Genomic DNA, 57,671 nt, shown 5'->3' with positions numbered 1-57,671 from the left:
ACAAGCCTTATTACTCCTAAATCTGAAAACTCTCTTACAAGCCTACTTATAGTAGAAATAGAAAGTTGTAAATCTGTAGCAGTTCTTCTTACTGTCATATAAAATTGACCTCTTGGTAAAGTACCTTGCAATCTCTGTATATTTTCTTTTCTCATTATATAATGATTAAATCTTATTTTATTAATATCATTTGTTATATCAAAGCCTAATACTACTGAATTCAATTTATAAAATCCATTATTCATATCTACTAACCCCTTTTCTACTAATAAGTAATCATTTCTCAATAATTATTACTTTATATAGATAACATAAAGTTTAAATTTAAATATATATTTATTTTAATATATTTTAAATATACTTATTAATCCCTTAAAATCCCTATTTATATTCTTAAATATGCAAATATATTATGTCATATTTATTTATATTTTTTTATTTATATAGCTTATTTATTGTTTTTTCCCCTTTATACAAGCAATTGTATCATTTTGTTTATTTTTTATCCAACAAATATTTTCGACTATTTTTTTTGAATTCTCAATATATCTCCATTATTTAACAGAATATTTTATAGAATATACAATCTATTTAAATTAATAGGCAATAAATTTAGTAATTTTGTCTAAAAAAAACTTTATAAAATGTCTTTTACCTACTTCACACTTAATCTTTACAAAATATTTTGTATAACAACTTATATACTGTTTTCATTTATTATTCGCTTAATATTGCTTACACACATGTTATGTTTAATGGCGAGCTCCCCATAATTAACCCCATTAAATTGTCTCACTATCTCCCTATTTCTTGCATATCTAAAAATCCCCTTACATGTAGGTATATAAGTGTTTGTACCTCCATACAATTTAGCAATCTCTACAAACTTATCAATACCCACTATTTCCACCATTGCATGAAACTGAACTGGTATATCTTCTAATTTTACTTTCATAAACTACACTCTCCTTTAAAATATTTTTAATAACTTTAGTAGCTTTAATAAAGATTTTAATGGTTTAAGAGTAAAATGTTAATATTGGACTTTTAACTTTTTTATTTACAGATTAAATTTAATAATTTTTTTAACATAAACCTTAGACTAAAACGAACACTTTTAAAGCATTTTTAATATAATAATATTTTTCCAGAAGGAGCATATAGCTATATATCACTTTTAAATTCAACAATAAAAAAAGCAGTAAACCTTAATCGATTTACTGCTTTGGTAATTTAAAATTAAAAAATACAAGTTAAAGCACTTTAAATTTACAACTTGATAGCACACTCCATTGCAAGCTCAAAAGTATGTACTTTTTGTGAAATAGGATGTATAGTTAATCCTCGTTGTTCCCATACATCTGAGTTTAGATTATCACAAGCATAAACAAACTGTGAAAATATAACATTTCTAAATTGTGCTGCGACAGCTACAGCAGCACATTCCATATCAACTGCAATACACCCCTGTGTCTTCCGTGTAAGTATTTTATTAGGTGTTTCACGATATGGAGCATCAGTAGTCCATATTTTACCTTTTATGTATGATAATCCTTTTCTTTTAAATACAGATTCAATAACTTTAACTCCATGTGGGTTAAGTATAATTTCATCAGAGGCTGGTTGATAATGATAACTTGTGCCCTCATCATGGATAGCTGATGTTGGAATGATTAGATACGCATCATCAATAGAATTGTCTAACACACCACATTCTCCACAGATAAATATCTTCTTTGCTCCTAACTCAACTAATTCTTCAAAGTTGGTTACACATGCTGTTGCACCTACCATAACCTGACAAATTCCAATTCTTACATTCTTGAAAAATACTTCATAAATTGGTATATCTCCAGCAACATTAATTAAACGACCTATTTTTTTACCATTATACTTTTCAACAATTGTTTGTATCATAGATTTTGAAAATTCACATACGATAGTCTCAGGAAAATGACAATCAGGTTTTTCTATTACATATTCTGGCATCAAAATCCCTCCCAAATCAGAGTCAAACTGTTCCAACAGAATTTCACTCACAATATAACCTCCTCTCAAAATTTAGTATAGCATATTGTTGTTCAATATCGTGTTCCTGTTCAATATATGGAGTATATTATATCACGATGAACTAGCTAAAATAATTAAAGGTATATACTTACAATCTAGCTACTGGACACAGATACTGGATACATCTAGATAGTTCATTCTAAACAAACATATTAAACATTTTATCCCCTCTAGAAAATATTCTAAGCAAAATCAATAAAAAACTATTGCACATAGAGCATACAAACATTCAATCAATCATTAAAATATATATACTTATAAAGTTTTCTATAAGATTTTAACAAAAAATCTTAAGAAATTACGGTTTAACTCCTATATTATCTTATATGATACTATAGATTTAACAAAGAAAGTCGACAAATCTTTGAAATTAAATTTTTAGGAGGTAGTTTTATGGCAGTTGTTTCAACAAAAAATTTATCTAGTATAAAACTGAAATTGGATGCTGGTTTTGATGATAAGGGTAAGGCAGTTATTAAAAGTAAATCTTTCGCAAATGTAAAGGCAGAGGCATCAAACGATGATGTTTATGCAGTTGCAGAAGCAATCGCAAATCTTCAAGAAAATCCTATTGTAGATATTTTAAAACTAGATAGCACATCACTATCTAAATAGTAACTTTCAAATATAGTCTATACTAATGATTATAGTCTACATTAAAATTCATCAACTATTTATATATCATGTTCAATATATAATACACTTGATATTATATAAATTTAACAAATTATACACTTAATATATTGATACTTTAAGCAGTTTAATATCTTAAGTAATTTAAATATGTTCGTAAATTAAACATGTTAGTTATTTTAAATACTGCTTTGCTTTAAGTATAACAATACCAGAGTATTTTCTACCCTAACAATAATTAAAATACTTAAAGCAATTAAAAAAATAAATTATTATCGTGGAGGTAACTGTATGGAGATTAAGAAAAAATTAGTCATGAGTTTCAAGAATACAAAGGATAAACAAGTTTCTTTTTCTATAGAAAATCCAAAGGAGGACTTAACTGAAGAAAATATAAAATCTGCTATGGATTTGATAGTATCTAAAAATGTTTTTTCAGTTGGAGGATTTGACCTTGCTTCTGCTGTTGAAGCTAAGATTGTAGAAACTAATACTACTCCTTATGACCTAGTTTAGGATGGGAGGTAATTTTATGGATGATAGTTTACAATTGTTAATAACTAATGTTGGTTTTCCTATAGCTCTATCCATGTATTTATTGGTTAGAATTGAGGGCAAATTGAACACACTATCTAACAGCATTGATGTACTATCTAAAAATATTTTGACATTTGAGAAGTAATTTGACAACATATGTAAGTCATAAGATAGGTCTATTTGTATAATAATTAGAGATATTCTATGAAAAGTACTACGATATTTGGATAACATTTCCAAATAGTCGTAGTATTTTTTCGAATTTTACCACTTTAAATTTGAATTTTACTATTTTAAATTTGAATTTAACTGTACTTAATTTGAAATTTAGCACTCATCTAGTTGGACTCAATAAAATATAATGCTATTCTAATGACAGTAATAAAATGAGGTGATAATTAATGAAAATACATGTCGAACAATCCACTAATTTTGATGATATTGAAATAATTATAAAATGCTCTGCCATTGACAATAATATTGAAAAAATAATTTCACTACTAAATACACCATTACTAGATATAAATGGTAAAAAAGCAGGAGAAATTTATAAGCTTAATATTTGCGATATTTTATACTTTGAGACAGTTGGCAATAAGACATTTGCTTACTATAAAGATGATGTATTTGAAGTTGACCTAAAAATATATGAATTATCAAACCGATTACACAATACATCTTTTTTACGAATATCTAAATCTATGATTTTAAATATGGATTACCTAGAAAGTATAAAAGTAATATCACATAATCGCATGCAAGCTACTTTATCAAATAATGAAAAAGTTATTATAAATCGCCGTTACATAAAAAATATTAGAGATAAGCTAAATATTTAATAAAAATTATAAAAATCGAAAATATTTTATTAATATCACTAATTATCTACTTATTAATCAACTTTATAGTCAAAATAAAATAAATATAAATTAAACCACTATTAACAAAATGAAAGGATAGTGAACATAAGATGCAATTATATAATCCCCATTTTAATTCAGATAAAAATTTAATTTTTTTCTTTACAAGCACTCTATTATGGACTTGGTTATTTAGCTTTACACCTGTATTATTAGGAGTTACAAATACCATGCTTGGAAAACTTCTTTTTTACTTCGCATATACAGCCCCTTCTGTCATAGGGCTACTTTTTATTTTCACAATATATCCAAATAGCGCAAGAAAAGATTTTCTTTACAGGAGCTTTAGCTTCAAAGAAATAGGAGTAAAATGGCCATTATTAACAGTACTCTTTTTTGCTTTAATTGTAATTTGTTCTTTACTAATAGGAAAATATTTTCATCTAGAAATTAATGATGTGGATTGGATGCACATAGCTATTTATACACCTTATAAAATACCACTTATGCTATTTATAAGCTTTATACTAAGTATACTTAGCCAAGGATTTGGATGGATAGGGTATTCTCTTGATAAATTATTAGTCAGATTTGGATTTACAGGTGCTTCAATTATTTTAGGTACTATTTGTGGAGTTTGGTATTTGGGATGGTATCTTACACCTGGTCAAATCCCATATAATCTACTGCAATATTCTTTATTTGATGCACTTTTATTTATACCATCTACTATACTTCTAAACTTTGTTATTACATTTGTATATATTAATACACATAGAAGTATTTTAGCAGGTGGATTTGTACATATGATGTGTGACTTCTTTACCATTCAACTATATTCTTACTACCCTATTGAAGCCTACGTAATGGCTCAATATGTAAAAATAATATTTTGCCTCATATTAATTATTTACATAATTTCTTCTACTAAATTTAAACAGAAAATTAATTCTGAAATTGAGAAGATAAAATCAGACGAATTTGAATTTGAGTTAGACTGCTGATTATAGATTAAACTGATAATTAAATGCATTTTCCTAAACACTTGAAGTATACAAAAACAAAATATATACTGATTATAAGTGAGAAGGGGGTCATATTTTCATGTTTAAAATTGGAGAATTTTCAAAACTAACACAAGTCTCTATTCGAATGTTACGTTATTATGATGAACTTGGTATTCTAAAACCAGCAAAGATAGATAAATACACAGGTTATCGCCTATACTCTGCTGACCAAATTTCAACTTTACAAAGAATTATTTTACTAAGAGATTCAAAATTTACTGTTTCAGAGATATCAAATATTATTCATAATTGGAACGACGAACTTGTGATTAAAGAATTGAATCGAAAAAAAATTGAAATACAAGATGAAGTTAAAAAAGAACAACAAAGAATAAATAATATTAATAAATTGATTAAGGCTATAGATGACAATAAAGATGAGATTCATTACAATGTTATCTTTAAGGAAATTCCCAGTTATAAGATTATCTCGCTTAGAGAAATAATTCCAGACTATCACCATGAAGGTATACTGTGGGAAAAATTATATGAATTTATTAAAGAAGAACATATAGAAATATCCCACCAAGCAAGCAACAATATAGCACTTTATCATGATGAAGAACTGAAAGATTGTGGTGTAGATATAGAGGTTGGAACGGTTGTAAAGAAATTAGGAAAAAACAAATCTGGATTTATATATCGTGAGACAGAGGCAGTTGATATGATGGCATGTAGTATGGTATATGGCCCATATGAAAATATAGCTGGTGGGTATGAGTCATTTGCTTACTGGCTGGATAAAAATAGTGATTATAAAATGTCTGGTATCAATAGGCAAATTGGTCATAAAGGGGTTCATAATGAGGAAAATCCTGAAAACTATCTTACAGAAATTCAGATACCAGTAATAAAAGTTAAATAGATTTGTAATAAAAATACACAAATAAAAATAGCTAACAGATTGATTCTGTTAGCTATTTTTATCCAATAATTCTTATCTATATCATATAAAACTTCTTATCACTATTATGTTATTTAAGAAGTTCTCTCTAAACTCACAAGCTACCTTACTAAATGTAAAGAAGCTATACATACCAATACCGATTAGATATATCGCTTTTTTCTCTTAGTCACTCTGTTTTTTATTTATAACAACTATTTATGTAGCTTTTAGACACTTATCAGAATACATTAATTATTGATTTACATTTGTCTAAAGAATCTATCATAATTAAGACCTCCTTAAGTTAATAAAATGTTTTCTTTCAATATTTTTTAATAAATATTTATTGCTAATATCAAGCCACTATCTATCAATTACTCCTTTACTATTTTTATGTTACTCAATATAAGTTTTATTAATCTTATATTTTGAATTTTTTTCATTTCTTACTCCCTCTTTGTTGCTGAATCATTCCAAATATTAATATTGTAATAATATATATAAATATAAATCATATTATTTTTGTTATATTATTTTATTTAAAATTAAAAAGGATGTTATCTTATTAACGCAAGATTCGATTATTTTTATTAACTCCAAATTTTCTATGCTTAGCAGATAACATCCTCTATATTATTTTTCAATACTATTACTCCAACTAGGCACTTTAAATTTCCAACTGGAATTATTTTCTAGATAATGGTATATAAATAGTAGTTGTAAACTTATTTTTATCTGAATATATTTCTACATTTCCATTATATTTTTCTACTGAGCTTTTTATACTGTTTATTCCTATTCCATGTAAAAATGAGTCTTTTTTATCTGTAATAATTTTATTATTCTTTAATATAATCTCATTTATTTTTGTATTTTCACATTTAATTACAAATAATCTATTTATAATAGTTCCTCTTAATTTAATCTTTTTTTGTATATTTGTATCGTAAATCTTATTACAAGCTTCTATTGCATTATCTATCATATTTGAAAATATGCTACACACATCCGCCATTTCTATAAAATTGCATTCTAAAAAATTAATATCTACTAAAAAATCTATGCCATTTATATCACAAATAGATTTTTTCTCACTTAAAATAACATCTAAAATCATACTTTGTGTATTAAATATAGTATTACATTCATTTATTTGCTTATTTATATCTTTAATATACTTCTCTGCAATCTCATTTTTACCATAAATATTCTTAATACAAATAATATGATTGTTCATGTCATGGTATAGTTTTCTTATTTTCGACTGATATTCCTGTAAATTTAAATAGTATTTATATTGCATATTTATCTTTTCTTTTGTAATTTCATGTTCCATCTTTAGGTTATTGTCTTTTATTATTCTACCTATAATACTTACTAACGAAATATTTGAAAGTAAAAATACAATTGATATAACAAGTATTGTCAAACTTTCAGTTGGATTAATACTCTTATCTTTAAAAATAAATCCAAATACAACTATTATGCTAACAATATTTGCTATTAAGGGGAAAAATAAATAGATACAATCCTTCTTGTTTATTTTTATTTTTAATCTAATAGCTTTAAGTAATGGTATTAATCCTATTAGTAGTGATTTAGATATAATTATTAATTCTAGTTTTAATAAATTATTATTTAATAAATCACTCATCTCTTGTATAGAGTTAAGTGTGCCTACTATACTTAATCCAGTACTATCAAATCCGATTAATAACATCCAATATAATAAACTTATAAACACACTTTTCCATTGGTCCACCACATAATTACTTCTATACAATAGATATGTAATAAATATACATATAAATAACTTAACCTTTATATCAAATTCAATTATAGTCAAGGTAGTAATTATTATAATTGCAATTAGTAGACTACTATTTAAAACTGACTTGCTCTTTCTTAGCTCACTAAGTTCATCTAATATAAATTTTAATACAATCCATTCTATCATTGTAGAAAATAAAGTTAGAATAATCCCCCATACATCTATCCCTAACATAATACATCTCCCAATACATGTGTTAATTTTGTCTTTAAATCAGATATTCTATATTTACTGACTGGAATATTTTCATTATTAATAACTACAGTATTTTTGCATATAAGTTGAATATATTCCATGTTTATTAAATAGCTTTTATGACATCTAAAAAAATTATATTTTTCTAATTCTAACTCTATTTTATCCATACTATTATTAGTATTATAAATACCATCTGTAGTATGTATAGTCAAAACCTTTTTCCTGACCTCTATATACATAATACTATTAATTAAAATTTTGTTGATTATACCTTTATTTTCTATCAGCATAAAGTTTTCTCTTTTTTTAATAATATCTGATATACAATTTAAAATATTTTCATTTAAATCCTCAAAATCTATAGGCTTTAATAAATATCTATAAGCCCTTACCTTATAACCTTCTTGTATATAGTCGACTATTGAAGTTATAAATATTATTTCAGAAGTATCATTTGTTTCTCTAATTATTTTAGCTACATCCATCCCTGTTAGTTGAAGCATTTGAATATCTAAAAAATATATATCAACTCCTTCTAAAGCAGACTCCAATAACTCTTCTCCTGAATTAAACTCTAATAGTTCAATTTGACTAGAAACTCCCTCTAAGGATTTTAGTATACACTCTCTTAAGAAAACCATTTGTGTAATATCATCCTCACAAATAACTATTCTATACATAAAAATCCCCCCTTATCCCTTAGATAGAAAAACAGTTAAGGCTACACATTTATAAACTACAGTACCTCCTTACTATTCCTAAACTTAAAGAGTTGGCTATCCTATTTTTGCTTAATCCTTATTCCTTTAACTTTTTATATTCTCTATCTCCTTTTTTATTCTATTACCCTCTTCATTAATTCCATTTTCATTTTTTCTTTTCACGCTTCTTTTTTCATTACTTATAGAATGTTTTTAATCAGTATCTATGATAGTTTTCATACATTTTTATTTTCTTGATATTATACTGAGTCTAACATCATATAAATGGTAACAAAACTTTGTCATTTACAACAAAAAATTCTCCTCTATTTTTAGCATGTTTGCACTAAAGATAAGGAGATTTTACAGATTTATTAATAACAATCAATACTTAATATGGTTTAAGCTTATTGCCTCATTAATAATTTTGTATACTTTTTAAATATCGAAATTATTAATGTTTTATGATTGTTATGATAATATTAAAAGATGATAACAATATAAAAAGCTCCCTAACTAGAGTACTCTCTTACCAAGAATGACTGTATAAAAAGCTAAGAGTAAGTCGCCAAACTTAAGAACTCATGACTTTTTTTATTTATTTTTTATTTCATTATAATATAAATTTTAACATAATTCTATTTATTAGTATACAATCTTTAATAATTATATATATTAATACATGATTGATAGAACACCTCTTAAACTTAGTATCATATAACCTTATTTATCATGTATTTAACAAGACAATTATAAAAAAACTTCCCCCTACTATACTCCTTAAAAACTATCCCTCCATTGACATATAAAAGCTTTCGTGATAGTATCTAAACGTGTATTAAACACGTTTAATTTTTTTATGAGGAATTCTTAAGGGGAAAAATATGAAAATAGATTCAAAAAAAGAGCAACTAATTAACACAACAGTTCAGCTATTAACTTCAAACAGAGATATTTCAAGTATCACAGCTAGAGAAATCATAGCTAAAGCAAATGTCAATTTGGCTATGATTAATTATTATTTTAAATCTAAAGAAGCACTAATTAATACTGCTATTAAGAGAATTTTAAAATGCCATATGGATGAATATAAAACTACACATGATAAGCAAAATCTAACACCTAAGCAAGAGTTAAAAGAAATGTTAATGACATTTTGTGATGTTATAATTTTATATAGTCAATTTATAGAGATTTCTGTACCTTACATATTAGTTCAAGAAGACATTATTTATCCATTTGAAATATTGCCTTTGATTAGAGCTCATTATAAAAATCACGACAACAATAAAACTGAAGAAGATTACAAGGTTATTGCATATCAAATAACTTCATTTATACAGTTAGTTCTTCTTCGTTCTAATGCCTTTTTAAGATACAGTGGTATTGATATTATGGATGCAGAGAAAAGAAGTGCTTTAATTGACTCTCAATTAGAGTTATTTTTAATAGACACCATAAAGTAGTACTATTTCAGTTTAGTATTTATATCTATTTAGTATTATGTCTATTTAATACTATTTCAGTTTAACTATATATCTATTTAGTACTATTTCAGTTTAATTATATGTCTTTTAGTTTTGATACATAACTCAGCCATACTCTGACAGAACTTAAAGATATTCTCATGGACTCAAATACTTACATTAAATAAAGGGGGAATTTTAATGTTTTTTACATTTATAGGGATAATATCAGCAGTTTTATTGATATGTACAATTATATGTGGACTTTGGATAAAACTTAATAATCGCAATAATGACTCAAATTCTCACTTTACTTTTTCAATACTTTCAATTGTATTTTCGTTATTGATTGTGGTAGCTTTTTTAGTAAAAAAATAGTGTTTTTATATTATAAAATAAAAATATATAATTATTTTACAAAAAAGACTACCATTTATACATCAACATATCTTTTATCTAAATAATCGTAACAATACCTTTTCAAAAATTTTTCTAACTCAAACATTACAAAAAAACACCCAATTCTTACAACGAGACTTATATTCCCATACACCTTTCAAATGCTATCATTGACTTACAAGATAAATGAAAGCGAGGATGATATATATGCTTAAAGTAAACAATTTATGTAAATCATACAAGACAGGTAATAAAACGTACCCTGTATTAAAAAATATTTCTTTTGAAATCAATAAAGGAGAATTCGTTGCAATCATGGGTGCATCTGGAAGTGGAAAGACAACTCTCTTAAACTGCATTTCATGCTTTATACCAATTGATGAAGGTGAAATAACTCTTGGAAACAATAATATAAGAAACCTACAAGAAAAAGAACTTTCCGAAGTTAGAAATCAGCAGTTGGGCTTTGTATTCCAAGATTTTATGCTGTTTGATGGTCTTAGTGTCTTTGAAAATATCTGTGTTCCACAAATTATCAAAGGTAGTAAAGTTATACAAATGGAAAACCGTGCTACTAGCCTATGCAAATTATTTGGTATTGAGCATATACGCAAAAAATACCCTGCTGAAATATCTGGTGGTGAAAAACAGCGTACAGCAGTAGCAAGAGCTCTTATGAATAATCCAGATTTGATATTAGCAGATGAGCCAACTGGTAATCTTGATAGCAAATCTTGTCGTACAGTAATTGACTCATTCCTAAAAGCCAAACAAGAGCTAGATGCCACTATATTCATGGTTACACATGATAGCTTTGCTGCAAGTTTTTGTGACCGTGTCATTGTCCTTAAAGATGGAATGGTCTACAAAGAAGTCGTAAAATCAAATTCAAGACGTGAATTCCTAGATGAATTATTGGAACTTTTAAAAGAAATGGGAGGCGGTCAAGATGACAATTAATAAATTATATGGAAAACTTCGAGCCTACAATTGGAAAAACTATACAACATTATTCTTTTGTATAATACTTTCTGTAGTCTTAGTAACTTCATATGCTTTAATTTATTTTAGTCCTACAGTGCAAACAATCCTTCCAACTGGAGGAGATAGTAGAAAACAAGCCATAATGATATTTGCAGTTGCTATATTAGGATGTGCTGTTTTTACTACTTATGCCTCTTCCCTATTTTTAAAATTTAAAAGTAGAGAAATTGGTATTTTTATGGCTCTAGGGACAGATAAGAAAAAATTGAAAAAAATTCTATTTTCAGAAATACTCCTTATTTCAATAGTCTGTTGTCTTTTAGGTCTTCTATTGAGTATGCCTGTATCTTTTGGTATATGGAAGATATTCCAATTGGTAATTATTGATACAAGAGAAATGACATACCACTTTGGAACTCAAGGATTTATATATGGTTTCATATTTTGTATATTTGTAACTCTATGTATTTTCTTACTTTCAGTAAAATTCATCAATCGTACAAATATAATTGATATACTAAATGACCAAAGAATCTCTGAACCAGTTCATGAGGTAAAAAGTTGGTATGGTATATTGGGAACATTTTTTATGGTATTAGGACTTCTTCTAGGTTATGTAGTACCTTCAATAGTCATAAGTGAACTTAATTACATGATGCCATCTATATGGAACATTACGTATGTATTCTCTGCTATTGGAATTTACATGATTATGACATATGTAGTAGTACATGCAAAAAGAGGAAAACATCCAGAAAAATACTACAAAAATATTATATCTACTAGTATGATGAGATTTATGGGCAAGCAAACTGTAAAAAATATGTGTGTTGTTGCATTTTTAATTGCAGGAGCCTTATTTGCTGTATTCTATATACCTAATGTGATTGCAGGAATTAATGAAAATACTAAAAAGAATCCTATAGATTACACATTCACTTATAACCAAAGAGTGAATCAAATATCTAAAAAAGAAATTGAACAGTTGGCAGATAAGCATAAAGTAAAAATCCAAAACTATATGGAACTTCCTTCTATTGAATTAATTGTAGATGGTACAGAATCAATATTTAATAAAGATAGAACTATTGATGATGTATATATGAAAAAACATTCTTTAGCCATGTTCTTTAATTCTAAGGATTTCTCTAAATTAATTGATAAACCTATCACTATAAAAAATGGTGAATATCTTGCTGTTGTAAGTAAAGAAAATAATAATAGAGATTATGATTTTCCAAAATTTATATCAAGCCCAGCCACAGAAAAAGAAACTCCTTTTAAATATTCTGGAAACCTAATATTTAATGGTTCTTTCTTTCAAAATGCTCGTATGACTGCTTATGTCCTTAGTGAAGACGATTATAATGCATTTACTAAAGGTTTATCTATAAATAACTACAATAATTCTGTCCTATTTAATGTAGATAAAGCTACAGATACCTATGCTTTTGCTAATGATTTAAAGTCAGAGATTATAAAAAGAACACCTAAGGAAATGGGAACATACACTATGTATGATGAATATGTGAAAAAACGCAATGAATCAACTGGTCAAAAGTATTTTTTGGATGAAGAATATCCAAGTGGAGAAGGTTCTTTAAAATTAACTCCAGATAATAATCAATTATATCTCCAATGGAAGTACTATCCTAATTTTAAAACTTTGCAGAGTCAAGATATGATAAAAAATACAGCAGTATTCTTGATGTTATTTATCTATGTAGGTATAATCTGCTTTACGGCTGTGGGAATCATTGCATATACAAGAGGTGTTACAATAGCAGTAAATCACAAACAGATTTTTATAGATTTGAGTCGATTAGGTGCTAACAACGACTATATAAAATTCTGTATTCGCAACCAATTAAAGAAAATCTTTTCATACCCTCTTATTACTGGAAGTTTTGTAATATATCTTTTTAACTTTATGATTATGGTAAACAATGATGGTAGAATTGTTCATAGTGAAGTCAATGCTCTTCTGATAAATCTAGGTTTACTAGTGGTTTGTGGGGTTTATATGTACCTTATATATCTGTTGACTTACAAAAAATTTAAAGAAATTGTTGGAATTTCAAAATAAGTTTGCTTGAATTATTTTAGATAAAACTTCTCTGAGTAAGTCTATATAATTCTTATCTGTACGATTTTAGTCAAAACTTATTTAATTAAGACTCTACTTTGCTACCTAGACATATTTTCTCTTTTATGTATCTAGGTAGCTCAATTTATTATATACTTAATTATATAAATATAAAACTTGAAAGGAGAATAATCATTGATTTCAATTTGTATTTGTGATGACGAAAAACAACAAAGAAGTATGCTAAATAAAATCATCACAAGAGAAATGGATTTATGGGGCTATCCCTGCCAGATAAAAGAATACTCAAATGGAGAAAGTCTAATATATAATCTAGAACATGAAAATTATTATATGGACATCATTTTTTTAGATATTGAACTTGGAGAAATTAATGGAGTTGATATAGCAAAAGTCATTCGAAAATACTCAAAAGATACTATAATTATCTTTGTCACAGGTTTTTCTGACTATGTATTTCATGGATATGATGTAGGAGCTTTAAACTATATCTTAAAACCTTATAAAAGTGAAAAAATATGTGAAGTCTTAAAAGAAGCACTAAAAAAATTAGAACAATGGAAAGAACACTTTATTACGATTCAGATTGGAACTAACCTTTGTAAAATCAATACAAAAGACATTTTCTACTTTAAAAGTGAATTAAGAAAGCTGACTGTAGTAACCCCTGACAAATCTTTAGAGTATTATGGAAAACTAAATGATATGGAAGATATTCTTCCATCTAATTTTATACGTACACATCAAAGATATATTGTCAATCTAAACTATGTAGACAGTATAAATCAAACATATGCTAAAGTACAAAATGAAAAAATTCCTATAAGTCGTCAAAAATATCAAGAAGTTGTAGGAAAATTTACAAGACATATGCTAGAATCTTAATTTTTAGAAAGGTTTTCAAATGGATACTTATTCAATAATATCAAAAGCTACAATTTATATTACAGTTTTACTTAGCATTTTTATGGCCTTTTTTCTTTATAAGCTAACATCTTATTTTATAGATTTTAGGAAACATTGGATTTTTAAAATAATATTGATTTTGGGTTATTCTATTATTGGTCAAATGATAATATGGCTTTCTGACCCTGTAAATATACTTTTTACACTACTTGGATATTTTATACTCCTTATAGTCTGTAGTAAAAGTAGGTTGATTCCTATAATATCAGTTATAATGATACTCTATCCTATTATAGTTGGTGTTAATTTTCTTTTTATAAACAATCCTCTATATAGAGAACTTGTAAGCTCAAGTGAGTATACTGTAGTACTTTCAATCTTTAAGATAGTTTCTGCCATAATTAAAGTATTTTTATGGTTTTTGATACATTTTTTCTTAAAAAATAGATTAGTTAATATAAAACAGTACCTTACAAATCGCATATGGATTTTTATTGATATAGTATGTATATCCTCATTTTTATCAATATTAATTGCCATTATTTTGCCACCCACTAATTTAATTCCTATGGGTAGCGATTATAATATTATTTTAGGTAACTTACCTTATGGTACTTATCTAATTATTTTATCTGCAATCATAGCTAATATTGGTGTGATACTTCTTTTAAATCCATTAATTGAAAATGTAAGGATGAAGTTAGAAAATCAATCGAATCATATAAAAGAAGAATATTACGACTTACTAGAGAATCAACAGGTTCAGATACGCAAAATACGACATGATATAAATAACCACTTCCAAATGATTGAGTCTTATTTAGAAGTTGAAGATATTGATGGAGCTAAAGATTATTTTACACAATTAAAACTTAGTTTTGGGACTTTAAGTGGTAAGCAATTTTGTAAAAACCCTGCCCTTAATTCAATTTTAAATCTTCGTCATACAGAATTGGAAGAAAATAGTGTTGATGTTCATTTTAATATAGATATAGACAATCACTTTGGTATAGAACCAATGGATTTATGTACTATTTTTTCAAACTCTTTGGATAATGCTATAGAAGCATCCTTAAAGATTTCTGACTTATCAAATAGAAAAGTGGTGCTAAAAGCACGTTGTGAAAATGAGTATTTTAGCTATTTATTAACAAATAACAAGGTAAATCCTATCATTAAAAAACATGGTTTATTTATTTCAGATAAAGATAATAGTAAATCTCATGGATATGGTGTTGAAAATATCAAGGAAATTGTTGATAAGTATAGTGGAGAGTTGAATATTTCTTATACTGATACAGATTTTTCTTTATTTCTTTATATTAGGTTGTGTTAGTATTAAGCTGAGAATCTTAATATATTTAAAAAACTCAAAAAAGGAAAGCCAGAAATGACTTTCCTTAATTTATATTTTAATAATAATATAAACACATATAAATTGTGAGCTTTTTCAACTGTCTCAAAGTGATTTTAATATTTCATTTTTAGTAAGCATTGATATATTAAACTTAAATTTAAATGTATTAAACTTAAATATAGTAAATAACATCCTAACTGTATCTATTAGAATACAATTTCCTAGATTTTTCAGTTACCTTTTTAATAAAATCTGATTTATTATCTGTATAAGCATCACGATTATGCTCATATTCCTTCCATAATTTCAACTTAAGATTCTCATATTCCTTCGCAACGCTTGGATTATCAATCAAATAATCTCTAAAAAATAATTCATCATTGTCTCCTGCATATCTTATATGTAAATGAAAAACTCGTTCTGCAAACCCATCTACTGTATATCCTTTATTAAATGAAATCCTATCACCACTTTCAGACATGCAAATATAGTCATCTGACTCAATTATCTCTTTAATCTCTTGCATATTACACTCAGGCTTTATCTCCATCAGTATATCAACAATCGGTTTTGCATAAATTGTATTCACAGCAGTACTTCCAATATGACTTATTCTCACAATTTTTTGCATAGGAAGTAGTTCAGTTAGTCTAGATTCTTCTTCTTTAAACCAATCTTTCCAACATTCCCTATGATTAGTTAAAAATATAGGAAATAGCTTCCATAACTCTTCTAATGTCATATCTGACAGCTGTTTTCTCATAAACCAGTTTCCCCCTTTTAGATTAGCAAATTTGATTGTTCTTTATACAATTTTATTGCTTTTGATTTTATTTCCTTCTACAACTTTATCTCTTTTTTAATCTTACTTAGAGAACACTCAGCTTCATTTTTTATTAAATCATTTTTATCACTATATAAAACTTGCTCAAGAATATCTATACTTTCTTGAGTCTTAAAAGAAGAAAGGCACATTACGCATTTCCAAATAATTAAATCATCTTCCGAATACTTTTCCATTACACTTACAATCTTTTTAAAGTAATATTCACTAGCTACACCTTGATTATAAAATATCATAAATCCTATAGCATCAATTACCTCAGAAATCTTAATCCTATCATCACTCTCTAAAACGTCAAACAATACAGGTAAAATCTCTACATTCATCCTTGCTAAACTTCTTGCAATTATATCCCTTGCTAATGGATAACTCTTCTTTTTAGAAACCCTGTCTGGCAAATATTTATGTTGATTATTTCCTATTGTTCCAAGATATTTAATCATCTGTTTTGCAGTATAAGTATTCCCATTTTCAAGGGCATTACAAAGCTCAATCTTCGTATATAGAGATTTTTCAACGCAAAGCTTTCCTAACAAAAACTCTACAAATTCTTTATTTTCGACTCCATATCTTTTTGACATCAAATTTATATAAACTGACCTTTCAACTGCTTTTGATGAACTTGCTAGTTCCAATAACTCTTCATCTGAATAAGATTGAAATTTATTGATATATTCTTCTGTAATAAAACCTCGCTTTATCAACTCTTCATTAGTACTTTTCATAAATTAACCTCATACTATTATTTTTTATCAGACATAAAATAGTTAAACAAGACTAGTGATATAATAATTTATCATATCCATAGCATAAGGAACTTCTTCTCTCCAAATCCCTTTTGCCACATTATTAAGACCCATCAAAAATTATTACAATCGCATATAAACTCATTTACAATGTGATTTCTACTGGACAAACAGGTAAATATTTTTTCATATTATTCTCCTTAACTAACTTAAAGTTATATATTTACTTTTAATTGGTACAGTTATATAATACTATATTTATTACATCAAGGTAACAGATTTTATTTGTAGAAAGTTTCTTTATTTATTGTAGAAACTTTCTATATTCATTTAAGAACTTATAAGATATTTTTTCAATACTCAAATACAATAAGAGGTATCAACATATTGCTGATACCTCTTTTATATGCTTAACATAATCACTTATTAATATATTTACAATATCTACACAATAAAAAATTAAATATGAATGATTAGAGATTAAATATTTTATGCTGAAATATAACACATGCACCACCACATTCCGCATTTTCTATTCTGATTGAACCACCAAGCATCTCAACTAATTGCTTGACAATGTACAACCCCAAACCAGAATGCCCATCCTTAGTTTGTCTAGCCTCATCACCTCTATAAAATTTTTCAAAAACTTTATGCATATCTTTAGCACTAAATCCAGTACCAGAATCACAAACCTCATATGAGATATATTCTTTTTCTGCCTTTGCTGATATTTTGATTTTTCCGCCTTCTGGAGTATATTGAAGACTATTGGATACGATATTATCAAAGATTCTTTCCAATTTCTCTATATCAATCAAAATAGATTCTTCTATATCACTTTGAATGTTTAAAGTGATAGATATTTCTTTTTTCCTAGCCTCTAATTCATAGTAGTATACTTTTTGCTCCAAAAACTCAGTCAGATTTATAGGAACTAACTGTAACTGAATACAAGATTTTTCAAGTTCAGAAGTATATTGCATTTGCTGAACTAGTGAGACACTTTTATCTACATTTGCTTCTATAACTGCAAGATATTGACGTTGTTCTTCACTAATCTCAGTATCATCAATCAGAGCTTCTGAATATACCTTTACAATAGATAATGGTGATTTCAGGTCATGTGCCAATGCCTCTACCATTTCTACTCGTTCCTGTTCTATTTTCCACTGTGCAGATAAGGATTTTTTTAATTCTTCTTTCATTTCTGAAAAAGCACTACATAGATTTCCTAGTTCATTATCCGCGTAATAATCTATTTCAAAATCAAGGTTCTTTTCTTTAATCTTCTGTGAACTATCCATCAGTAGTTTTAGTGGTCGATTGATATTTTTAGCAAGAATTCGAGAAAATAGTATTGTAAATCCTATAATATATATAAAAGGAGATAACAAAACAAGAATAATAACCCTATCGTCTCTCCACAGCTCATTTTCATTTCCATTTGCATAAGTAAGTTTCAACTGATAAGCAAGAAGGACAGCCCCTTTGATTTTTCCACTATCATCAATAACAGGAACAATCTTTACAAAATTTCCCGAATCTATAATTTTAGTATTTAGTTTATTAAATAATTGTTCCTTTGTTTCAAAAATTTGTTTCTTATATGTACCATATAAAAAGTTACTGTCATTATCTACAACCTGATAGAATAATCCGTCACCATGAATCATATTGTTCAAATCTTCTGCATTTGAAGGAGATAGAATAGTTGTATTTTTTTTATGAATGTATTTTTCTATTTCTGGTATCTGCTGTTCATAATAATTTTCGCCATATATGTCATTATTATTTAAAGCTCGAATAAACAACATAATTACTCCAGCATAAGTAATCAGTGACGCCAATATGCTGGTGATTATAATTAAAAAAAGTGTTCTGCGAAACTGTGCTGAAAGTGACCGATTCTTTATGCTTTTCATTATATGAAAATCTCCTTCTCTAAAATTTGTTCCATTTATACCCAATCCCCCAAACAGTAGAAATATATTCAATTTTAGGTGTTACCACAGAAAATTTAGCACGAATCTTCTTAACACGCTCAACAACTGTTGAATCTTCACCTTCTGAATCATATCCCCAGACTTTTTCATAGATTTGTTCTCTAGAAAAAACCTGTCCTGCATGCAATGCAAGTAATTCTACAATATCATATTCTCTCTTTGTCAAGTGAACATCCTTGCCATCAATTTTGACTGCACGCTCTTGTATATCTAAACATAGTTTTCCAAAATACATTTTTGGACGTTTATTTTCCATATTGATATATTGTGACCTCTTTTCACGGCGTAGATTAGCTTCAATACGTGCCATCAATTCTCGTAACCCAAAAGGTTTCACTATATAGTCATCTCCGCCAAGAGTTAATCCCTTTATTTTATCTGCTTCTGATTGCTTTGCACTTAGAAAAATGATAGGGCACACTACATCATCTCGTATGGTACTACAAACTTCAAAGCCATCAGCCCCAGGCATCATAATATCAAGTATAATAAGGTCTGGCTGTTTCTTTGCTAATTCAATTCCATCATTTCCATTATATGCGATAAGTACTTCATGCCCTTTTGACTTCAGTTTTTTTTCTAATAAGGCCACCAATTCTCTTTCATCATCAACAATCAATATTTTGCTCAATTTTAATTATCCTCCAATACTTATGCATTATTAACAAGCCTGTATTGTGACCTGCTCATATATTATCTGATAATTTTTCTCATTGGTCAAGTTTATAAAAATGTCCATAGTCATTACTCATTGCATGCTCTACCTTCCCATCTGTTAAACCATATAATTCCACCAACTAGAAAAATGATAAGTCCAATTCCTGTTAAATTAAGTGCATTTATTAGCTGTGACTCTGCTCCTGAAGAAATTGCAGTTGATAAGGTAGTCTGAAAATAAATAGATGGAAACATTGACATCTTTACTGGCCAAGCCCAAGGAACAAACACCCAGATTTTACCCCCAAGACTTGTTCCTCCAATCAAAGCAGCCATTAAAATACCACCCATGCTTATTCCTATGGATACTCCCATCCCCCATAAAAAACTAACCCACAAGTGAATAGATAGAATTGGAAGTGTCCCTATTACTGCAAGTAAGGATGCCATCATAAATAGAGAAATGCTACCTCCATCAGGTATTATAATATTCATTCCGACACATATTATAAGTGATGAAATAAAAGTGCTGACTGCCATACAAAAAATCAATATAAAAAATTTTCCTAAGTATAACTTAATTCGGGAGACTCCTGTATTTAAAAAACCATTGAACTCTCCAGCAAGTTCCTCCTCATGTATAATAAAGCTTGACAGAAGACTTATTCCTACTGGAATGATAATTGCTGTCCATACTATAAAATAACCTTCAAAAACAAATTTATATGTAACTTCAGACCTAATTGCCAGATAAGCAACAACACAAAGTGCAATGACTACAGGCATAAAGAATGTAAGCCAACGAATTGCTGTACGTTTTGTTTTTAGCCACTCTGATGATAATACTCCTATCATTTTACTTCCCTCCTATTAAACCAAATACCTGTAATTACTGTGATTACAACAAATATAACCAAGGATACGATAATCCCAACAGGAATCACAGATGAATCTAAAAGTGGATTTCCAGTCTCCAAAATAGCTCCATTTGGATGCACACCAGCAATAGGACACATCAGTCTCATAGCCCAACTCCACGGTACTGCAAACCATAAAGATTTTATTGCTGTAAGAACACCTATCATCATACCTACAAGTGCAATTCCCATACTTAAGAATGTTCCTTTCCATGTAGCTGCCCACAGCTGAATAGGGATAAGTGAAAGAGAAACAAGCCAACAAACAAAACCTCCAGCAATAATCTTACCAAATGGGATTGCTCCTTCTGATAAAAACAAACCAGTCATAATTGTTGAAACTATCAAAACTAGTGTTGATAGCAGAGTGTAAACTGCCATAGCCATAACCTTATCAGTCCAAAGAATCATAGGTGAAACATTATATGCACGCAAAGTGCGATAATTCCCAGCTTTTCTTTCCTGACTAGCTACCAAAGTAGCAAACAATCCCATACCAAGAGGTAAAAATACAAATGGCCACGAATTAAAAACCAAGGCTAGAAGGCTGTCCCATGACCAAGAGCTACTTTGAGATAATGGGTTTTTCATGATTGTTGATTGTGTTATCCCTGCATATAATGCAAAGAATATTGGAATAAAAACAATCAATTTCCCCATAAATGTTCTTTTGTATTTTAAAAGTTCAGATTTAAGTCCATTCATTTTACTTTCCTCCTTTTAAGATTACATCAGAGAAGAATTCCTCTAGATTTTCATTTGGATCTGGTATACCTTGAAATAATAGCCTTCCTCCACTAATAATTCCTATTTTATCAACTACCTGAGCAACCTCTGATAATATATGACTTGAGAGAATTACTGTAATTCCCTTTTCAGGAAAAGATGCAATCAACTCACGTAGTTCTTGAATTCCAAATGGGTCAAGCCCGTTGGTTGGTTCATCTAAAATCAATAGTTCTGGATTATTCAAAAGTGCAATAGCGATTCCAAGTCGTTGTTTCATTCCCATAGAAAATTGTGAGGCTTTCTTTTTTCCAGTATTTTTTAAATCAACTGTGTCTAATACTTCATGAATTTTTTCATGTGGAATGCCTAGAAGTCTTGTGTGAACTAGTAGATTTTCCTCTGCTGTAAGATTTCCATATAAAGCAGGTGATTCGATTAAAGAACCGATTTTTGTAAGAGATTCTCGTTGCCAAGGCTTTCCATTAAAAAAAATATGTCCTCCTGTTGGATGAAGAAGTCCAACAATCATTTTAAGTGTTGTTGACTTACCTGCACCATTTGGTCCAAGAAGTCCATATATACTATTACGTTCAATTTGAAGTGAAATATGGTTGGCTGCCATCTGCTCTCCATATCTTTTTGATAAATTTTTTGTTTCAAGAATTAAGTCTTTCATGTCTATTCATCCTTTCTTGTAATAATCTAAATTCATTTTCTATAAGAAGATTAACATGAAAAAATAACAATTTTATAACACTTATAATTTTTTTATTAAAATATACTATTTATTCATAAATGAAAAAAGTTAATCAGTACTAACAAAGAAAAAGAGCAGGATATCCTCCTACTCTTTTTTCTTTGTTAATATTATGTAATTTATATCTTACACTACTCTATTCTCAATACTTGTATTTATTCAAAAGCTTTAAACTCAAGTATATTTTCTTTAATATACTGCTTCATATTTCTTTAATATACTGCCTCATATTTCTTTAAAACACTTCTTCATAGTTCTTTAAAACACTGCTCCAAAAAGGTTAATAGTATTTCTATAGTGTTTAGACTAAAAACATATCTTTTTAATTATCTTGTTTAGTATCAGAATCAAAAGGAATCCATGCACGTCCAAACTCTTTATCTTTAAATAAATAGGATAATCCAGTTATTTGCTTTAATCTAAGAATCTCCTCAATATCCATCCCTAAGTGCTTTGATATCCATTTATCAGATTTTCCAATATCACAAAGTTCCTTTATAATATTGCTCATTAAATCCACATTATGTGAACCTCTTGCACGATTGTGACGAATAGTACTTGCCATTCTCTCATCAAGTGATTTATCAATTACTGAAACAGGAAGTACTCCACCTTCTCTATCATATATATCCTTATTTTCAAGCATTATTCGATATCTATGAAAACCATCTACAATAACATATTTGTCATTTTCTGGATTATAATAACAGACAATCGGCATTGTATATCCATCTTCTTTTATACTTTTATACAGCAACTGCATTTCTGGTGGAGCTACTGCATTTGGATTATAGTCGTTAGATTCTATCTTTTCAATTGGGACAGCGATGATTTCATATACAGGACTTTTATACTTCATAGCATCTTAACTCCTATCTTAGAAAATTTTTCATACTTTTTCTTAATGTATTCTGTTTTCATTCTTTGCTCTTTTGTAGGACCAAATCCCATAAACTTACACATATGGTCATTTTTTAAAATACAATAACACATTCTTTTCCAACTTGGTATATCTTTAGTAAATTTAATATCATCTGTGTCATCAGGTATATCTCCTAAGAATACGACTCTACTTTTTTTATCTTTTGTATGATTAGAAATTCCATTTATTTCTATATTATACCCTTTTCTTATCAACTCACATATAGCGATTTCTGGCAAACCACCACCCTTTTTATGCCAAAAGTCGATAGATGTTGAAAATTTTTTAATATAATTATTTCTTATATCTTCAGGTAGTGTATCAAGCAGAAAATAAGTGAAACTTTTCCATGTATGTCCTTCTGGCAACTTTACACTACGATACCCCATAGCTTTTGTTTTTCCATAAATAGAAGTAAAATTAGCCCCTTGTACTCTAGCAACCAATTTCACCCATACTTCTGGGTCCAATATCTTATATAAGTTTAAACTCTCTTTTGCTGAATCATTAAAAGGAGATGCTACTCTCATTTTTCTTGGAGGCAATCCAGCTTTATAGAACAAATCATAGATTTTATTGTACTCATAGTCGAATTTATAATTGGCTACCCAAACATCTTCTAGTCCCCAGTCATATAAAGGAGATGCTGTCCATACATTTTTAAACTCCTTTGTTATCCAACACTTGCCTTTATATCCATGCTGTTTATTCACAATAGCACAATAACGTTGTAAGGATTCTGAAGCTCTTGTTCCAAGTAAACAAGCAACTTTTGCACCCTTATGCTTGTTTCTCATCCACCTACCAAATTGCTTTGCCAAACTTTCCTGCTTCATCTTATACTTATAGTAGGTAAAAAGATTATTTTCTTGATTTATTACGTATTCTTTGTCTGGCATTTTTCTTACCCATAATTCTTCTTTCTCATCATCCCATGGATACCAAAACATTTCATGATTACCTACAGCTGTTCTCGTAGCCATTGGCAGACATACCCAATATGGTTCAATATCTTCAAGATTGTCTTCAAACATTTTTTCAACATATTCTGTTGTCATACTATATTGAGCCTCAAAATCTTGATGAAATACTCCTATTTTGGATTTTATATTATATTTTCTTTTATAATCCAAAACTAAATTCAATAATAGACCACTATCTTTTCCTCCACTGAAAGATACATAGATATAATCAAATTCACTGAAAACATAAGAAAGTCTGTCTTGAAAAGCTTCAAATACACTGGATTCCAAATATCTTTTATCCATTTGTAATCTCCCCTTTCAAATAGAAGTTCATGAAAGCTTATAACATAATATTATATATGCACTTTTAGTAGTAATCAGCATAAATTATGAATCCTCTAAGTGCATAAATCCAAAAAAATAAATATAATTATAATATAAATCAATTTTTCTATTATAAACTATATTTTACCATTATTTTACATAATTTTCCAACAGCATAATTATCATTATTTCTTCAGTATTTAGCTCAATATTTTGTATTTTACATATGTTTTAAAATCAAATTTTTATTTTCCAAGTTTATAATTTTTTAGATTATATATTTCTTTTATATATTTCTTAGGTAAATTTTAAAAATGTCTTTGCTTTTTTTATTGTTTTATAAGAAAAATAATATAAACATATATAATATTTAAAATAATATAGACATGTATAATGTTTAAATATACTATTAACTTATAAGATAGTAATTTTATACATCAATAATTTTTATAAAAATCAACTATTTTTAGTTAAATTGGGTAATAAAAAATAAAAGGATGGTGATTTGATTGAAACTTAATAAAGGTATCAAATTTACAATAGGATTGCTTATTGATATAGGAATCAGCTTAGTTTTAGGTCTTAACCCCCTATTAACAACTTTATTTGCTCTACTATATATAACACTTTATATTCCAGATATTTGTAATATCATAAAAAAATAAATATTCATCTGAAATAGACTATATAGAAAAAGCGCCCTACTTAAAAGACTATTCTAGCTTAAATTCAATTGATTTTTATGTAGTACCACATTTCCAAAATTGGGAATTTGGAAAAGCTGTAGAAAAAATAGTAAATGCGTATTCTAAAACTTTAGAATTAAAAGCTATTAATGATAATCAAGCAATATTAATTGAAAACGACAGTGTCAGAATTTTAAAATAATTTAATATAAATAGCACCAGAAAATGATAAACACTACATTGTCATATCTCTGGTGTTTTTCTATGCAATAAGTTTTAAAATAGCCCTCGATGAAATCAACATTGACTTTGAAAATACAGACTACCCACCTGGGGAAAAAGAAACCTTCCGTGTTGGTGAAGAAATCAATGAAAAAATAAAACAGTTACTAAATACTGGTATCTTATCAGGTGAGCTTAGAGAAGATATTGAAATTATGCCTACTATATTTTCACTGTTGGGAATGTTATCTGGCATTATACAGACAGCACCAAATAAAGAAGCTTATATCAAACAAGAAGTAAAACTTTCTAAACAGGAATTTCTTAAACACGGATTTGATATGCTTTATCGCTCTATTTCCAAATAGATAAGATAAATCTACAAATATACAACTATACAATTTTTTATAATAGACATTATTACTTTATATATTTGAATATATCTGAAATTAAATTAAAACAAAAGATATTCAAAACAATTACCAAATACAATTACAAACAAACAGTGGAAAATATGACCTTTAAAAAAGTAAATATCTCTGACATTGCTGATGGAACCTATGTTGGAGAATGTAATATAAATATCATATCTGCTAAAGTAGAAGTCACTGTAAAAAGTGGTAAAATTTTAAACATTAATCTTTTGGAACATAAAAATGAACGAGGAAAAAAACAGAAAAAGTTATTGATAAAGTACTTAACAAGCAAAAAGTAGATGTAGATGCTGTATCAGGTGCAACAAATTCAAGTAAAGTTATAAAAAAAGCAATCGAAAATGCACTCATAAAAGGATAACTATACTTAACAAATTTCTATAAGAGTAAAAATATTGTTTTTGAATATCTGTACCAATTTGTGGTATAATAAAAGCAAGAAGAACTACAATCTATTTCGTCGTAGAGTGAAGTTCATAATTAAATGAAGCTATTTGAACTTATGGAACTTGATTTTAAAATCAAATTCCCAGCCACTTTTACTCTTGCCACGAGTTGAGTGGCTTTTTACTTTCGTAAATACTTTACAAATTAAGTAAAATATTAAACTAGCAACAACGCCAGCTATTACATTAAGTAAAAAGTTATTCATACTTCCCACCTCCTTTCATTAGGAAGTAGGTTTTATCCTAGTATGAACTCCACTCTTAAATTATAGGTTACATCTTCTTGCTATAAATATTATAACATATACTTTCCCATATTTTACCTGTGTTTTTATTCTAATAACTCCCTTTTCTTTTCAGCATCATATCTACCTACTATCATCAAATATTGTTTAAAAATTAGATTTAATATAATAAAATCAACTATAAACAAGAATAAGTTTGTTTCTCTAAGCAATGTAATACTTATAGGAATGTGTTACAAATAAAACTTTCAATAATTGAGCCTTGAGTAGTGATAAAATAATATTTTTCATAAAATAAGCCAATTAATTGATATAAATTATCATTTTCTGTTGAAAGTTACATTCATGCGTGCTATACTTAATTGCATAAATGGTAATAAATGTCATATGATTTTACAATTCTATTAATAACAATTATTATTAACTTTTTAATTTTCGAAATAAATATCAAGAATTTTCTAAAATACATGATAATTCTTTAAAATATAAGAGAATTATTAAAATGTAAAAGAATTATATAGACTATATAAAAAACACATAAAACTATACAAAAATATATAGGATTATACAAAAGCGTATAGGACTCTCGAAACATAATAGAACTATATAATACTACTTTTGTAAAATTGCGCTCTATTTTTAACATTTATTACTTTATACATAAGATATATAAATAAAATTTAACTTAATGAAAGGATATGATAAAATGAATATTTTAAAAATGAAAAAAACAGGGATATTTTTAGGAGGAGTACTTTTAGGTACTGTAGGTGTCAAAATACTTTCAAGTGATTGTGTAAAAAAGTCTTGTACTAAAGCAACTGCTGGAGCGTTGAAAGTTAAGGATTCTGTTCTTGAAACAACTACTAAAATCCAAGAAAATATGGAAGATATTTTAGCTGAGGCAAAAGAAATCAATGAACTAGAAGAATTATCTTCATCTAAAACAAAAAATGTACAGGAAGATACTAAAGTTGTACAAGAAACTATTAAAGATGAAAATGTACAAACTGTAGAAAAAAATACTGATTCTGATAGCATTAAATGTGAAGACATCAAGGAAAATACTACTGTAGAAAAAAATAGTACTTGCACAGCAGAATAAATTTAACGATTATTATGGTTAATAATATCAGGTGTTATGATTAATAATATCAAGTATTATGATTAATAGTATCAGGAGGAAGTAAATTGAATCTTTATATAAAGCATGAAATCAGAGGTCGTATACGTTTTGATTTACAACTTGGTAAATTGAATAACAAACAGGCAGATACTCTACTATATTATTTGACTTCTATAAATGGTGTTACCAAAGCAAAGGTTTATGATAGAACTGGTGACGCTGTTATTTATTACACAGGTGAAAGAGACTATATAATAAAAGAAATCACTAAGTTCAGTTTCAACAATAGCGAAATAGAAAAACTAGTCCCTGAACACACTGGTAGAGAGTTAAATAATTACTACAGAGATAAATTAGTAAATAAGCTATTTATAAAGAGTGTATCTAAGATATTTTTCCCAAAATATTTAAGATTTTTTTTTATAGGACTTCACTCTATAAAATATTTCAAAAAAGGTATATCTTCTTTACTAAATAAAAAGATAGAAATTTCTGTTTTGGATGCAACTGCAATAGGTATCTCCATTTTTAGGAAAGACATAAATACAGCTGGGTCAGTGATGTTTCTTCTTGGTATAGGCGAATTACTAGAAGAATGGACTAGAAAAAAATCTATAGATGATTTAGCTCAAAGCATGTCATTAAATATTGAAAAAGTATGGTTAAAAAAGGATGATAATGAAATTTTAGTCCCAATTTCAGAAATAAAAGAAAACGATTTAGTTAGTGTAAATATGGGAAATATGATTCCATTAGATGGAATTATTGAATCTGGTGAAGCAATGATTAATCAGGCCTCTCTTACAGGTGAATCTCTTGCAGTTAATAAGAAAGAAGGCTCTTACATCTATGCTGGAACTGTAATAGAACAAGGTAATATTGTAATGTGTGTCAAAGAAAAAGCTGGTACTACAAGATTTCAAAAAATTGTAACTATGATTGAAGAATCTGAGAAACTTAAGTCTTCTGTAGAAGGAAAATTTGAACATCTAGCAGATACCTTGGTTCCATATAGTTTTTTAGGAACGCTATTTACTTATGCAGTTACTAGAAATCCTATAAAAGCACTTTCTATTTTGATGGTAGATTTTTCTTGTGCATTAAAGCTATCTATTCCTATTTCTGTATTATCAGCTATGAGAGAATGTAACAATTATAATATTGCTGTAAAAGGTGGGAAATTCCTTGAAAATGTTGCCTATGCAGATACTATTGTATTTGATAAAACAGGCACATTGACAAAAGCTCAACCAACAGTTGCAGATATAATTACCTTCCAAGATTATAATAAAAAAGATATGTTAAGACTAGCTGCTTGTCTAGAGGAACATTTCCCACATTCTATAGCTAATGCAGTAGTTCATGAAGCTGAAAAACAAGGTCTCAGTCATAAGGAAATGCATACAGAAGTAGAATATATTATTGCACATGGTATTTCAACAAAAGTCGATAATAAAAAGGTTATAATAGGTAGTAAACACTTCGTATTTGAAGATGAAAAATGTATTATACCAGATGGCGAGGAGTATAAATATAATAATCTTTCAGACGAATATTCTCACCTATTTATGGCAATATCAGGAAAATTATCAGCTGTTATTTGTATTAATGACCCTTTACGAAAAGAAGCTAAAGATGTAATTTCAAACTTAAGAGAATATGGACTCAAAAAAATTGTAATGATGACTGGTGATAGTGAAAAAACAGCTAGGTCTATAGCTAGTAAAATTGGAGTGGATGAGTATTATTCAGAAGTTCTACCAGAAGACAAAGCCAATTTTATTAAAGATGAAAAACTAAAAGGTCGTAAAGTTATTATGATTGGAGATGGAATCAATGATTCCCCTGCTATATCTGAGTCAGATGTTGGAATTGCAATGAGTGAAGGTGCTGAAATAGCAAGAGAAATTTCAGATATTACTATATCAGCAGATAATTTGAATAATTTAATTACTTTAAAACAGATTAGCAATAAACTTATGAAAAGAATTGGTTTAAGTTCTAAGTTTATTATTGCTTTCAACTTAGGTTTGATTTTTCTTGGTGTAAGTGGATTTATTAGACCAAGTACATCCGCATTTTTGCATAATGCTTCTACTGTTGGAATAAGTTTAAACAGTATGACAAATTTATTAGATAAACCTAATACTTATAACTACAATTAACCCCCCTTGTATAACACATTTATACATAAAAAATTTATAATTCATATTAAAAAAAGCACTTTTAAACAATTAAACAGTAATATTTAAAAGTGCTTTTTTGACTAAATTTCCATAATATTTCTACTTAACTACTAAAAACACCCTTCCTTAAACCTCACTTAAAACCGCTATATTTCAATTAATCTCTGTTCATAGCATTTTAGTTCATTTTGTTTTAGATAGTTAAATTCAGACTCTACATAGATACCACAACCAATAAACTCAATTGTCAGATTTGGTATATTCTCTTTCAGTATACTCATCTGCTCATATATAATTTTTTCCCACAAATCAGCCTGTAATATAGAGAAATACTTCATAATTTCTCCATTGTTATCCATATCCTTTTTAATTTCAGACCAGTTTTTTAACAAAACGCCTCTTTTATCAATGTATCCAAGTTTTTTAAAGCTCTCTATACTCTGATTCCATGCATCTTTGCTACTCTTCTCAAAATATGACTCTAGCTTTTTATTCTGCTCACTTGTCAATAGGTCATAAGAAAGCTTCTTATTAAAATGTGCTTTCAAAGAAAGCTTAGCCATAGAATATGGGCTTCTACCAGAGTTTAATCCCGCATTTTTAAACTTTTCTATTCCTTTATCTTCTATTGAAGACCAGATAGAGTTTACTGAATCTGAATCATCATCTTTTTTATATTTAACATCCAAGCCATGTGTAATATCGATATAATTTTGTGGAAATACATATTGATAGTGCATATCTTTGTTATCATCATATAGAGAAAAATATCCTTTATCATATAAATGCATATGTACATTTATTTTTAAACTATCATCTAAAATATTTCGTCTAAGATTAGGTATATTTGCATAAATAGTCACATATTTCATTGCATCATAGTTTTGATTTAGTGGAATTTCAAAGCTAATTTCTTCTCCTGTCAAAAGCTTTTTCACTTCTTCTTCATTACAATCATATAAAGAAAATGTATTTTCAAATCCCACACGTGATTTTCCTGCTAAACTTCCTGCTAATGGTATTTTCAAAATATGATTATCTGTCTTTTGCCATTGATAAGTATCTTGAACTAAAAACTCTTTAATTTGTCTATTCTGTTCCTTTGCCTGCTTTAACACCTCATCTTCATTTTCTGTTATCCCTACATGACATCTATTTAAGATATTTACTATATTGCTTCCAAATGGAAATGTCCATAATTGAAAAGCTGCTGCCTCCAATTGGCACAAATATCTAATCTGATTCAATTCAATTTGATGAATAAGCTTTTTCTGATACTCATTCATCTGGTTACCACTGTCTGACATTTGATAAATCAGTTCTCCCATTGCAAGATTATCTTTTTTCTTGTCAATCTTATCAGTAATAATAATCTGAGCATCCATCATATCCTGTACTTTTTTGAAAATCCCAGAAATATCCTCTGAATTTTCCATTTTCAAGATTTCAAACTTCTTAATTAATTCAGTTAGGACATCTTTCATTTTTAGTCTGCTTATTTCATTTTCAAAAATATCCTGATTTTTAACTGTAGTATCAAATCCGTCTACAAATGGTATAATAGATTCTTTCAATGTTTTATTTTTGAACTCTTCCATCTGAATATTTAAATTATCTAGTTTTTTAATATTATCCTCTTTTGACTTAATCGCATCTTTAACTACTTTTATTTTATCTTCAAAGCTAGCTTTTACATTTAGACAATTATTAACACTACTAATTGCTGTATTAATAAAAGAACAACTTGCACTACCAATGCTTAATACATTTTTAATAGTTGCTGTTTTTTGCTGTCTTTCAATAGATGCTTTACACTTCTCTAGTGCAACCAATTTATCTTTTTGTTGTTTATTACTATAATTTGCTTCCAACATACCCATTTCTTTTTTCTGAATGCTTGTGTATATTTTTTCATATTCGCCTTCATCCAAGCCATTTTTTGCTACTGCAATGTCATTTTCTTTCCCTTGGTAGTCATTATTATCTAAGGACTTAGTCATAATCTCTTTAATTTTATTAAAATTATCTCTCTTTCCATCATCAACACCGACTAATTTATTTGTCATTGCTCCTAAAGCATTCTTTCTATCTTCATTTAACTGAGTTCCAAGGACAAAACTCATACCTTCAGAATCTATTTTGAAATCTGAAAAATTAACCATTCTGTTAGTCCATTGATACTCTTCTTCCTTAGCTGAAAGATTTTCTTTTAAAGATTTTGCACTATCAAAAGCTCCTAAGCACGCTTGACCAATACCACTTAATGATGATAGTAAACTCAACGCACTCTGTATTCCAGAAAGAATTAGTTGTATTTTCATCTGTTCTTGAAGTTTTTCCTTCTTTTCTTCTAGTTTCTTTATATCTTCTTTTTCATCTTCTTTTATCTTTAGAATTTCTTGAATCAAAAGATTCATTTTTGCTCCAACAGAAAGCATTTTATTTTCAAGCTCTTTTTTCAAAACTTCTATCTGTTGATTTCCTGAGTTAATTTGAGTTAGAACACTTTCCTTATAGGTATTGAAATATGATTCTTTTAATTCATCTTTCTTTCCTTGTTCCAATTCTTTTAAAGTCTTCTCTAGATAATCTGTCAGAGTTCGAATATCTGTAACACGATTTCCTCCAATTTCATCTTCCTCTATCATCTGCATGTAAAATGCTGCCTTCTGTTCTAATGCAAATAAAATCATACTCCATTCACTAAAACTCTGATTTTCTTTTACAAAAGCTTCTATTCTATTAGACTGCATCAATTTATTTATAAGGTAGTCATAAATCTCTTTTGCTTCTTGGTAAAACGCTTTCTTAATATGCATATCATCTAAAGAAATTACTTCTTTATTTTTCTTATCAAATTTATAATACTTCTGAAGAATTTCTCTATTTAACTGCATTTCCACTTTCTCAACTGCATTAAAAATCTCATAAATATGCGAAATTTCTAAAATATCAGCTTCTAAAATTCCTACTGCACATAAAAGTTTAAGATTTCTATATCCTTTACTTCCAGAAAAACCAAATCTTTCAAAGAATTGATAGAAAAATGTATCCATTGATAGAGAATACTCTTGCTTTAACAATTCGTTTTCTACTAATGACTTTCCAGGATTTCCTTCTTTTCCCTGTGCTCCATCTAGACCTGAGTCTGCAAGCTTTTTAATTGTCCAGTCCTTGTGTTTTGTATAAAGATCATCTAATGCCTTTCCATCATCTGCTGTTTCCTCACTATCTGAACCACTCCCTATCACATATCTATCAAAATAGTAATAGTTTATGTCACTATAACCCGTTTTACCAGAAATTCCTGTATACATTCTTGCTTCTTCAAAAATTCCGCGGATTCCTCCAATACCCCCAGCTCCACCTTTTCCTCCAGAACCGCCTTTTCCAGCTAAGCCATGTCTTCCGTCTATTTGGCTTATAGAACTTTTTAGAACTGTTGCTTCTCCAAGGAGATAAATCTGTCCAGCCTTACTTCCAAGACCAGCATTTCCACCATCTCCACCTGTTCCTCCAGTATTTCCTTGTTTTCCTTTTTCTGCTTCTATTATATAGTATTTTGCACCTTTTTCCTCAGCAAACTCTTTTTTCTCTGGTTTAGAGCCTAGTTTTGCATTTGCTCCAGCTACTCCAGATGCTCCTGTTTCTCCTACTTTTCCATCTTGACCATTTCCACCTTGTCCACCGTCAGCATAAAGCTTAAGTTCGCCTTCTTTTTGTATATGTTTAAAAGATATTAAAATATCGCCTGAGGTTCCTGCATTATTTCCGACTCTTCCATTCATTCCGTTATAAATAGAACTTTCTCCATCCAATTTTTTTGCGTCATTTCCAGAAACATTAATTGAATAAGAACCTTTTGGTATACATAATCTTTCAACTAATAGAACTATATTTTTACCTGAGAAAACATCCTTCTTCATATCACAATCTATTTTTAGCTCACACTCTCCATACATATATATATATGATAATTCATTAAGTTTATAGCCAGATATTATTTTAGTTAAATCTGATAAATTCACTTTAGGTACAGGAATATATATAGAAAGCACTTTATCTTTTTCATATGATTTTATATATGTACAATTTTGGATTTTTTCTCTTCTGTATTCTGCATCTAGAAGCTTCTCAGCTTCTTCTTGTTCCAATTCCTTCTCTGCTATCCAGTATTTAATACATTTTAATGTATCTTCCAGTGTTGTATTTAATAATGACTTTAATAATTCACTTAGACCGACAATATTAGTTTCTTTGCAGTAACTATTTAGCTCTAGAACAAGGTGTATTTTTTCTAATATATTTACTTTTTGCACTCCATCACCATAGAAAAGCCCTTGTACAAACTCCATAAGTTCTTCAATACTATTTGTTTTACATAAACTCTGATACATTTGTTCCAACTGAGATTTTTTTTCTTTTAGATTTTCTATAGAAGATAAAATGGAAATAGAATCTTCTAATGCCTTTTTTACACTTTCTATATAAGGAGCTAGAAGTTTTTCTAGTTCTTTATATGTTGTGTCAACAGCTTTTTGTATCTCCATTTTACAAGAAGCAGTAAGCATTAATCCCATATCAGTTTTCTTGAAAGTAGTTGGAAGTTTTTCTAATTCTCTCAATAGATTTTCTGGCTTTGTGTCTAGTGGATTACACAATTCTATAGAAACATTATCTGCTAGTACCACATTTAACAGATATACCAGTTCCTTATAACCTTCATAATATTTTTCTTGGCTATCTAGGTCTTCTTTTACTTTTTTCAGTATATTTCTAACTTTCTCTTTTGTCACGTTACCACTAAGTGGCTTAGGTATTTTATTGATAAGAAAGAAAAAATTTTCCTTATACTGTGTATATTCATTAAACATATCTTTTAAGTTTTTAGCTGTATCAATTAACAGTGTATGTCTAGAGTCCAGTAAAGACTGGTAGTCTAAAATGACTACTATACCTTTTACTTTTAAAGATGCAGATATAGTTTCTCTTACAAGCATTGCTCCTGCAATCATATACTCTGCTCCACGATTATCAAAAAATCCAGGACAATCGCATAAAGAAAATGCTTTATTTTCAATATCTACAACTTCTGGGCATAAAGTCTTAGAATATACACCATTACCAATATCAACTGCTGAATCTTTAGCTGTGATGTACACTTGTCCAGTTTCCGCATCTGTTTTTTCTTCCATATCACAACCTTTTAAATAGTTGATACAAGTGCTTTTTCCAACCCCTGAAGCACCCAGGAATAACAAAATCGATTTTTCTTTTAAATTGTATCTTTCCAGTTCATTCCTTCCATTTTCCAAAAGATTTATGATTCCATTATACAATTCATTTGACATATATCCATCCCTTTCTATACTTCAGCACAATAGTTTTGATATTTCTCTTTAACAAAGCTTTCTTCAACTTTTAAAACTGCTGTTGATTTTTTATAATTTGGATTATTATATCCTCCAGATTCTCCTCTATCTCCATAATCAGCATACTCTCTTGATGGACCTTCTTTTCCTTTTTCCCAACTTCCACCTTCAAGAGTTATACGATAACTAGTAATACTAGTTAGTTTATAATCCCAACTTTTAAAATATCCTGTATAGTATACAGTAGAATCTATAGCACTTGGAGAGAATGAAAGTGTATTATAACCATGATGACCACCTTTTCCTCCACTTCCACCAAATCCTGGTCTTCCATCTGGACCTCTTTCTCCATCTCTTACTGTTATATCACAGCAACTGATTAACTTATCTCTCTTTTTATCTGAATCTGCCAAGAAGTAAATATTTCCTTTACTTCCTCCATTTCCACCTCTTCCAGCATTTCCTCCTTTTTCTCCTTTTCCTCCTTTTGCACCACTTGTTCCTTCTGCAAAATAACCTTTAAACATTTGTCCATAGAAATAACTTGTATATCCTGCATCACTTCCATTTCTACCTGTGCTTCCAGCCACACCATCTTTACCATCTGTTCCTCTTGAACCATTTCCTCCATTTGCTATTAGTGTAAGGCGATAGTTTCTAATTTCTTCTTTAATGTACAAATAAATATTTCCTGCATCTCTACCATCTTCACCATTGATTCCATATATAGAATTATCTATAAGATTTCCACTCTTTCCACTTACATTAATCTTAGAATTACTACTTACATCAAGATTCTCACAAGAAATAATGATATTTTTTTCTGATGCAAAATCCATTCCAAGATTAATATCCATATAGATAGTGTCTTTAGCTAAAAACATAATTGTAGAGACATCATCTCCCACGTTTCTATTTCTAAAAGCTTCTAAAACACTGCTAATTACCAAGTTTTTAATTAATGCTTTAACTTCTATTACCGTCTTTTCTTTAAGTATAAATGATTTTATTATAAATGGATTTAAAATATATTTACTTACAAGATTTCTAATTATTTCATTTCCTTTTTCTCCATATGCATTTAATCTTGTTATATTTGCTTCTAATTCTTCACTATTTCTATCTGTAAGATTCTTTAAAATAGGCTCAAAATCACGTTTACTATATATGTAGTCTGTTTTATTTGCAACTTCCATCAATTTATCTCTATTTGATAATGTCCATACCTGTTTTTGTACCTCATAAGAAACTAAAATCTCTTCTATTTTCTTTCTTATAATAATAAATTTTTGTTCCATTATACTTTTACTTGTTTTTTCTATAATAGATTCCATATATACAGAAGATAGTGAAATTTCAGCATTTCCATGGTCTGTATATTTATTTAAATCTTTAATTATATCTAAGTTTCTTCTTATCTCATTTTGTAATTTTATACATGTGTCTTCCAAGAATAATCCACTTTCTCTTGACAATAAATTGATAAATTTATCTAAAGTAATACTCTCTGCATTAACTGAACTTTCTAACCAGTTTTTAAATATGTCTACTACTCTTTCATATTTTGACATTTCTTGAATCATTGTTACTCTTTCAACCTTCTTAATAAAGTCTTCTGTATATTCCTTGACATAAACTTCTAGTCTAGATACTATACTACTTTGAATATCTTTTATTAATGTATCTAAAACTAATCTTGCATCTGCACTGATTGGATATTGGAATGCTGATGTTTTATCTTTTACTTCTTCTAATTTTATTACTTCTTTTAATAATCCTTCTCTTTGCTCTGCTTCAAGTGGTTTACAAAGATGAATATTTTTTCCTTCTCCTTTTAGCAATTCTTCAAATAACCAAGCTTTATCTTTTATATTATTTTCTGGACTTTCACACAATTGTTCGTATTTTTTTCTAATCACATTATATATTTGTTTTTCTGTTCTTCCTAAAAAGCTTTTAGAAATAAAGAAAGTAATACTTCCTCTAAAATTCTCTTTATGAAGACACATATTTAATTGTTGAAATAAATCAAGTACTTTTGTAAGTCTAGCCTCTAATATATCTGCTTCTGGTATTAGTACAACTACTCCACATATAGATGCAGAATTTCTAAACACTTCTCCTAACGAAACTGCTGCACTAATGTCATGTGCTACTCCTCTGTTATCACTAAATCCTGCAGTATCACATAATTTTGCATCCATTCCTTCTACTTCTCTTCTCATATCTACAATATTTGGATACAAAGTTTGTGAAACAGCTCCTGAGCCAATTTCTGCAACAGGGTCTACACATTCAATATAGGAGATACCAGTATCTTCATCTTCTACTTCCTTCATTTCACATCCTGCAAGATAATTAATTGCTGTACTTTTCCCACAACCTGTGCCTCCAAGAATCAAAATTAGATTCTTATTTATAGCTTTATCTATTGCTACTTTTCCTTCATCTAGTAGGATTTTGATTTCTTCTAAAAGCTTATTTTTTTCTCCCATGTATTTTCTCCCTTTTTTATAAAATTTTTTAATATTAAAATAACTGTGCTTGTAAAATAAAGCCTTTACTAACACAGTTATTTTATTTTATATATCTAATTATATTTTTTATTTTATATATCTAATTACATGTTCTACTTTTTTCTTCACAAAGAAGAGCTTTGAAAATCATAATTTCTGCTAAATAATCCTTAGGAGCCTTTGTAATTGCAGTAGCATTACAAATAAATTTTAAATTTGTACCTGCTACAACTTAAGTAGCAACGATAAGTGTTTCATAATCAACATCTTTTAACATTCCTACAGCTTAATTGAATATTTCTACTTATTATTTTTCTACTGGTCTAAATTTTGACCATCCTCCACAATAAATATTCATATAACAAACCTCCTTATATGCTTAAATTTATTTATATAATAGTACGAATTTTCTAAACATTCAACACAAACTGTGTAACTAGTCGATAAAAGTGCATAACTGGACACATAGTCATCATAAAAAACTTTTAAAGTCAAATTTATCTAATTAAAAATAATATAATACAAAAAAACAGTCAATCTATTAAAATCAACTGCTCCATAAAGTGAATTTTTACTTATTATATTTTACAAAGTTTACACATTTACATGTGTCCCTTTATACAAAACTAATGTTGCCACTCCTATAAGTATCATGCCCATAAAAGCAGGTGTCGCATGACCAAGAAATACATAGATTTGACCTCCAATGATAGGTCCAATTATTCTTGCTAAAGATTGAATGGATTGACTACCACCTTGAATCCTCCCTTGCTCACTAGAATCGACAGACTTGGATAGCATCCCATTGAATGAAGGTCCAAAGATAGAATCGCCAAAACCAAATATAAACATTCCAACAATAAAAATAGGATAGAACGAAAACAAGGCTGATGCTGCAATAAAACTGTAACCTATAATCTCTGAAACCATTCCAAGAATTGCTATCTGTACATCACTAAGTTTTTTCAAAAGCTTTGGCATTATAAAACCTTGTGAAATGATGTCTTGTATACCCATAATTGAAAATACAAGTCCAATTAGTGCGGGTTTCCAATTGAAAGTGTCTATTGTAAATTGTGAAAAAACTGACTGTAAAGACCCATTTGGTATCCAAAGTAAGAATGCTGATAAAAGTAGCCTTTTTAAGTTTTTTACAGAAAGTACATTTGCAAGCTGTATAAATGGATTTAGCCTTGCAAGTGTAATCGACTTTAATCTATTCTTCTTATCAAGGCTCTCAGGCATATACAGAAATCCATAAATAACATTAAGTAAAGTTATTATTGCTCCAAAATACATGGGTACAGAATAACCAAACTTAGCAAGTAATCCACCTACAGTTGGACCAATAACACAGCCTACACCTGAAAATGCACTCACCCATCCAAAGTATTTACTTCTATGTTCTCTAGGAGTAATATCTGCAAAATATGCGAAGATAGTGCTTATGCTCCCACCTGTTACACCTTCTATTATACGTCCAACAAATAATACCCATAGAGCTCCTCCTATTCCAAAAACTAAGTACCCTATTGCAGAACCCAAAAGGCATAATAAGAGTAATGGACGACGTCCATATCGGTCACTCAAAGCTCCAAGCCCAGGAGCTGCAAAAAACACACAGATTGCATAAACAGAAGTTAGCATTGTAACAACTATAGCTTGTTCTTCTGGACTATTTGTATAAGGTTGCACTAAGAATGGAACGACAGGTGCTATGATAGTGAATCCGATTCCGCAAAGAAACGCAGATATAAGACCAAATATCAAAGCCTTTTTATCTACAATTTGTTCTGTATTCTGTTCATTGTTTGATTTAAATATAAACACTTAAATTCTCCTCTCAAAAATTATAATTTTGTTTCCTTTAGAAACATATTTATTTATTTCTTTTTTACTTTTTTACCTTTTTACGTCTTTACCTCTTTACTTTTTTCATTATTTTATTTCCCTAGTAGCATGTTCATCTTTTATCATTTCGCCTCATTTGGGGGTATATTCCTATATTCGTTTTTTGATTCCTTGGAAACATATTTATAGTATCATTTTTTTGTTTCCTTGTCAACAAAATAGATAACAATAAAAATACAGCCTATTCTCAATAGAGTTAGGCTGTATATGATTTCATTTTCATTATTCTGACTTATTCTACTTTAATATTATCCCCTGTTTTTTTATTTCTTCATCCAAATGTCGGTTATAATTTTCGACAAAGCTAATCATACTGTCAAATTGTTCATCAGTTACCTGCTCAAATACAACTTTATCACGTTCTTGAAACTCTTTATGAAGTTCCTCATGAATATTATAAACTGTTTTACCTTGCTCAGTAAGTCTAAAATAGATTTCTTTTTTATTATCAGGCTTCTGGTAACTTTCAATAACACCTTTTTTTATTAGCTTTTTAGTTACTTTACTTATGGCGCCTCTAGTCATATAAAAGTATTCTGCCAGTTTTGTCACATTGCAGTCTACATTTCTTCCAATGTATTCAATGCAATGTACTTCAGAAGACTTATAACCCTTGAGACTCTCTTCCATCTTAAATTTATTAAGCCAAACAGTCTTATTTAGTAAATCTCTAAAACCCATCATGACCTGTTCTTCTTTATTCATGGTATATATCCTCCCACCCGTTAGTGCATTAACAATATTATATTAAACTTTTGTTTCTATTTCAACAATGTTAAAATAATTCTTTTAGGAATCGAACTATATAAAATAAAGAGATAGAATCATCTAATTTAGACCTACATTTAATTTTATACTCTGCACCATACTTAGATATTAAATTTTTCTTAAATTCATAACTTTAAGTTACTTTATTGAATAATAAAACTTATATGAAATACTTGCTGTTACAAGGATGCAACTCAACATTGACAAAAAACATAGTGAGATTGATAGTATGTAACCTGTATATTTGTTAAAATTTTAGAATAAAGATTGAGGAGGAAAATAAAATGGATATATCTACAATAAGAAATCATTATATTAAATTATTTATATGTATTTTTTTATTTTTCAGCGATATAGTTTTATTTTTTCCGATATACTACTTATATAGAATAAAATTCATTAAATTACCACTCTTAAATTAATCATCTAATCTTTTTATATAACTCTTATTCGAATCATAATATCACAGATAAAAACATTTAATTAAAGTTATAATTTCAAGAATTTTATAACTTTAATTAAATATATTTTGAGGGGGAAAACAAATGAAAAAAACTAAATCAAAGGTATTAAGTTTAACACTAGCAACTACTTTTTTTGTAGCAACAACAGCAAATTCATATGATATGTGTGCAAAATCTTCAGATATGGACATGGGTGAGAAGTCATAGCTTATGTATTGCAAAAACTGTGATTTAGAGTTTGACGATACTACAACTATATGCCCCAAGTGTAACCACACTCTAACATCTCATAGACAAAATTTATCACAGATATCTATGAAAAATAAAGTTGATGAATTCAAGCTAAATAAAAAAGTTAGAAATGGAAATATACTAACAAATATAATTATTTTGACATTAATAATTCATATAATACTTATTCTTTTCATGCAAATCCATATTGAAGATTATTATGATATTTATATTAAATATTGCCCTACTGCAATATCTTGATTAGTTTTAGTTCTTTCTCTAAAAAGAGGAGAAAAAAGGTTCACCCTAATTAGAGTGAACCTTTTTTATATCTATATAATTTATACAAAATCTATATCCTGATTAAAACTTCATTATTTTCTAGAGCTATATAAAGCTTTAAAAATCAAAATATAAAGTGGAAAAAATTAATTTCTCCACTCTATCCTATATTACTAGTATAATCTACAGACCCTTAACATTTACTACTACTGCCTTAGGTCTAGTCATAGCCTCAATTGAATACTTAACGCCTTGAGTTCCCATTCCAGATGCCTTTACCCCTAAAAATGGGAAGTGGTCTGGTCCCCTCTCAGTCTTATTATTTATTTGAACAGTACCAACCTCAAGCTTATCAGCTATATAAAAAGCCTTATCAATATCACTTGTAAATACTGATGATTGAAGCCCATACTCTGATTGATTAGCAATTTCAATTGCTTCATTTATATCTTTAATTCTTATAATTGGAAGTACTGGTCCAAAAGGTTCCTCCCAAGCAATTTTCATATCAACACTTACATTATCCAATAATGTTGGATAAAATAAATTATTTTTTCTAACATTACCTGTTATTAATTTAGCCCCTTTATGCAATGCATCATCCACTAATCCTTGAACAAAATCAGTTGATTTGTTATCTATAAGAGGTGTAATAACTACTTCATCCATTGGATTCCCAACTGTTAACTTCTCTACTAACGGTTTTATTTTTTCAACTAGCTTATCAGCCACACTATCTTGAACCAAAATTCTCTTTACTGCCGTACATCTTTGACCTGAATATGAGTAAGCTCCAGCTACTATGTTTTTAGCTGCAAAATCCAAGTCGGCATCTTCTAATACAATAGCAGCATCTTTTCCACCAAGTTCCAATAATAACGGAACCATTTTAGATATTTTAGATATATGTTGACCAACTTCAGTACTACCAGTGAAATTTATAAAGTTGATTCCCTTATGAGTTACAACATAATCTCCTATTTCACTACCTCTACCTGTAATTGTGTTGAGTACACCATCTGGTATACCAGCCTTTCTCATAATTTCTACTAAATGAAGTGCACTAATAGCTCCTTGTGTAGCAGGTTTTAGGACAACTGCATTTCCACCAATAAGTGCTGGTGCAATTTTTGACATTGATAAATTTACAGGATAATTAAATGGAGATATAGCTAAAACAGTACCCAACGGAACTCTTGAAACATAAGACATCTTATTACGTGTTCCACCAGGGAAATTGTCACCACTAATAGCCTCACCTTCCATATTCTTTCCTACATCTGCTGTGTATCTCAAAAAATCTGCTGTTCTTTCAACTTCTGCTCTTGCAGATTTTATATCTTTAGCTATTTCAAGTACCAATATATTAGCTATTTCATCCATATTTTCTAGCAATAAGTCAGCTGCTTTATGAAATATATTAGCCCTCTTGTATACAGGCATATCAGCCCATACCTTTATACTTTCTTTTGTATTTTTAATAGCTTCATCTACTTCATGCTTTGTCATAGATTGTACTTTTCCAACAAGTGAGTTATCTATTGGTGAGTAAATTTCTATTGGTTTTTTTGAATTGGATTCTACCCATTTCCCATTTATTAAATTTTTATATACATTTTCTTCGGTTTTAAGTTCATTAAACATATTTTTATTCCTCTCTCTGATATAACATTATGTATTTAAATTATAGCCATTTATTTGTTATGTAAACATTTCTTTTTCTCATAAACGTTTACCTTTAAAAAAAATTTTGTAATCCTTATTTTTTGTATTTTAAATACTGTTTTAATTAGAAGTAGCTTTTTAATTTAAATACCTATTTTTTAATATGTCTCTGTAGTTTAAGTACTTATTTTAATGTATTTTTATTTTAAATAATTCCTCATCATTTCATACTTAAGTTTCTTACAAGATATAATTACACATATCATAATGTCAGCAATAATAGAACATATTATACAATTAAAAGAACATTATTTTGTTAATTATTGACCCTAATCTACCTATGTGATATAATTTAAACAGAACACTATTCTGTTTTAAAAAAGAAACATCACGAAAAGAAATAAAAAGCTATCCAAAATCCAATTTTTTAGTAAACACACTTTTTCATAAAATAATGGACCGTTATATAAAGAACTGTCCAGGCAATGATAAATATTTTACAGTTTGGGATGATTGTATTTCTTGCGGATTATGTGCTAAAGTATGTCCCTGTAAAACAATTAAATATGCCAGTTATCAAATGCACATACATAGAACCAATAACCTATAAGGTCATTCCTTATGGCTATTGGCTCTTTTCATATAACTGCCTCTACTATAATACTACTTGCAGATTGTAGCAAAAAACCGTTGTTTGTTAACAAAATCATGCTTGACAAATTCATAAATGGACAATACTATATATGTATGACTAAAAAAATATTTTAAGTCATACATATACATGCTTATGGAAAGGATTGATAAATATGGCTAAAAGCTTTACAGAAGTTGAAAAAAACAATATAAGAGAAAGATTAATTTTAGAATGTGAAAACCACTGGTCTAAATATGGATATAAAAAAACTAATATTGATGAGCTTTGTTCAAAGGCAGGAATTGCAAAAGGCTCTTTCTACACATTTTTTGATTCAAAAGAAAAGTTATTTTTTGAAGTATTAAATGGAATTCAAAATAGACTTATATCATCACTATACGAAATCTTGAATAGTATGCCTACAAAAGAAGGATTTGTAGCATCTTTAAAGATGTTATATCGCTTATATGATAAAAATCCATTTTTATATGCTCCCAGAGATCATGATTCTATTGCTTTTTTAAACAAATTACCTAAAGACATGGTTTCAAAGCTCGAACATAACAATATACAAAGCTTCTATGATTTAATTGAAAAGTATGATTTTAAACTAAAAATAGATAAAGAAAAAGCCTTTGGTGTTTGTAATGCTCTATTATCAAGTCTATTGTTAAAAGAAGATATTGGATATAACTATTTTGAAGTATTCGATTTCATGATAGAGAATCTTGTAGATGATATATTTGAATAATATGATGTGCTAATTTTACTAGATTATATAAGTAAAATAAATGATTATGTAGAATATGTAACTAGTAGAATAGTTAATTATAAAATAAATTAAATAGACAAATTAAGTGAATTACACAGCAAAAATAATAAATTTTGTTTTTCTGCTAAAATTCCTTTAAAATTCTTTTGGGAGAGTCCATATGATTGAACTAATACAAAAACTAAACGATATTATATATAAAATAAATGAAAAATTAAACATACATACAAAACTTGTAGACCCTAGTAGTGAACTTATGCCTTTCTACTCTACTCTATCTATAATGTTTGCTATATTTTTAATAGTGTTAGGAATTAAAATAAAAAGAAAACTTCTAGTAGTAATTGCTGTTATAACAATTATTATAAATGTTTTAATAATCTTAGATAGGTAGGTGTATATATGACAAAATCACTAAATACTTTTAACAAAAACTTCAACTTAATGGTATTAGGTCAAATAATTTCACTGTTTGGTGCCTCAATACTTAAATTCGCTTTATCCTTGTACATACTTGATATGACAGGAAAAGCAGGAATATTTGCTACAATACTTGCAGTATCTTCAATTCCAATTATAATATGTTCCCCTATTGGTGGAGCTATTGCAGATAAATTTAATAAAAGAAATTTAATGGTTATTTTTGATTTTTCAAGTAGTTTAACTGTTCTAGTCTTAGCATTATTTTTATTTAACAATAAAGGTTCAATACTGATTGTAGGAATTATCATGACTATACTTTCAATAATAAGTACGATGTATCAACCCACTGTTCAGTCGAGTACACCTATCCTAGTTGATAGTAAAAATTTAATGAATGCAAATGGTGTCGTAGCTGGAGTTGCATCTCTTACAAATATCGCTGGACCTGTACTAGGTGGTGTTTTATATGGAATTCTTGGAGTTAATGCTATTGTAATTATCAGTTGTATAAGCTTCTTTTTATCAGCTATTATGGAAATGTTTATTCAGATGCCTTTTGTTAAACAAGAACAGTCTGATAATATCATAAAGTCTATCTTTAATGATATAAAAGATGGTGTTGTCCATATATGTAAAGAAAATCCTACTCTATTAAAAATATTATTTATAGCAATGGCATTAAACCTCTTTTTAACTTCAATGATAATTGTAGGTATACCATATATAATAAAAATAACAATGGGTGCTAATGATACCTTATATGGTACTGCACAGGGAGCAATATCATTTAGTTCACTAGTAGCTGCTATAAGTATTGGCATGTTCTCTAAACATATAAAAATTAGTAATTTATATATATACCTTTGTATATGTGCACTGATGTTTATTCCAATGGCATTTTCGGTATATCCATCTATATTACAAACAGGGTTGGCAGCACCATTTTTAATTCTTGTAATATCCTCTATGTTAATATTTTTCATGACAACAATTATTTCAATATTTGCCATAACAATAACTCAATTAGAAACTCCAAATGAACTGTTAGGAAAAGTAATGGCTATACTTTTTGCAGGAACAGCAGCCGCAATGCCTCTTGGTCAGGTCATATATGGTAAACTTTTTGATTTATTATCAGATAGAGTTTACATTATTATTATAGGAGTTGGTATAGTTACATTCTTTATAGCAATTATTTCAAAAGTAATATTAAAAGACAAAAGTGCTAAGTACAACAAATAGAGATTTTATTATATTCTAATTGTATTTTTTACAAATAATATAAGCAGAATATTTATATTCATAGATACATTATGATGTTTGATTTTAGTCTTAATTTTACAAAATATACAAAACTATACGACTGTAGCATAATATATGAATGTGTCATATATACTGATAAAATTTTAATTTTCACTAATTTCTGAATTTAAATGCAAAATTATGCATTAGTGTGTTGACGTATTGGAAATTGATTGATATAATCAATGAAAAATAAGCTTTATAAAAATTCAAAATATTCAGCTAGAGGAGTGATAGTAATGAGTTACATGCCAAATTTAGAGCAAGCATGGGAAATCTTAAAAAAATACAATAAGGAAGAATTTCATATAAGACACGCTCAAATTGTATCTGGTGTTATGAGATATTATGCAAAAGAATACGACCCTGAAAGAGTAGAATTTTGGGAAATCGTTGGACTTTTACATGACTTAGACTTTGAGATGTATCCTGAAGAACATTGTGTTAAGCAAAGAGAATTAATGACTGAACTTGATTTAGATAAATCAATAATTGATTCTACTGTAAGTCATGGATATGGATTGACTGGCTCAGACGTTAAACCAGAGCAATTTATGGAAAAAGTTTTATTTGCTGTAGATGAACTTACTGGATTAATTGGTGCTGCTGCAATAATGCGTCCTTCAAAAAGTGTATCTGATTTAGAATTAAAGTCTGTTAAAAAGAAATTTAAAGATAAATCTTTTGCTGCTGGCTGTTCTAGAGATGTTATAAGAAGTGGTGCAGAAATGCTTGATTGGGAACTTGACAAACTTATACAAACAACTATAGAGGCTATGAGAAGCCTAATTCCAGAAATGGAAATATAGGCTATCATACATATAAAGTAAGTATAATAAAACCAAATTAAATACTAAAACAACTTTATTTATATAGAGTATCTGATTATGTATTTATCAATTTAATAGTTTCACTAATAAGCAGTTACGTTGATACAAATGTTTTGTTGATTTTATCAATATAACATAACTTTAGTTGCAATAGAAGTTACATCTCTAAAGAGTTTTTCTCCTTTCGATGCAACTTCTTTTTTATGTTATTTTGTCTACTGATTCCACCCCTTTTATTTACTTCCAGCCACATTACCTCTAAATCTCAGACTTTATATTTTAAAACTCATTCTATGTACGACTCACTATATGCATAGCTCACTATATGTATGATTCACTATATAACACACTAATTTAAATAGATTCTTATAGGTAATAATTAAGTCTATTATCTTTATAAAATTATATTATTTACTCATGACACATCAAATTATATATTAATTGCTTTTTTTACATTCCTAAGTGGTATAGCAATCTTAACTACAAATTTTTTATCATCATATTCAATTACAACGTTTCCTCCATATTTATTTACAGAATTTTTTATACTTTTTATTCCTAGACCATGAAGTGCATCTTTTTTATCTGTTACAATTTGTCCGTTCTTTGTGATAATTTCATTTACTTTAGTGTTTTCCACTCTTATAAGATAAAAATTTTGTAAAACATCACCTTTAACACAAATTACTTTACTCCCCTCCTCAATTTTTTTACATGCTTCAATTGCATTATCTAAGATATTTGAAAATATATGACATACATCTATTAATTCAATAGCTTCACAGTGACCAAAATTTATTCCTATTTTAAGTTCTATATTATTTTTATCACAAACTTCTTTCTTCTCACTCAATATAGCATCTAAGATAAAATTACCAGTATTAAATAAAATATTATTACTTTGAATCTCCATCTGTAAGTCATCTAAATATGAAGTAACATCAATACCTTTTTTAACCATAGTTTTTATACATAAGATATGATTTTTCATATCATGACTTAATAATCTAGTTTTTAAATGTTTCTTTTCTATATCCTCATAATATTCATTTTTATTGTGTAAAACGTTTTTAATCATATTATTTTCTGCTATTAATGCATTATATTCTTGTAATTTTTTAGCAACTAAAATCAAGATAATACTCGATAGAAGTAACATGATAGAGATTATAAGTAATTGATAATTATGTATTAAACTACCACTAGTTTTAGGATTAAATATGTATTCAAAAATAGCAAAGAAAGACGCTATATTGGCAATTATAGGTATAATTACATATGTTAATGTCTTTTTATTTATTTCTATATTCAATTTTATTTTTAATGTCTTATATAAAAATAAAATTAAAAGCAAAATTGTCTTTCCAGATACAATTGACTCAATTCTATATATATTTTCTGTTAACATTTGGCTCATATCATCTATTGAATTAATCCAAATTGTTAAAGACATGCTCAAAGCATCTATACCCATTAACAACATCCAATACATTAAAGATATTAGTATGGCTTTTGTAAGCCTTACTCTATATGAAATTTTGTAAAATGCAATCATAATCATCACAGATATAATTACTCTTATATTTGGAATTACGTCAAAGAAATAAAATATATTAGCAAAAATAATAATACCTATCATGTAAAGATTTATTCTTTTATTGGAAATTTTTTGTATACTTGTGTAATCTAGTATTTTTTTACAAACAAACCATTCTATGATAAAAGACATAGCAATGAAAATATTCCAAAACAAATTTGACTTTATCATAATATTTTCTCCTAGTGTATTAATAATTTAATTTTTAAAATTTTCCATATAACTTAATTATATACGACTCTACACATGTAGTAAATACCTTGATAGAATTATCCTAAATAAATTGAATTTTATTTTATTTTTTAATAATATCATTACATATGCTAATATATTTAAGCATTCTTCCTTCTTCCAATTTAATAACAACATCATTTCTCTATAAATAACTATAAAAGTACGTTTTTCATATGATTTAGTATGTAATTCTCTCCTAAAACGATATAAAACTGTAAGAATTATAATAAAATAAATTTTATCACACGAAATACATTGACAGGCGAGGTATATAAAAGTATTATATACTTAAACGGAGGTGATATTTATGAAAATCGCATCTGATATGATAAGAGGTCATACAGAAACAATTATCTTAAAGCATTTACTTGAAAAAGATAGCTATGGTTATGAGATTAATAAATCTATATTAGAAAAAACACAAGGCTTGTATGAGTTAAAAGAAGCAACCTTATACACAGCCTTTCGTAGACTTGAACAATCTGGTGCAATAACATCTTATTGGGGTGATGAGGCTACTGGTGCTAGAAGAAAATATTATTCTATAACAAGCGAAGGTAGAGAAAAATATAAAAAAAGCCGTGAAGAATGGGATAATACAAAATTGTTAATAGACACATTAATTTAGGAGGTGAAAATATGTTAGATAAAATACATGATTATATTGAACAAAGCTTTACAGAAGTTAAAGAAACAAGAAAGGTCAAAGAACTTAAAGATGAACTATTCGAAAATCTAAAAGAAAAATACAGCGACCAAATACAAAATGGTAAGTCAAAGCAAGAAGCATATAATTCAGTAATATCTGGGATTGGAGATTTATCTGAATTAATTGAAAGTGTTAAAGAACCATATTTTATGTCTTCTGAATTAATTGAAGAAAGAAAAAAAAGAGCTTTGAGAGTATCAATAGCAATTGCTCTTTTTATAATAAGTCCATTTTTAACTGCTGTTTTAATTGTAAACTTGGGTATCCAACCAACTCTGGCTAGTCTTCCAATGTTTATATTAATAGCAGTTGGAACAGGTCTATTAGTATACAATGGAATGACAAAGCAAAACTATAGTCCATCTGATGATACTATTGTAGAAGAATTCAAAGAATGGAGAGTAAAAACTAAAAGTACAAATCTTGCTTATAAATCATTTATGAGTGCATATTGGATGATAATAGTTGGCATTTTTTTAATTGTTAATATATGTTTTGATGCTTGGAGCTTTTCATGGATAATATTCATAATAGGTGCTGCGGGAATTCATATAGTCGAAGGTGTACTACAATTAAAAGACGCGGAGGATGATGATAAATATGAATAAAAAATTTTTAAAAATAAAAATTATTGTTTGGAGTATTGTGGCTATAGTATTTTCTATAATATTTATTATTTTCCTTACAAATACTATTACTTCATCTAAATATGATGTCAAAGATTTGATTAAAGGTTCAGTTAAAAATGAAAGTTTTTTATCCTCTAATAAAAATTATGATAAGTATATAACTGTTAAAAGTGAGAGTTTTTCAAATAAAATAAATAATATTGATGTTGACTGGATTTCAGGTGAAATTAGAGTTTTAAAGAGTGATTCTAATAAAATCAAATTAATTCAAAAAGCTCCTTCTAATTTTTCAAGGAAAAAGATTGCAAAAATAAAGGTTGATGGTAATACCCTTTCTATCATTGATAATTCTACAAAAAAATTCTTCATTGGAATTGGACTTCCAAAATCAACAGTACTTGAACTATATTTACCTGAAAAATTATATAACAATATAAATGTATCTACTACTTCAGCAGATATATATAGTACTTATCTTAAAAGTAACATGGCGTATATTGAATCAGTTTCAGGTAATATAGAAATGTATGGTAAGATTGACAAAATGACTTTAGAGACAACTAGTAGCAATATCAACATAAAAAAACTTGATAGTAAAAGTGTTACCTGTAATTCAGTATCTGGTAAAATTCAACTTTCTGGTAAAACTGATGATTTGAAGATAAATACAACAAGTGGAGATATAGATTTAGAAAATATGGACAATAAGAATCTTATATGCGAATCAACTTCTGGTAAAGTTAATATAGAGGGTAAATTTTCCAATATCAAATCTGAGACAACTAGTGGAGATATAAAAATTAATTCAAGTGCAATGTTGTCTTCTTTCAAATGTGATACTACTTCTGGTGATATTGATTTGTATATTCCTGAGAATTCAGGATTTACCTTAGATTTTAGTAAGGTCTCTGGTAATTTAAATAGTAGTTTTAAATTACTTCAGGATGGCGATTCATATATTTATAAAAATGGGACTGCAAAGATGTATGTGGATACTACAAGTGCCGATTTAAATATTATAAAAAATAACTAACAAAAAATAGCGATATTAAAGCGTTGTATAAACTACATAAAGATAATATACATTAAAAAGTTATATAAATTACACGAAGATAAATCTTTATATCTTATAAGCAAAAATTAGAGGCACATTATCATAAAAAATATGACTAAATGTGCCTCTAATTATAATTATTTATTCACAAGATACTTATCTATACAGAAAATATCTATCTATACACAAGTTAACATTTTATATATCAATTAACTTTATTTTATATATTAGTTTTGAATAACACTTTCTCTTGACTCAATTTCTTTTGAAATACTAGCTATAAACTCATCTAATTTAATACTGCCTATTTCACCTTTATCTCTTGATCTTACAGAAACATTATTTTCAGCTACTTCTTTTTCACCTACTACTAACATATAAGGAACTTTTTCAAGTTGAGCTTCTCTTATTTTAAATCCAATTTTTTCAGCTCTATCATCTAATTCAACTCTTATACCTTTATCAAATAATACTTTTTTAACTTCATTAGCATAATCCATAAACTTATCAGATATAGGAAGTATCTTAACTTGAGTTGGAGATAACCAAACTGGGAATTTGCCAGCATAATGTTCAATTAATATACCTATAAATCTCTCTATACTACCAAAAGCAACTCTATGAATCATAACTGGTCTATGTTTCTCACCATCTTGTCCAATATAAGTATTATCAAATTGTCTTGGAAGTTGCATATCTAATTGGATAGTACCACATTGCCAAGTTCTTCCTAAACAGTCTCTTAAATGGAAGTCTATCTTAGGACCATAGAATGCCCCATCACCTTCATTTATAGTATATGGTAGACCTAACTCTTCTAAAGCTTCTCTTAATCCATTTTCAGCTGCTTCCCACTCTTCTTCGCTTCCCATAGAATTTTCTGGTCTTGTAGATAATTCTAGATTGTATTCAAATCCAAAAGTCTTGTAAATACCATCTATTAGATTAGCTACACCTTTTATTTCATCTTTGATTTGTTCTGGTAACATGAATATATGTGAATCATCTTGAGTAAATGCTCTAACTCTCATTAATCCTTGTAATGCTCCAGATAACTCATGTCTATGAACTCTACCAAGTTCTGCAACTCTCATTGGGAAATCTCTATATGAGTGTAATTGAGAATTGTAGTAAATTAATCCACCAGGACAGTTCATAGGTTTTATAGCATAATCCTCGTCATCTATTTTAACTGTATACATATTCTCTTTGTAATGATACCAGTGACCTGAAGTCTCCCATAATTTTCTGTTTAATATAATTGGAGATTCTATTTCAATATATCCAGCTTTTCTGTGTATTTCTCTCCAGAATTTTAATAATTCATTTTTAAGTTCCATTCCTTTTGGTAAGAACATAGGGAATCCAGGACCTTCATCAGGTATCATAAATAAACCTAATTCTTTACCTAATTTTCTATGGTCTCTTTTTTTAGCTTCTTCTAATAAGTGTAGGTACTCTTCTAAATCTTTATTTTTTTCAAAAGAAGTTCCATAGATTCTTTGAAGCATTTTATTTTTTTCGTCACCACGCCAGTATGCACCTGCTACACTTTGTAATTTAACAGCTTTAACCTTTTTAGTAGATGGTAAATGTGGTCCTCTACATAAATCAGTAAAATCACCTTGTTTATAGAAAGATATTATTTCACTTTCAGGTAAATCAGATATAAGCTCTACCTTATAATCTTCTCCTTGTTCTTTCATAAGTTCTAAAGCTTCATTTCTAGGAAGTTCAAATCTTTCTATTTTTAAATCTTCTTTAGCTATTTTTTTCATTTCAGCTTCTATTTTTTCCAAGTCTTCTGGAACTAATCTATGTTCTAAATCTATATCATAATAGAATCCATTCTCTATACTTGGCCCTATAGCAAGTTTTGCTTCTGGGTAAAGTCTCTTTATAGCTTGAGCTAACATATGTGCTGATGTATGTCTAAAAACGTCTTTTCCTTCTTTATCTTCAAATTTAAATAAGTTTAAATCACAATCACTATCTATCATGTGGTCCAGACCTACAACCTCTCCGTTCACAGATGCTGCTACCACATTTCTAGCTAATCCTTCACTAATGGATTTAGCCACATCCATAACAGAAAGAGCATTTTCAAATTCTTTTATTGAACCATCTTTTAAAGCAACTTTAATCATTGTTTTTTCCTCCTTATTGAGATAATTTTTAATTTTTTTGTAATAAAAAATCGCCCCAAATATATTTGGGACGATATTAATTCGCGGTTCCACCCAAGTTGGTGTATACAAATATATACAACCCTCTTGATGACTATAAGGTAGTCACCCGAGCACTTTCACAAATCGTGTAAAACAAATATTGCTAATAAGCTCAGCTCCAAGGTAGTTTTCAAATAGACCTATTACATGGGTTTTCAGCCATAGACCCAGATTCTCTGTGAATGGTTTCCACTCTACTCTTCCTCTTCAACACTATAATTTTTGATATATTTTCATTATAACAGATAGTCATACATCAATCAACATTAATGTAATATATTAATTACCCATTATTTTTCATCTCAATCAATTTTAAACTAATATTCTTATATTTTATATTAATTTAATCTTTTGATTTATAGTAATATTATAATATTTTCACTAATTTTAAATTTTTAAAGCATATCTACATGCATGATAGATATAACTAGATAAATATAGTCACTAATCCTTGAACTATACCTATTAAGAAACCTAATACAAGACCTAAGATTTCTATATGTTTTAATTCATTTTTAGCTATTCTTATGATTATTTCTTCTAGTTCATATAAATCTAGTTCATTAATCTTATCTTCGACCATTTTTTGTATATCTATACGCTCATTTGCTTTATTTATTATATTTTTGCTCAATTCATCTATGCTCTGTTTCACTTCAGATTCAATTATATCTCCTAAATAGTCCTGAATCATGTTCTTTATACTGCTTGGTATAAATGAAACTTTCTCATGTATGATAATTTTCACCCTTGCTTTTATGTATCTTACAACTTCTTCCTTATCTTCGTCAGTAATGATATTTGCAAGTATTTCGTCCATTGAAAGAAATTCGTTTTGAATTATTTCACCTACATTTGCTGCTATTTCTGCTCTTCTCTTTGGTATAAGACCTACTATCTCTATATTTAAAATAGGTATCTTAATAGATACTATTGGTCTAAATATCAGTCTTATAGCAACTACATTTGTGACATAACCTATAAATCCACCAATAACAGCTAATATTAGTATCCTAATTAAATTATCCATTATAAAACTTCTCCTTATCAATTGTATATTTGTTAGCTATATTTTATCTTTAATAACTCTAGTTATATTATAGCTTTATATACAATTATAAGTCTTTCGTGTCGATTTCAAAAGAATTTTTTGATTTCTAATTTTTATTTTTATTATTTTAGTTGTATTTTACTATCTTTTAACTCTGATTTATCTGTAATTTGAGTATATTTTTATTTTTAACTATCTTTTCAAATCTTAAATTATATCTTTCAATTCTAATTTTCCATAATTATACTAACTTTATTTTCAAAAATTGCTTCTACTGTATCTATGATTTCCTTTGAGCAATTGTTATTTAATAAATCTAATATTTCTATCTTCTTAGGGCATAAAGTTAATAAGGTACTTATTAAAAAGTCCTCATAATTTAAATTTTCTCTTATGACCATATTTATAATTTCTTCATCATCTATACTGTCTATTTTATTTCCATTTTTATCGTATAAAATAAATGTATTATCTTCCATTATATGAACTTTAAGTAAATCTATCTTTTCTTCTTGAGTATCTATAAAATATTTTAAAACTCTTATAAACTCATCTTGGTCTCTTTTTATTAAATACTCTTCAACTGCAATATCACCTATAGCAGAAATATATTTCATAAATTCTCTCATTCTAAATCTAATAAAACCTTCGACATTTATAAAATCATTTTCCTCTATATAGTTCCTAACCCTTGTAAATACTGTTTCTCTCATAAAAATCTCTTTTTTAGCAAATATGTTTAGTGAATATATGTATATATTATTTTTATCTTCAGGATATGTACGCCCATAGCATTTTAGAATGTATTCTTTTAAAAGTTTCTCTTTCATTATACTTATTATCATACTAGTTATTTCTGTAGATATTTCATCAATATTTAGAGCTCTTTGTTCAGTTTTAGTACCATTAAGTATCTTCTTATTTAATACTTCTTGCTTTGCAGAATCAATTACGACTTCTACAATGTCATTTGTATATATTAATCTATCGTTTACATTATTATTCCTCAAAAATTTCATAGAAGAAATATTATCCTTCTCAACCAAAGTTATCGCTCCTTTCTCGTCATGAGAGGAACTATAGAACCTATATCGAGTAAATTTTCACTACTAAGTGTAACTATCTCCTTGTTTTTACTTTCTATAAAACTTTTTATACGTTCATAGTCAGGATGTTTTTTAACATCTCCACAAAAAGCTAGTTTATCCTTAGAAATTAACCCTGTACATCCACCTATAAATCCATAATTCATCTCAAATAAATTTATATGACCTTTTTCTATTAATAAACACTCTATTTCTGTATTCTTCATGCTTTTCCAAATACCTTTATCTGATGTTATTATAGATGTTCTATCTACTATACAGATTGAGCATTTAGAATAGCCCTGCTCTATATTTATCTTTTTAAGTTTATTATTTTCAATATAATCTAATATCGCTCTGTCAGTGTACTTAAAATTGTGTATGGCATAATCACCAACTATAGCAATATTGTAAGGTATATCATAAGGATATTTATTTGATAAATTAGCTTCTCCCTTAATTATATTAAATTTATGTTTACTTAATAACTCTTTGTATTGATTATATACATTCGGCGCAACAATTATATCTCCTTTTCCTAAATTACAAATACATATATCTGGGTGATATTTTATACTTTCATATAATTCTTTACATTCTATTGTTTTTATTATTTCTATATTTCTTAATTTTAATTCATTTTCCATTAGATAACTAATTCTTTTGTCCACCAAAGCTAGACACAAATCGTCATCTAGTATAAATGGCTCTCTTGTAAATTCCATTTTTTACTCCTTTTTATTTTTTTTGATAAATTTTTTATTTGAATATAAATAAAGTGTGCAGTAGATTTTTTCTACTTACACACTTATTATTGGACTTTTATGTAATTAATCTAAATTAATTAATGTTTTTTTTGATAAATTTTTATAAAAACTCTACTCTATCATCTAATTGATTTTAATTTAGCTATATCGTTCCAATTGCTTGCTGTTACTATTTCAATTTTATTTAAGTCTCTTTTTATCTCTTGTGTGTCTCCTTTAACAGCTACAACATGTTTTTCTGTATATTCTAATTCTACCTTTGTGTCTTTTAAATCTTTTTTAATTTCTACTAGATTATTTTCTATCTTATCTAATCTAGAGTCTATTCCATTAAATCTAACATCTACTTTATCTAGTCTTATGTCTACTTCATCAAATCTAGCACCCATCTTCTCTAGTCTTATGTCTACCTCATCAAATCTAGCATCCATTTTATCTAGTCTTGTATCCATCTTATCTAATCTGTTTTCTAATTTATCAAATCTGTCGTTAATACTGTTTTGCATTTTGTCTAGAAATTGCAAAATTTTGTCTTCCATATGTATCAACTCCTCTATAGATAATTATAACATTCCACACAAATACTATACATATCTTCAGCAATAATTAGTATGTACTTTTCACCTTATTGTACTCTTTTTTTACATATTCCAAAACATCTGGTGGTATGTTTCTATTGCTATTTGGAGTAAGTCCAATTTCTCCATCTTTTATCTTAAACTCCATGACTTTACTTCCCTTAAAACCATCCTTTACAACATTCTGTATCAATTCATAAACAGGCTGTTCTACATCCTTTACAATCGAACTTATTACATTATCTGGAGCCATATCATATTGGTCTTTATTAATAGCTATAACTTTACCACCATTTTCTCTAGCTACCTGAATAGCTCTTTTCCCATCATCCTCTGTGGCTGAAAATACAACATC

The 57,671-nt window shown here is 28.0% G+C and carries 56 protein-coding genes and 1 other annotated feature (2 of these 57 cut by a window edge); of the genes, 28 read left to right on the top strand and 28 right to left on the bottom strand.

Going from position 1 to position 57,671, the window contains the following annotated elements; all coding sequences use genetic code 11:
• The 3 genes from IC758_RS03375 to IC758_RS03365 all read right to left on the bottom strand — a co-directional run.
• On the bottom strand, window positions 1-245 hold the start of the coding sequence (locus IC758_RS03375) for a conserved phage C-terminal domain-containing protein (RefSeq protein ID WP_227860753.1). Its footprint begins 1,150 nt before the window's first position; the window shows 245 of its 1,395 coding nt (coding positions 1-245); it begins with the start codon at window positions 243-245; the stop codon falls past the left edge of the window.
• A gap of 452 nt (window positions 246-697) precedes the next feature.
• A complete protein-coding gene (locus tag IC758_RS03370; RefSeq protein WP_227433544.1) occupies window positions 698-955 on the bottom strand; it encodes a Mor transcription activator family protein in 258 nt (85 codons plus the stop codon).
• 314 nt (window positions 956-1,269) lie between these two features.
• Entirely contained in the window at window positions 1,270-2,040 is a 771-nt protein-coding gene (locus IC758_RS03365; protein ID WP_227860752.1) for a nucleoside phosphorylase, read from the bottom strand.
• Between the two features lie 423 nt (window positions 2,041-2,463).
• Here IC758_RS03365 and IC758_RS03360 point away from each other — a divergent pair, with 423 nt between their 5' ends.
• The 6 genes from IC758_RS03360 to IC758_RS03335 all read left to right on the top strand — a co-directional run bounded on the left by IC758_RS03360 (window position 2,464) and on the right by IC758_RS03335 (window position 6,032).
• Entirely contained in the window at window positions 2,464-2,685 is a 222-nt protein-coding gene (locus IC758_RS03360; RefSeq protein WP_227433546.1) for a DUF1659 domain-containing protein, read from the top strand.
• Window positions 2,686-2,994: 309 nt separating this feature from the next.
• Window positions 2,995-3,219 (top strand): DUF2922 domain-containing protein, encoded by a 225-nt coding sequence (locus IC758_RS03355; RefSeq protein WP_227433547.1) that lies wholly within the window; start codon window positions 2,995-2,997, stop codon window positions 3,217-3,219.
• A gap of 16 nt (window positions 3,220-3,235) precedes the next feature.
• The gene (locus tag IC758_RS03350; protein ID WP_227433548.1) at window positions 3,236-3,385 is read left to right on the top strand and encodes a YvrJ family protein; all 150 of its coding nucleotides are present in this window, start codon (window positions 3,236-3,238) and stop codon (window positions 3,383-3,385) included.
• 256 nt (window positions 3,386-3,641) lie between these two features.
• A complete protein-coding gene (locus IC758_RS03345; RefSeq protein ID WP_227433549.1) occupies window positions 3,642-4,079 on the top strand; it encodes a LytTR family DNA-binding domain-containing protein in 438 nt (145 codons plus the stop codon).
• A gap of 251 nt (window positions 4,080-4,330) precedes the next feature.
• Window positions 4,331-5,104, top strand: a complete 774-nt coding sequence (locus IC758_RS03340; RefSeq protein WP_227433550.1) for a CPBP family intramembrane metalloprotease — start codon at window positions 4,331-4,333, stop codon at window positions 5,102-5,104.
• 100 nt (window positions 5,105-5,204) lie between these two features.
• On the top strand, window positions 5,205-6,032 hold the full coding sequence (locus IC758_RS03335) for a MerR family transcriptional regulator (RefSeq protein ID WP_227433551.1): 828 nt from the start codon (window positions 5,205-5,207) through the stop codon (window positions 6,030-6,032).
• A 706-nt stretch (window positions 6,033-6,738) separates the two neighbouring features.
• On the opposite strand, the gene IC758_RS03330 is transcribed toward IC758_RS03335, so the two are convergent.
• Together IC758_RS03330 and IC758_RS03325 are read right to left on the bottom strand one after the other, a co-directional pair.
• Window positions 6,739-8,058 (bottom strand): ATP-binding protein, encoded by a 1,320-nt coding sequence (locus IC758_RS03330; RefSeq protein ID WP_227860751.1) that lies wholly within the window; start codon window positions 8,056-8,058, stop codon window positions 6,739-6,741.
• On the bottom strand, window positions 8,052-8,762 hold the full coding sequence (locus IC758_RS03325) for a LytR/AlgR family response regulator transcription factor (RefSeq protein ID WP_227433561.1): 711 nt from the start codon (window positions 8,760-8,762) through the stop codon (window positions 8,052-8,054). Before IC758_RS03325 ends, IC758_RS03330 begins: the two co-directional genes overlap by 7 nt.
• Before the next feature lie 905 nt (window positions 8,763-9,667).
• On the opposite strand from IC758_RS03325, the gene IC758_RS03320 reads away from it, so the two are divergent.
• The 6 genes from IC758_RS03320 (at window position 9,668) to IC758_RS03295 (ending at window position 15,981) form a co-directional block, all read left to right on the top strand.
• The gene (locus tag IC758_RS03320; protein ID WP_227433562.1) at window positions 9,668-10,249 is read left to right on the top strand and encodes a TetR/AcrR family transcriptional regulator; all 582 of its coding nucleotides are present in this window, start codon (window positions 9,668-9,670) and stop codon (window positions 10,247-10,249) included.
• A 201-nt stretch (window positions 10,250-10,450) separates the two neighbouring features.
• Entirely contained in the window at window positions 10,451-10,627 is a 177-nt protein-coding gene (locus IC758_RS03315) for a hypothetical protein (RefSeq protein ID WP_227433563.1), read from the top strand.
• Between the two features lie 228 nt (window positions 10,628-10,855).
• Window positions 10,856-11,608 carry an ABC transporter ATP-binding protein gene (locus tag IC758_RS03310; RefSeq protein ID WP_227483064.1) on the top strand — a complete coding sequence of 251 codons (753 nt, stop codon included), beginning with the start codon at window positions 10,856-10,858 and terminating at the stop codon, window positions 11,606-11,608.
• Window positions 11,598-13,718, top strand: coding sequence for an ABC transporter permease (locus IC758_RS03305; RefSeq protein WP_227860750.1), 2,121 nt, complete (start codon window positions 11,598-11,600; stop codon window positions 13,716-13,718). Before IC758_RS03310 ends, IC758_RS03305 begins: the two co-directional genes overlap by 11 nt.
• 195 nt (window positions 13,719-13,913) lie before the next feature.
• Window positions 13,914-14,624, top strand: a complete 711-nt coding sequence (locus IC758_RS03300; RefSeq protein WP_227855463.1) for a LytR/AlgR family response regulator transcription factor — start codon at window positions 13,914-13,916, stop codon at window positions 14,622-14,624.
• A gap of 19 nt (window positions 14,625-14,643) precedes the next feature.
• Entirely contained in the window at window positions 14,644-15,981 is a 1,338-nt protein-coding gene (locus IC758_RS03295; RefSeq protein WP_227835848.1) for a sensor histidine kinase, read from the top strand.
• Window positions 15,982-16,195: 214 nt separating this feature from the next.
• On the opposite strand, the gene IC758_RS03290 is transcribed toward IC758_RS03295, so the two are convergent.
• From IC758_RS03290 to IC758_RS03245, 10 genes are all read right to left on the bottom strand, one after another.
• A complete protein-coding gene (locus IC758_RS03290; RefSeq protein WP_227433568.1) occupies window positions 16,196-16,765 on the bottom strand; it encodes a GrpB family protein in 570 nt (189 codons plus the stop codon).
• A 77-nt stretch (window positions 16,766-16,842) separates the two neighbouring features.
• Window positions 16,843-17,571 (bottom strand): HEAT repeat domain-containing protein, encoded by a 729-nt coding sequence (locus IC758_RS03285; protein WP_227483068.1) that lies wholly within the window; start codon window positions 17,569-17,571, stop codon window positions 16,843-16,845.
• A gap of 42 nt (window positions 17,572-17,613) precedes the next feature.
• Window positions 17,614-17,706: an aminoglycoside 6-adenylyltransferase gene (locus IC758_RS03280; RefSeq protein WP_227834785.1), complete on the bottom strand. Its 93-nt coding sequence runs from the start codon at window positions 17,704-17,706 to the stop codon at window positions 17,614-17,616.
• A gap of 359 nt (window positions 17,707-18,065) precedes the next feature.
• Window positions 18,066-19,409, bottom strand: a complete 1,344-nt coding sequence (locus IC758_RS03275) for a sensor histidine kinase (protein WP_413927699.1) — start codon at window positions 19,407-19,409, stop codon at window positions 18,066-18,068.
• 127 nt (window positions 19,410-19,536) lie between these two features.
• On the bottom strand, window positions 19,537-20,229 hold the full coding sequence (locus tag IC758_RS03270; RefSeq protein WP_227860749.1) for a response regulator transcription factor: 693 nt from the start codon (window positions 20,227-20,229) through the stop codon (window positions 19,537-19,539).
• Window positions 20,230-20,342: 113 nt separating this feature from the next.
• Complete coding sequence (locus IC758_RS03265; RefSeq protein WP_227860748.1) at window positions 20,343-21,110, bottom strand: lantibiotic immunity ABC transporter MutG family permease subunit; 768 nt, start codon at window positions 21,108-21,110, stop codon at window positions 20,343-20,345.
• The gene (locus tag IC758_RS03260) at window positions 21,107-21,877 is read right to left on the bottom strand and encodes a lantibiotic immunity ABC transporter MutE/EpiE family permease subunit (RefSeq protein ID WP_227834787.1); all 771 of its coding nucleotides are present in this window, start codon (window positions 21,875-21,877) and stop codon (window positions 21,107-21,109) included. Before IC758_RS03260 ends, IC758_RS03265 begins: the two co-directional genes overlap by 4 nt.
• Window position 21,878: 1 nt before the next feature.
• Window positions 21,879-22,577 (bottom strand): lantibiotic protection ABC transporter ATP-binding protein, encoded by a 699-nt coding sequence (locus IC758_RS03255; protein WP_227433574.1) that lies wholly within the window; start codon window positions 22,575-22,577, stop codon window positions 21,879-21,881.
• 403 nt (window positions 22,578-22,980) lie between these two features.
• Entirely contained in the window at window positions 22,981-23,517 is a 537-nt protein-coding gene (locus IC758_RS03250) for an IbrB-like domain-containing protein (protein WP_227433575.1), read from the bottom strand.
• Window positions 23,514-24,848 carry a phosphoadenosine phosphosulfate reductase gene (locus tag IC758_RS03245; protein WP_227433576.1) on the bottom strand — a complete coding sequence of 445 codons (1,335 nt, stop codon included), beginning with the start codon at window positions 24,846-24,848 and terminating at the stop codon, window positions 23,514-23,516. The genes IC758_RS03250 and IC758_RS03245 overlap by 4 nt, the downstream gene beginning before the upstream one ends.
• A 699-nt stretch (window positions 24,849-25,547) precedes the next feature.
• On the opposite strand from IC758_RS03245, the gene IC758_RS21180 reads away from it, so the two are divergent.
• The 4 genes from IC758_RS21180 to IC758_RS21175 all read left to right on the top strand — a co-directional run bounded on the left by IC758_RS21180 (window position 25,548) and on the right by IC758_RS21175 (window position 26,572).
• Window positions 25,548-25,757, top strand: a complete 210-nt coding sequence (locus IC758_RS21180; protein WP_227835944.1) for a Type 1 glutamine amidotransferase-like domain-containing protein — start codon at window positions 25,548-25,550, stop codon at window positions 25,755-25,757.
• A 52-nt stretch (window positions 25,758-25,809) separates the two neighbouring features.
• Complete coding sequence (locus IC758_RS03235) at window positions 25,810-26,145, top strand: hypothetical protein (RefSeq protein ID WP_227834789.1); 336 nt, start codon at window positions 25,810-25,812, stop codon at window positions 26,143-26,145.
• Between the two features lie 146 nt (window positions 26,146-26,291).
• Window positions 26,292-26,492, top strand: a complete 201-nt coding sequence (locus IC758_RS03230) for a hypothetical protein (protein ID WP_227834790.1) — start codon at window positions 26,292-26,294, stop codon at window positions 26,490-26,492.
• On the top strand, window positions 26,462-26,572 hold the full coding sequence (locus tag IC758_RS21175) for an FMN-binding protein (protein WP_227835506.1): 111 nt from the start codon (window positions 26,462-26,464) through the stop codon (window positions 26,570-26,572). Before IC758_RS03230 ends, IC758_RS21175 begins: the two co-directional genes overlap by 31 nt.
• Window positions 26,573-26,701: 129 nt before the next feature.
• Here the strand turns inward: IC758_RS21175 and IC758_RS03220 are convergent, their stop codons facing one another.
• Window positions 26,702-26,863, bottom strand: a complete 162-nt coding sequence (locus IC758_RS03220) for a type I toxin-antitoxin system toxin (protein WP_227433577.1) — start codon at window positions 26,861-26,863, stop codon at window positions 26,702-26,704.
• Window positions 26,864-27,608: 745 nt separating this feature from the next.
• Here IC758_RS03220 and IC758_RS03215 point away from each other — a divergent pair.
• Together IC758_RS03215 and IC758_RS03210 are read left to right on the top strand one after the other, a co-directional pair.
• Window positions 27,609-28,007 carry a DUF6110 family protein gene (locus IC758_RS03215; RefSeq protein ID WP_227433578.1) on the top strand — a complete coding sequence of 133 codons (399 nt, stop codon included), beginning with the start codon at window positions 27,609-27,611 and terminating at the stop codon, window positions 28,005-28,007.
• An 86-nt stretch (window positions 28,008-28,093) separates the two neighbouring features.
• On the top strand, window positions 28,094-30,193 hold the full coding sequence (locus tag IC758_RS03210; RefSeq protein WP_227845497.1) for a heavy metal translocating P-type ATPase: 2,100 nt from the start codon (window positions 28,094-28,096) through the stop codon (window positions 30,191-30,193).
• Window positions 30,194-30,360: 167 nt separating this feature from the next.
• On the opposite strand, the gene IC758_RS03205 is transcribed toward IC758_RS03210, so the two are convergent.
• The 4 genes from IC758_RS03205 to IC758_RS03190 all read right to left on the bottom strand — a co-directional run bounded on the left by IC758_RS03205 (window position 30,361) and on the right by IC758_RS03190 (window position 40,718).
• Window positions 30,361-35,565, bottom strand: coding sequence for a GTPase (locus IC758_RS03205; protein WP_227860747.1), 5,205 nt, complete (start codon window positions 35,563-35,565; stop codon window positions 30,361-30,363).
• A 14-nt stretch (window positions 35,566-35,579) separates the two neighbouring features.
• Complete coding sequence (locus IC758_RS03200; RefSeq protein WP_227860746.1) at window positions 35,580-38,081, bottom strand: ATP-binding protein; 2,502 nt, start codon at window positions 38,079-38,081, stop codon at window positions 35,580-35,582.
• 615 nt (window positions 38,082-38,696) lie between these two features.
• The gene (locus IC758_RS03195) at window positions 38,697-39,932 is read right to left on the bottom strand and encodes an MFS transporter (protein ID WP_227824639.1); all 1,236 of its coding nucleotides are present in this window, start codon (window positions 39,930-39,932) and stop codon (window positions 38,697-38,699) included.
• 318 nt (window positions 39,933-40,250) lie between these two features.
• The gene (locus IC758_RS03190) at window positions 40,251-40,718 is read right to left on the bottom strand and encodes a MarR family transcriptional regulator (protein ID WP_227433583.1); all 468 of its coding nucleotides are present in this window, start codon (window positions 40,716-40,718) and stop codon (window positions 40,251-40,253) included.
• 608 nt (window positions 40,719-41,326) lie between these two features.
• On the opposite strand from IC758_RS03190, the gene IC758_RS21000 reads away from it, so the two are divergent.
• The gene (locus tag IC758_RS21000) at window positions 41,327-41,452 is read left to right on the top strand and encodes a hypothetical protein (protein WP_255630946.1); all 126 of its coding nucleotides are present in this window, start codon (window positions 41,327-41,329) and stop codon (window positions 41,450-41,452) included.
• A 3-nt stretch (window positions 41,453-41,455) separates the two neighbouring features.
• Complete coding sequence (locus tag IC758_RS03185; protein WP_227834793.1) at window positions 41,456-41,737, top strand: hypothetical protein; 282 nt, start codon at window positions 41,456-41,458, stop codon at window positions 41,735-41,737.
• A 204-nt stretch (window positions 41,738-41,941) separates the two neighbouring features.
• Here the strand turns inward: IC758_RS03185 and IC758_RS03180 are convergent, their stop codons facing one another.
• Window positions 41,942-43,402, bottom strand: a complete 1,461-nt coding sequence (locus IC758_RS03180; RefSeq protein WP_227433587.1) for an NADP-dependent glyceraldehyde-3-phosphate dehydrogenase — start codon at window positions 43,400-43,402, stop codon at window positions 41,942-41,944.
• Between the two features lie 475 nt (window positions 43,403-43,877).
• Between IC758_RS03180 and IC758_RS21170 the strand changes: the two genes are divergently transcribed.
• From IC758_RS21170 to IC758_RS03155, 5 genes are all read left to right on the top strand, one after another.
• Window positions 43,878-44,033: a 4Fe-4S binding protein gene (locus IC758_RS21170; protein WP_227433666.1), complete on the top strand. Its 156-nt coding sequence runs from the start codon at window positions 43,878-43,880 to the stop codon at window positions 44,031-44,033.
• Window positions 44,034-44,229: 196 nt separating this feature from the next.
• Window positions 44,230-44,808 carry a TetR/AcrR family transcriptional regulator gene (locus IC758_RS03170; protein ID WP_227433588.1) on the top strand — a complete coding sequence of 193 codons (579 nt, stop codon included), beginning with the start codon at window positions 44,230-44,232 and terminating at the stop codon, window positions 44,806-44,808.
• A 181-nt stretch (window positions 44,809-44,989) separates the two neighbouring features.
• A complete protein-coding gene (locus IC758_RS03165; RefSeq protein ID WP_227483080.1) occupies window positions 44,990-45,223 on the top strand; it encodes a hypothetical protein in 234 nt (77 codons plus the stop codon).
• A gap of 8 nt (window positions 45,224-45,231) precedes the next feature.
• Window positions 45,232-46,494, top strand: a complete 1,263-nt coding sequence (locus tag IC758_RS03160; protein WP_227860745.1) for an MFS transporter — start codon at window positions 45,232-45,234, stop codon at window positions 46,492-46,494.
• 299 nt (window positions 46,495-46,793) lie between these two features.
• Window positions 46,794-47,363 (top strand): hydrolase, encoded by a 570-nt coding sequence (locus IC758_RS03155; RefSeq protein ID WP_227433591.1) that lies wholly within the window; start codon window positions 46,794-46,796, stop codon window positions 47,361-47,363.
• A gap of 451 nt (window positions 47,364-47,814) precedes the next feature.
• Here the strand turns inward: IC758_RS03155 and IC758_RS03150 are convergent, their stop codons facing one another.
• Window positions 47,815-49,152, bottom strand: coding sequence for an ATP-binding protein (locus tag IC758_RS03150; protein WP_227860744.1), 1,338 nt, complete (start codon window positions 49,150-49,152; stop codon window positions 47,815-47,817).
• A gap of 370 nt (window positions 49,153-49,522) precedes the next feature.
• Between IC758_RS03150 and IC758_RS03145 the strand changes: the two genes are divergently transcribed.
• From IC758_RS03145 to IC758_RS03135, 3 genes are read left to right on the top strand one after another with little or no spacing between them, the layout of a single operon-like run.
• Window positions 49,523-49,843 carry a PadR family transcriptional regulator gene (locus IC758_RS03145; protein ID WP_227433593.1) on the top strand — a complete coding sequence of 107 codons (321 nt, stop codon included), beginning with the start codon at window positions 49,523-49,525 and terminating at the stop codon, window positions 49,841-49,843.
• Between the two features lie 11 nt (window positions 49,844-49,854).
• On the top strand, window positions 49,855-50,532 hold the full coding sequence (locus IC758_RS03140; protein ID WP_227483083.1) for a TMEM198/TM7SF3 family protein: 678 nt from the start codon (window positions 49,855-49,857) through the stop codon (window positions 50,530-50,532).
• The gene (locus IC758_RS03135; protein WP_227860743.1) at window positions 50,525-51,586 is read left to right on the top strand and encodes a DUF4097 family beta strand repeat-containing protein; all 1,062 of its coding nucleotides are present in this window, start codon (window positions 50,525-50,527) and stop codon (window positions 51,584-51,586) included. Before IC758_RS03140 ends, IC758_RS03135 begins: the two co-directional genes overlap by 8 nt.
• A 248-nt stretch (window positions 51,587-51,834) precedes the next feature.
• Here IC758_RS03135 and thrS read toward each other — a convergent pair whose 3' ends face one another.
• The 6 genes from thrS to IC758_RS03105 all read right to left on the bottom strand — a co-directional run.
• Window positions 51,835-53,754: a threonine--tRNA ligase gene (gene thrS, locus IC758_RS03130; RefSeq protein WP_227433596.1), complete on the bottom strand. Its 1,920-nt coding sequence runs from the start codon at window positions 53,752-53,754 to the stop codon at window positions 51,835-51,837.
• Window positions 53,755-53,817: 63 nt separating this feature from the next.
• Window positions 53,818-54,055: a binding site (T-box leader), on the bottom strand.
• A gap of 207 nt (window positions 54,056-54,262) precedes the next feature.
• A complete protein-coding gene (locus IC758_RS03125; protein ID WP_227860742.1) occupies window positions 54,263-54,865 on the bottom strand; it encodes a DUF445 domain-containing protein in 603 nt (200 codons plus the stop codon).
• A gap of 248 nt (window positions 54,866-55,113) precedes the next feature.
• Entirely contained in the window at window positions 55,114-55,932 is an 819-nt protein-coding gene (locus IC758_RS03120) for a putative sporulation protein YtxC (RefSeq protein ID WP_227433598.1), read from the bottom strand.
• Window positions 55,933-55,934: 2 nt separating this feature from the next.
• A complete protein-coding gene (locus tag IC758_RS03115) occupies window positions 55,935-56,696 on the bottom strand; it encodes a DUF6873 family GME fold protein (protein ID WP_227433599.1) in 762 nt (253 codons plus the stop codon).
• A 161-nt stretch (window positions 56,697-56,857) separates the two neighbouring features.
• On the bottom strand, window positions 56,858-57,277 hold the full coding sequence (locus tag IC758_RS03110) for a hypothetical protein (RefSeq protein ID WP_227860741.1): 420 nt from the start codon (window positions 57,275-57,277) through the stop codon (window positions 56,858-56,860).
• 67 nt (window positions 57,278-57,344) lie between these two features.
• A protein-coding gene (locus IC758_RS03105) for a BMP family ABC transporter substrate-binding protein (protein WP_227860740.1) crosses the window boundary here: on the bottom strand, window positions 57,345-57,671 show its end. The gene runs 783 nt beyond the window's last position; the window shows 327 of its 1,110 coding nt (coding positions 784-1,110); its start codon lies beyond the right edge, outside the window; it ends in the stop codon at window positions 57,345-57,347.

This window comes from Clostridioides sp. ES-W-0016-02 (assembly GCF_020641035.1).
In the GTDB taxonomy this organism is placed as follows: Bacteria; Bacillota; Clostridia; order Peptostreptococcales; family Peptostreptococcaceae; genus Clostridioides.
The sequence above is the reverse complement of the archived record's forward strand: the minus strand, read 5'-3'. Positions and strand labels throughout refer to the sequence as shown.

What these genes read in the sequence shown, in the direction of transcription:
- IC758_RS03220 (WP_227433577.1), bottom strand. Translation starts at nt 26,863, where the DNA reads ATGAATAACTTTTTACTTAATGTAATAGCTGGCGTTGTTGCTAGTTTA.
- IC758_RS21000 (WP_255630946.1), top strand. Translation starts at nt 41,327, where the DNA reads ATGAAAAAAACTAAATCAAAGGTATTAAGTTTAACACTAGCAACTACT.
- IC758_RS03275 (WP_413927699.1), bottom strand. Translation starts at nt 19,409, where the DNA reads ATGTTGTTTATTCGAGCTTTAAATAATAATGACATATATGGCGAAAAT.
- IC758_RS03350 (WP_227433548.1), top strand. Translation starts at nt 3,236, where the DNA reads ATGGATGATAGTTTACAATTGTTAATAACTAATGTTGGTTTTCCTATA.
- IC758_RS03320 (WP_227433562.1), top strand. Translation starts at nt 9,668, where the DNA reads ATGAAAATAGATTCAAAAAAAGAGCAACTAATTAACACAACAGTTCAG.
- IC758_RS03170 (WP_227433588.1), top strand. Translation starts at nt 44,230, where the DNA reads ATGGCTAAAAGCTTTACAGAAGTTGAAAAAAACAATATAAGAGAAAGA.
- IC758_RS03180 (WP_227433587.1), bottom strand. Translation starts at nt 43,402, where the DNA reads ATGTTTAATGAACTTAAAACCGAAGAAAATGTATATAAAAATTTAATA.
- IC758_RS03325 (WP_227433561.1), bottom strand. Translation starts at nt 8,762, where the DNA reads ATGTATAGAATAGTTATTTGTGAGGATGATATTACACAAATGGTTTTC.
- IC758_RS03285 (WP_227483068.1), bottom strand. Translation starts at nt 17,571, where the DNA reads ATGAAAAGTACTAATGAAGAGTTGATAAAGCGAGGTTTTATTACAGAA.
- IC758_RS03115 (WP_227433599.1), bottom strand. Translation starts at nt 56,696, where the DNA reads ATGGAATTTACAAGAGAGCCATTTATACTAGATGACGATTTGTGTCTA.
- IC758_RS03205 (WP_227860747.1), bottom strand. Translation starts at nt 35,565, where the DNA reads ATGTCAAATGAATTGTATAATGGAATCATAAATCTTTTGGAAAATGGA.
- IC758_RS03370 (WP_227433544.1), bottom strand. Translation starts at nt 955, where the DNA reads ATGAAAGTAAAATTAGAAGATATACCAGTTCAGTTTCATGCAATGGTG.
- IC758_RS03330 (WP_227860751.1), bottom strand. Translation starts at nt 8,058, where the DNA reads ATGTTAGGGATAGATGTATGGGGGATTATTCTAACTTTATTTTCTACA.
- IC758_RS03155 (WP_227433591.1), top strand. Translation starts at nt 46,794, where the DNA reads ATGAGTTACATGCCAAATTTAGAGCAAGCATGGGAAATCTTAAAAAAA.
- IC758_RS03190 (WP_227433583.1), bottom strand. Translation starts at nt 40,718, where the DNA reads ATGAATAAAGAAGAACAGGTCATGATGGGTTTTAGAGATTTACTAAAT.
- IC758_RS03255 (WP_227433574.1), bottom strand. Translation starts at nt 22,577, where the DNA reads ATGAAAGACTTAATTCTTGAAACAAAAAATTTATCAAAAAGATATGGA.
- IC758_RS03280 (WP_227834785.1), bottom strand. Translation starts at nt 17,706, where the DNA reads ATGGGTCTTAATAATGTGGCAAAAGGGATTTGGAGAGAAGAAGTTCCT.
- IC758_RS03145 (WP_227433593.1), top strand. Translation starts at nt 49,523, where the DNA reads ATGAAAATCGCATCTGATATGATAAGAGGTCATACAGAAACAATTATC.
- IC758_RS03140 (WP_227483083.1), top strand. Translation starts at nt 49,855, where the DNA reads ATGTTAGATAAAATACATGATTATATTGAACAAAGCTTTACAGAAGTT.
- IC758_RS03160 (WP_227860745.1), top strand. Translation starts at nt 45,232, where the DNA reads ATGACAAAATCACTAAATACTTTTAACAAAAACTTCAACTTAATGGTA.
- IC758_RS03125 (WP_227860742.1), bottom strand. Translation starts at nt 54,865, where the DNA reads ATGGATAATTTAATTAGGATACTAATATTAGCTGTTATTGGTGGATTT.
- IC758_RS03355 (WP_227433547.1), top strand. Translation starts at nt 2,995, where the DNA reads ATGGAGATTAAGAAAAAATTAGTCATGAGTTTCAAGAATACAAAGGAT.
- IC758_RS03345 (WP_227433549.1), top strand. Translation starts at nt 3,642, where the DNA reads ATGAAAATACATGTCGAACAATCCACTAATTTTGATGATATTGAAATA.
- IC758_RS03230 (WP_227834790.1), top strand. Translation starts at nt 26,292, where the DNA reads ATGACCTTTAAAAAAGTAAATATCTCTGACATTGCTGATGGAACCTAT.
- IC758_RS03290 (WP_227433568.1), bottom strand. Translation starts at nt 16,765, where the DNA reads ATGAGAAAACAGCTGTCAGATATGACATTAGAAGAGTTATGGAAGCTA.
- IC758_RS03185 (WP_227834793.1), top strand. Translation starts at nt 41,456, where the DNA reads ATGTATTGCAAAAACTGTGATTTAGAGTTTGACGATACTACAACTATA.
- IC758_RS03135 (WP_227860743.1), top strand. Translation starts at nt 50,525, where the DNA reads ATGAATAAAAAATTTTTAAAAATAAAAATTATTGTTTGGAGTATTGTG.
- IC758_RS03250 (WP_227433575.1), bottom strand. Translation starts at nt 23,517, where the DNA reads ATGAAGTATAAAAGTCCTGTATATGAAATCATCGCTGTCCCAATTGAA.
- IC758_RS03215 (WP_227433578.1), top strand. Translation starts at nt 27,609, where the DNA reads ATGAATATTTTAAAAATGAAAAAAACAGGGATATTTTTAGGAGGAGTA.
- IC758_RS03335 (WP_227433551.1), top strand. Translation starts at nt 5,205, where the DNA reads ATGTTTAAAATTGGAGAATTTTCAAAACTAACACAAGTCTCTATTCGA.
- IC758_RS03245 (WP_227433576.1), bottom strand. Translation starts at nt 24,848, where the DNA reads ATGGATAAAAGATATTTGGAATCCAGTGTATTTGAAGCTTTTCAAGAC.
- IC758_RS03265 (WP_227860748.1), bottom strand. Translation starts at nt 21,110, where the DNA reads ATGATAGGAGTATTATCATCAGAGTGGCTAAAAACAAAACGTACAGCA.
- IC758_RS21170 (WP_227433666.1), top strand. Translation starts at nt 43,878, where the DNA reads ATGGACCGTTATATAAAGAACTGTCCAGGCAATGATAAATATTTTACA.
- IC758_RS03310 (WP_227483064.1), top strand. Translation starts at nt 10,856, where the DNA reads ATGCTTAAAGTAAACAATTTATGTAAATCATACAAGACAGGTAATAAA.
- IC758_RS03340 (WP_227433550.1), top strand. Translation starts at nt 4,331, where the DNA reads ATGCTTGGAAAACTTCTTTTTTACTTCGCATATACAGCCCCTTCTGTC.
- IC758_RS03305 (WP_227860750.1), top strand. Translation starts at nt 11,598, where the DNA reads ATGACAATTAATAAATTATATGGAAAACTTCGAGCCTACAATTGGAAA.
- IC758_RS03110 (WP_227860741.1), bottom strand. Translation starts at nt 57,277, where the DNA reads ATGGAAGACAAAATTTTGCAATTTCTAGACAAAATGCAAAACAGTATT.
- IC758_RS03260 (WP_227834787.1), bottom strand. Translation starts at nt 21,877, where the DNA reads ATGAATGGACTTAAATCTGAACTTTTAAAATACAAAAGAACATTTATG.
- IC758_RS03360 (WP_227433546.1), top strand. Translation starts at nt 2,464, where the DNA reads ATGGCAGTTGTTTCAACAAAAAATTTATCTAGTATAAAACTGAAATTG.
- thrS (WP_227433596.1), bottom strand. Translation starts at nt 53,754, where the DNA reads ATGATTAAAGTTGCTTTAAAAGATGGTTCAATAAAAGAATTTGAAAAT.
- IC758_RS03165 (WP_227483080.1), top strand. Translation starts at nt 44,990, where the DNA reads ATGATTGAACTAATACAAAAACTAAACGATATTATATATAAAATAAAT.
- IC758_RS03295 (WP_227835848.1), top strand. Translation starts at nt 14,644, where the DNA reads ATGGATACTTATTCAATAATATCAAAAGCTACAATTTATATTACAGTT.
- IC758_RS03315 (WP_227433563.1), top strand. Translation starts at nt 10,451, where the DNA reads ATGTTTTTTACATTTATAGGGATAATATCAGCAGTTTTATTGATATGT.
- IC758_RS03200 (WP_227860746.1), bottom strand. Translation starts at nt 38,081, where the DNA reads ATGGGAGAAAAAAATAAGCTTTTAGAAGAAATCAAAATCCTACTAGAT.
- IC758_RS03150 (WP_227860744.1), bottom strand. Translation starts at nt 49,152, where the DNA reads ATGATAAAGTCAAATTTGTTTTGGAATATTTTCATTGCTATGTCTTTT.